The organism is Ferrimonas balearica DSM 9799 (genome assembly GCF_000148645.1).
GTDB lineage: Bacteria > Pseudomonadota > Gammaproteobacteria > Enterobacterales > Shewanellaceae > Ferrimonas > Ferrimonas balearica.
Genome location: NC_014541.1, coordinates 3,203,166 through 3,260,836 on the forward strand (window position 1 = coordinate 3,203,166; position 57,671 = coordinate 3,260,836).

Here is a 57,671-nt window from a genome sequence, read left to right on the forward strand (position 1 = left end):
CAATGGCACGCCGGAAGCCATGTTTAGCCGCTTCGGACAGTCGCTCCTGGCCGTTGGTCACCGGGCGGATCTCGCCGGACAGGCCGACCTCGCCAAACACCACCAGATCCCGGCTCAGGGTGTGGTCGCGGAAGCTGGACACCATCGCCAGCAGCAGCGCCAGATCGGCCCCGGTTTCCGCCACTTTAACGCCACCGACCACATTGGCAAACACATCCTGATCGGACATCATCATGCCGCCGTGACGGTGCAGCACCGCCAGCAGCATCGCCAGACGGTTTTGCTCCAGGCCCACCGCCACCCGGCGTGGATTGGCCAGCTGACTGTGGTCCACCAGCGCCTGCAGTTCCACCAACAGCGGGCGGGTGCCCTCCCACACCACCATCACCACTGAACCCGGGGCTTGCTCCTCTCCTCGGGACAGGAAGATGGCAGAGGGGTTGGCCACCTCTTTGAGGCCCGCGCCGGTCATGGCGAACACCCCCAGCTCATTGACCGCACCAAAACGGTTTTTATGGCTGCGCAGGGTGCGGAAGCGGCTGTCACCATTGCCATCAAGCAACACCGAGCAGTCAATGCAGTGCTCCAGCACCTTGGGCCCCGCCAGCGTGCCGTCTTTGGTGACGTGGCCCACCATAAAGATCGCCACATTGTTCTGTTTGGCAAAGCGCGTCAGGAACGCGGCGCTCTCCCGCACCTGGGCCACGGAACCCGGCGTCGATTGCACATCGGCCATGTGCATCACCTGAATGGAGTCGATCACCATGATGGCGGGCTTTTCCCGCTCGGCAATCAGGCAGATCTGCTCCACCGAGGTTTCCGACAGCATCTTCAGTTTGTCTGTCGGCAGGGACAGGCGGTTGGCCCGCATCGCCACCTGCTGCAGTGACTCCTCACCGGTGACATAGAGTGCGCCCATCTGCTGGGACAGCTGACACATCACCTGCAACAGCAATGTGGACTTACCGGCACCGGGGTTACCGCCAATCAGGATCGCCGCACCAGGAACGATGCCGCCCCCCAGCACCCGGTCGAGTTCCGAGTAACCGCTGCTGAAACGCGGCACCTCAGAGAGGTCGATTTCGGCCAGGGTCTGTACCTGGCTGGAACCGGCTCCGGCGTAGCCACTGTAGCGCTCGGTACGGGCCGATTTAGCGGTCCCCAAACGCACCTCAGTCAGGGTGTTCCAGGCGCCACAGGCGTTGCACTGGCCCTGCCAGCGGGGGTGGTCAGAACCACAGTCATTACAGACGTAGGCGGATTTTGCTTTTGCCATTGGAAATTCAATATTCTGGAGCGGAGCGGCCATTATCACCGATGCTCGTTCAGGGTTACAATGCAGCACGGACTATGGGACAAGACCGAACTTTGATGGACAAGCACCAGGCACTGATTGAGCAACTAAAACCGCTGCTGCAAGAAGCGGACTTTGACCAGATTTTTCAGCAACTCAGCCAGGACCTGCCCAGCTCGGAGCGGTTTCTGGTCAAGATGGAGATGCAGCGCCTCAATCAGTCCAGCCGTCAGGTGATCGACCTGCGTGAACGGCAGGGCGGCTGCGAGGCCATTGAGGTTGACGGCCTCACGCACTTTCTCAATGAGGCCAGCCAACAGCGCCTGACGGAGCTGACCAAGCTGTACGGCAATCGCCTGACGGTGGGCGTGGTGGAGACCCTGCTGCAGGAGTACAAGCCAACCGCGTCCCAGCCCAGCACACCGACCGCCCCGCCCCCGCAACAGAGCGCACCCGGGCAGACGCCCCCACAGCTGCTGGGCCACTACATCACCCGCACCGAAACCCGGCGAACCTTCAGCACCGCAGTACGGATTCAGCAGGGCCAGAACCGTGGCTGCGATGGCCTGACCCTGGACATCTCGGTCGGGGGGTGCCAGGTGCGCCTTCCCGGTGATTTCCGGCTCGATACCAATGCCCCATTACAAGTGGCTTACACAGCGCTGGGTCAGGAGTTTCTGGCCCCGGCCATGACGGCCGGATTGCGCTACCGCATCCTCAAGATTCAGCGCCGCAAGGGCTACCAGTATGTGCGGCTGAAGCGGGAAGGGAGCGATGCCGGCCAGGAGCAGGAGCTGAGCCGGGTTATCCAGGCCTGCAGCCTGCGCACGACGCCGGAGATCAACCACCTGATCGCCACCACCCGCAGTCATGGCTACGAGCGCCATTTCCTGCCCAAGCTGAGCGCCATCCCGCTGTTCTTCCGGATGAGCGACCAGCAGCTGATGCCGGTATTTTCCCTCGCCACCGAACAGAATCAGGAAGCTCTGGGCTACTGGCAGGATGAGCGGGGCATTAACCAACTCAGCGCCGCCATGGGCACGCTGAGGCTCTCCCGCCTGCTGCAGGAACCCAACAACCCCGAGCACAAACTGCTGCTCAGCTTTCAGCACATCCAGCAGGAGCAAGCGCTGTTCTTCAGCGCCACCCTCTATGAGCTGCGCCAGAGCCAACAGCTGGACGCGTTCCTCGCGCTGGCGAGTCAACGCAGCAGTTTCCGCATACATCGTTTGTCCGCCCACACGGTGGGGGAAGAGGACCGTCAACTGGCGCTGCGCTGCCCGCTCAGTGGCCGCGCCGCCGATGCTTTGGTACAGCAGCAATTGAATGAGTTGTGCCTGGTGGTGATGCTGGAGGAGATCACCAGCCCGGACGCGGTGGCGCACTATCGCCAACGCCCGATGCCGGAAGACGCCAACGCCCTGCGCCGCTTTGGCATGGCGCGACTCAGTAAAGACCCCATCCGGGTGCTGCCGCTGCAGCACAAAGAGCAGCGCCGGGAAGCCCGGTTTGGTCTTCGCACTCAGGCACTGGTCACCGTGGGCCGCAAAACCCTGCCGGCCATCACGCTGGATGTTTCCCCTAAGGGAATCAAGCTGCAGCTGGCACAGCCTCTGAGCCAGCCCCTGGAGCGGGATGCCCGGCTGGAGCTGGAGTTGCCCAAGCTGCAGCCACTGGCCGGCAAGCTGAAACTGAAAGGGATGCCCTACCGGCTGGTGCGCTCACAAAAGGATGGCCGTACTCTCCACATCAAGGCCGATGGCACCACTGGCCATACCGGGGTGGTGTTCCTCTCCCACCTGCTGAGCCAGAACCGCGCCAAGTTGTCGGAGGTGGGCAGCGCCCGCCAGCATCGCCAGGTGACCGATGGACTGAAAAGCCTGATGCTCAAGCGGCTGCACTGCCTGCCGGTGTTTGCGCACAAACGTCATGGCCGCCAGCAGTGGGACCTGGTCGGTCAGGCCATCGGCGGCAACGCCCTGCTCAATGCTCTGGCACCGCAACTTCCGGCGGATCTGGAGTGGCTATGGGAGCGTGGCGGGCTGAACCACCTGCTGAGTGAGGTCAAGCGCCCGGAAGCGGACCCCAACCCGGTGTGGGAGTGCCTGATCAAGCTGCCCAGGGACGATCAGAAAGGGGCGGTCATGGTGTTGGACAGCACTCAGGACGAGGATGAACGGCGCTACTTTATTGATGGTGCGGAAGCGCAGGGGCGTTTTCTGGCGCTGCGCGCCCGGGTGTTTCCGGCAAACCGGCCGGATCTGGATTACCTGCAGCAGGATCTGGCGGCCATCAGTACCCACGCCCTGCACCGGGCGCGGGAGCTGGAAGACATGTTGTGGCAGGTGCAGGGTTGCGGCCAGCTTATCGACATCACCGACGAGATACGCTGCCGCCATAACCTGCCGCTAGGGTCGTAACAACCCCAGCACCGCTTCCAGGCCGAGACGCTGAATCGCGGCATCGGCCTGAGCCACCACCGCCGGTTTGGCGTGCACACCCACTCCCAATGCCGCCTGTCCCAGCATCGGCAGATCGTTGGCGCCATCCCCCATCGCCACCCACTGGGCCGGGGGGATCTGCCACTCAGTGCCCCACTCCGCCAGCAGGGCCGCTTTGCGGGCCGCATCGACGATGGCACCGTCGACCACCCCATTGAACACCGTCCCCTCGCGGCCAAGCTCATTGGCTTCAAACCGGTCGATGCCCGCGGCATCGGCCACCGCCGCCGCCACCTGGTTAAATCCCCCCGAGGCCAGCCCCAGTCGCCAACCATGGCGTTTCAACGTGTGGCACAGGGTCAGCAGGCCCGGCATCAGCGGGGGCGCCTTGGCCAATTCGGTCAGCACTGAGGTGGGAATGCCCTGCAGCATCGCCACCCGGCGGCGCAGCGACTCGGCAAAGTCCAGCCCGCCTGCCATCGCTTCGGCGGTCACCGCCGCCACCTGGTCGTAAACGCCACCCTGGCGGGCAATCTCATCGATGCACTCCATGGCGATGGCGGTGGAATCCATGTCCATCAGCAACAGGCCCGGGCTGGACAGGGAGGGCAGGTGGGGCGGCAGCCATTGCAGCTCGCATTCGCCCTCCAGTTGCGGCAACCCCGGACGCGCCGGGCCTTGCCAGCCAACCCGCTCAAGCCCGCCCGGCAGCGTCTCCGCCACCACCACCGTCAATGCGCCGCAATGGGCCAACACCTGATCCGCATGAGCGCGGGTCAGTTGGCGACCGATCAGCATCAGGGTGGGCAGGCCCGGTTGCCAGGGCAGCAGGTCGCTGGCCAACTGCGGTAACAAGGGCGTGTCTGGTGCGAAGCCGGGCATGATAAATCCTTGTATCTCTTCTGTTCTTGGGCGCTACCCATTATAAAGAGAGTTACTGAGATGGAAACGGACTGGATCGGGATGCTGTGGCGTAATCGAATGAGAGTATGGCGATTTGTGCAGGTCGGGGCCGCCCTGGTCCTGATGGCGGCCATCCTCCAACTCTGGCTCAGTAGCGAACGCCAAAGCCAGGCATTACTCGCCCGCCAAACCGACCAGTTGGCAGACAGTCTGGTGCAACAAGCCGCCCATGCTGCCGCCACCGCCCTGAAACTGGATGACGCGGAGCAGCTGAACTGGCTGATCAACAGCCTGGTGGACGACCCCAGAGTGGTCTCCGCCACGGTGTTCAGTCACCAGGGCCAACGACTGGCCTTCAGCCAATCCCTGTTCCCTGAGGCGCAACTGCCGGACGAAGAGACTCTGCAAGCCGCCCTTGCCCGCTTTGCGCCCCTGACCGCTACGGTGCGGCAAGAGGATGAAGTGCTTGGGTATCTGCGCATCCGCATCAACCGCGCCCTGTTCTTCCGCGACAACAGAACCCTGCATCAACAGCAGCACGACCAGCAGCAGCTGATGCTCCTGCTGGCGGGTTTAGTGGGCGCCCTGCTGGCCCGCTCACTCTCCTTTAAACGAGCAAGTTACTCCTACCGGCAAGCCCAGCGCCGAAACCTGGTGAAAGCCCGTCGACGGGCACTCAAACGTCGTCAAAAGGACGACAGCGCCAATGAGCCGTCTTCGCCATCACCATGATTTAGAAAGATTTTTTCTTCCATGAATCCTGCTTGAATCACAGTTTGCGGTTGCCGAACTGTTAGACTGGCCGCGTTTTTCATTCTTCGTAGTTGGATCCCCCTTTGAATCACGGAACCCTCTCCATCAAGCAGTTGCTTATCGCGCTGTTTCTGGGGCTGCTGATCCTGTTCAGCGCCTCCCTGGCCCTGGTGTACCACTACAGCAAACAGGTGGAACGCCAAATTCAGCACCTGGAACAGCTCTATGTCACCAGCACCATGGCCTCTGAACTGCTCAATACCGTCTCCGGCCTGCGCCGGGAACAGTTGGGCTACAGTCTGCGTCAGGTGCAGAACCTGCCGGTCACAGAATCATCCCGCACCTGGCTGAACGACCAGATTGGCCACATCAACCGCCAGACCGAGCAGCTGCGCCAGGTCGCGGATGCCGATGCCCTGGCCATCCTGACCCCGACCGAGCAGGCTGTGGTGAAATTTGCCCAGTTGCATCGCGACTTCATCTCCAGCCCCACCGCCGCACAAGCGGCTGCCATGCTGAGCTCCATGGGCTCATGGGAGATCTACAACGCGGTAGAGCAAGGGGTGGTTGAGCTGATCAAGCTGGAAAACCAGAAGGTGGAGGACGCCCGCGTCGCCGCCAACCAGGCAATGAACTATCAGGAGCGCGTTCTGGTCGCGGTCTCCATGCTGATGATTGCAGGTCTGGTGCTCAGCGCCCTGTTCCTGCTGCGTCGCATCCTGCGGCCGCTCAACGCCACCGTGGAAGCCCTGTCCGCCATCGCCGATGGCGACCTGACCGTATCGATTGAGCGCCACCGCTTTAACAGCCGTGAGTTCGCTCTGGTGGCGGAGGTGCTGGTGGCGATGCGCAATCAGCTTAACGACATGATCGCCCAGATCAGCGCCGCCTCGGTACAACTGGCGGCCGCGGTTGAGGAGGTCAGCCACATCGCCAACGAGTCCGCTACCGGCATGCAGAACCAGCATAAGGAAGTGGACCAGGTTGCTACCGCAATGACGGAGATGCAAAGCTCCATCGGTGAGATTGCCCGCAACACCGCGCACACCGCGGAGCAGGCCCGCCTGAGTGTGGTGGCAGCGGATGAGGGCAGTAAGGTGGTGGACGCTACCGTATCCGCCATTCACCAATCGGAAGCGGAGATCCAGGCCGCCAACGAGGTGATCCAGCAGTTGCAGCAGGACACAGCCAGCATCTCGATGATTGTCGAGGTGATCGCCAACATCACTGAGCAGACCAACCTGCTGGCGCTGAACGCCGCCATTGAAGCCGCCCGCGCCGGTGAACAGGGCCGTGGTTTTGCCGTGGTGGCAGATGAGGTACGCACCCTGGCCCACCGGACTCAGGACTCCGCTCAGGAGATCAAGTCCACCATCGACCAGTTGCAGCAACGGGCCCAATCCGCGGGTGTGGTGATGCAGGCCAGCCGGGACAAGATGCTGACCAGCGTAGAGCAGGTTCAGCAGGCCAGCTGTGCCATCCGCGAAATCACCAGTGCCATTAGCCAGATCAACGACATGGCGATTCAGGTGGCCAGCGCCACCGACCAGCAAACCGCGGTTACCGAGGAGCTGAGCCACAACATCACCAACATCAACGATGCGGCGGTTCAGGTCAGTCAGGGCACCGAGCAGGTCTCGCAGTCCACTCACGAGCTGAGCCAGCTGGCAGTCAACCTGTCGGAGCTTATCCGACGCTTCCGGACCGCCTGATCCACAGCCACAAAAAAAGGGACGCCTCAGCGTCCCTTTTTTATTTCTCTGCTGAATTACAGCAGGGATTCCAGCGTCATGGTGATCATGTCGTTGAAGGTGTTCTGGCGCTCTTCCGCGGTGGTGGCTTCACCGGTACGGATGTGGTCAGACACGGTTACAACGCACAGCGCGTTGGCGCCAAACTCGTGGGCAACGCCGTACAGGCCAGCCGCTTCCATCTCAACACCCAGTACGCCCATCTTCTCCATCACGTCGAACATCACCGGCTCAGGGGTGTAGAACAGGTCAGCGGAGAAAACGTTACCGATGCGAACCGGGATCTGCGCTTTTTCAGCGGCATCCACAACGTTGCGCAGCAGGCCGAAGTCGGCGATGGCGGCGAAGTCGTTGTCCTTAAAGCGGGTGCGGTTCACCTTGGAATCGGTGCAGGCGCCCATGGCCACGATCACGTCGCGCACCTTCACGTCAGTGGAGATGGCGCCACAGCTGCCTACGCGGATCAGGTTCTTCACACCGTATTCGGTGATCAGTTCCTTGGCGTAGATGGAGCAGGACGGGATGCCCATACCAGAACCCATTACGGACACTTTCTTGCCCTTGTAGGTACCGGTAAAGCCGAGCATGTTACGGACGTCAGTCACCTGCTCGACGTTCTCCAGGAAGGTTTCTGCGATGTACTTGGCACGCAGAGGATCGCCCGGGAACAGGACGGTTTCGGCGAATGCACCGGCGGGTGCGTTAATGTGCGGCGTTGCCATGAAATGACCCCATTATTCCGTTGTTATAGAAAGGATTTGCCATAATCCATGGGTTCCAGCCCGAAGTGGCTGGCCAGGGACTGGCCGATGTCGGCAAAAGTATCTCGCTTGCCGAGGGAGCCCGGTGCGATGCCGGGTCCGAATACGATAACCGGCACGTGCTCACGGGTGTGGTCGGTACCGGTCCAGGTGGGATCACAGCCGTGGTCGGCGGTGATGATCACCACATCGCCCGGTTGCAGACGGGACATCAGTTCCGGCAAACGGGTATCGAAATACTCCAGCGCTGCGGCGTAACCGGGGATGTCCCGGCGGTGGCCGTAGGAGGAGTCGAAATCCACGAAGTTGGTGAAAATCAGACTGCGATCTTCAGCCTCATCCATCGCCGCCAGGGTCTCATTCCAAAGCGCTTCCAGGCCGGTGCCCTTACGCTTCTGAGTGATACCGCAGTGGGCGTAGATGTCAGCGATTTTACCCACCGAGATCACCTCACCACCCGCGGCTTTGAGCTTATCCAGCACGGTCGGTGCCGGCGGCTCAACCGCGTAGTCGCGACGGTTGCCGGTACGGGCAAACTCCATGGCGCTGTTGCCCACAAACGGACGGGCAATCACCCGGCCAATGTTGTAAGGCTCCAGCTCCTCGCGGGCGATCTGGCACAGCTCATAGAGCCGCTCCAGACCGAAGGTCTCCTCGTGACAGGCGATCTGGAACACACTGTCCGCGGAGGTGTAGAAAATCGGCGCACCGGTGCGCATGTGCTCTTCGCCCAGGCGCTCCAGGATGGTGGTGCCGGAGGCGTGGCAGTTACCGAGGAAGCTGTCGAGGCCGGCACGGGCCAGGATCTTATCGGTCAGTTCTTTCGGGAAGCTGTTTTCTTTGTCTTCGAAGTAGCCCCAGTCGAACAGCACCGGCACACCCGCCATCTCCCAGTGACCACTGGGGGTGTCTTTACCGGAAGAGAGCTCTGCGGCGTAACCGTAGGCCCCGGTCACTTCCGCTTCCAGGTTAAATCCAGCGGGCACCTCACCGGTGCTCTCAAACGCCAGCCGAGCCAGACCCAACTGGGTCAGGTGCGGCAGGTGCAGCAAACCGGAACGGCCTACTTCTGCGCCACCCTCGGCGCACACCTGGGCGATGTGGCCGAACGTATCGGCACCCACATCGCCAAACTTCGCGGCGTCGGCGCTGGCGCCCACACCAAACGAATCCATCATAAGCACAATGGCTCGAGTCATGATTCCTCCTGTCAGCGGTTCGCGTCGCGAACCAACCGATACACTTCCGGATCTGCCGCAGGCGCCGAATCACCCAGGGTGATGGCGTTACGCAGGGCATCTGCCCCGGCCTGCCACTGCGCGTCATCATTGGCGTGCAGCATCGCCAGCGGGGTTTGTTCATCCACGCTTTGGCGCAGGACGCAGAGATTGTCAAAGCCGACACTATGGTCGATGGAATCGCTGGCCACTTTACGGCCGCCGCCCATGTTCACCACGGCCATACCGATGGCGCGGGTGTCCATGGCGGTGACGATCCCCTTACGGTCAGGATAAACCGGACGCACCACCTTTGCCTTGGGCAGGAAGCGATCGGGGTTATCCATAAAATCAGCCGGTCCACCCAGCCCGGCCACCATGCGGCCAAAGCGCTCTGCGGCACTGCCGTCAGAGAGGGTTTTTTCCAGCATCTGCCAGGCGTGTTCCGGGTCACGGGCCAGTTTACCCAATACCAGCAACTCCGCCCCCAGAGAGAGGGTGACGCGATGCAGGCGCGGGTTACGCTGGGTCCCCGTGAGGAATTTCACCGCCTCTCGCACTTCCACCGCATTACCGGCGCTGGAGGCCAGCACCTGATTCATGTCGGTCAGCAGCGCGGAGGTGGGAACGCCGGCGCCATTGGCCACTTCGACGATGCACTGAGCCAACTGCTCAGAGGCCTCGTAGGTGGGCATAAAGGCACCACTGCCCACTTTAACGTCCATCACCAGGGCATCCAGGCCAGCGGCCAGCTTCTTGGACAGAATGGAGGCGGTAATCAGGGAGATGGAGTCGACCGTGGCGGTCACGTCGCGGGTGGCGTAGAAGCGCTTGTCAGCGGGGGCCAGTGCCCCGGTTTGGCCAATGATGGCCACACCGGCGGATTTTACCACCTCGCCAAAGCGTTGGTTGTCCGGCACGATGTTGTAGCCGGGAATGGATTCGAGCTTATCCAGCGTGCCGCCGGTATGGCCCAGACCACGGCCGGAAATCATCGGCACGTAGGCGCCGCAGGCGGCAATCATGGGGCCCAGCATCAGCGATACCACATCGCCAACGCCGCCGGTGGAGTGCTTATCGAGGATGGGGCCATCCAGATTGAGGTGGTCCCAGTTCAGCACGTCGCCGGAGTCACGCATGCCGGTGGTCAGCGCAACGCGCTCAGCCATGGTCATGTCGTTGAAGAACACCGCCATGGCAAAGGCCGCAATCTGGCCCTCGCTGACGCTGTTGTCAGCAATGCCCTGGACGAAGAAGCGGATCTCTTCCGCGCTCAGCTCCAGGCCATCGCGTTTTTTTCGAATGATCTCTTGCGGCAGAAACATCCTTAGCTCCCCACAGTCAATGGCGGGGCCGTCAACCGGCCCCGCTTAGGATCAGTAGGCGTTGCTGTCCGCCGGGCCATCACCGTGACCCAGGGTTTGCAGCAGGCTGGCCAGCAGGCTGGAAGCGCCGAAGCGGAAGGTGCGCGGCGATACCCAGTCCGGGCCCAGGATGGACTCGGCCAGAGCCAGGTACTCAGCAGCCTGTTCGGCATTGCGCACGCCACCGGCCGGCTTGAAGCCAACTGCGGTGTTCTTGTCCTTGATCACTTCCATCATGATGCGGGCGGATTCAAGGGTGGCGTTGACCGGTACTTTACCGGTGGAGGTCTTAATGAAGTCGGCACCCGCTTTGATGCTGATCTCGGAGGCGCGACGGATCAACGCTTCCTCTTTCAGCTCGCCGGTCTCGATGATCACTTTCAGCAGAACGTTGTCACCACAGGCGGCTTTACAGGCTTTCACCAGCTCGAAACCCACGGTTTCGTTGCCTGCCATAAAGGCGCGGTAGGGGAACACCACGTCCACTTCATCGGCACCGTAAGCCACAGCGGCTTTGGTTTCGGCCACCGCGATGTCGATATCGTCGTTACCGTGCGGGAAGTTGGTGACGGTGGCAATCTGAATCTCGGACGCACCGATGTCATTCAGGGTCTTGCGAGCGATAGGGATAAAGCGGGGGTAGATGCAGATGGCGGCAGTGTTGCCAGCCGGGGACTTGGCATCATGACACAGCTTGATCACCTTCTCGTCGGTGTCGTCGTCGTTCAGTGTGGTCAAGTCCATTAGGGACAGTGCGCGCAGGGCGGCAGCGGTCAAATCGCTCATGGAAAACTCCCAGTTCCGGTTGATTGTACGCAGTATAGATAACTTCCCTCGCCCGGCTGTGACAGCGTGAGGATGTTTTGTGACGAAGGTCCGGAATGGAGGCACGGCGAACCAGCACTCGTCACAGCAAGGCGACGCGGACTTGGTTCCTTGAAGACTTAAGCGGAGCCCGGAAGGGGGAACACCAACTTTCGCGAAAAATCCATTTTCCCGCAAAATCGTCCCGATGATAGCAAAAAGGGCCTGCCGAGGGCAGACCCTTTTTTCACCGGAGCAACAACTTAGAAGTTGTACTTCAGGGTGTAGATCAGAGCGTCGCCGTAGTTGGCATCGCCCAGTTTCTGATCGTAGTAACGGTACTGGATACCGGTGGTGATGCTGTTCGGCAGGTGCCACCACAGGGCTACTGCACCGTTGTGACCTACGCTGTCCAGCTCACGGCCGTCAGCGCCGGAACGGAACTGGTCCTTACGACCAAATTCGGTTTCGTGCCAGTTGGATACGGAGAACTTCTGACCGCCCATCTGGAAATCGTAACCCAGTACCCAGCCAGCCATGTAACCGTTGAAGCCGTTACCAGCGAAGGTTTGGTTTTCGATGTGAGCACCGATGAAGGGCTTGAACCAGAAACCGAAATCAGTGAAGTAGTCGTAGCTGGTACCCAGAACCACGTTGGTGTCGGAGAAACCAGTGTCTTCGAAGTGGTAGGCGTGACCGTACAGGTTCCAGTTGGAGGAACCCAGGTTTACCGCGATGGAGCCTTTGGTGGCGATACGGAAGCCACGGGCACCGGCATCTTCGTCACCCAGGTTGTGCGGGTTTTCGATGTCGAAGAAACCGTATACATCACCCCAGGAGAAGCCAGCGCCGCCTTCCAGTTCGATGTAGTAGAAGTCTTTCTTACCACCGAAAGAAGCGCGGTCTTCGGCTTTGTCGGTCCAGTCCAGGTAGTTTACGGAAACGTTAGAGAAACCGTAGTACTGCTCAGCGGCAGCCGGAGCGGACATGGCCAGAGCGGCAGCGCCAGCTACAGCCAGAGAAGTGAACTTGTTCATCATTAACCCCTGTGTTTACAGATCGTTTTTTTGTCTAGGACCCACTATCCATGCAGGCACGCGCATTGTATCCACTTAGCGCCTTTGTGCAACATCCACGGGTGAAAGCAAGGTGTGGATCCGCCATCGACGTGCGCTCGATCACACTTTCGCAACGCCATAGTAGATCCTTTTGCCTGAATCGTCTTCATCCCCTACCACGGGCCAAAAAAAAGGCGACCCGCAGGGCCGCCTTTTGTGAGGTTGTACCGAAATCAGAGTGACAGGAACAGACCTGCCAGAGTGGCACTCATCAGGTTGGACAGTGAGCCGGCTACCACCGCGCGCATACCCAGGCGAGCCAGGTCGTGACGACGGTTGGGGGCCATGGCACCCAGGCCGCCCAGCAGAATCGCGATGGAGGACAGGTTGGCAAAACCACACAGGGCAAAGGCGATGATCGCCTGAGTGCGGTCGGTCATCACGGCGCCGTTGATCAGCAGGTCGCCGGTGAGGTAAGGGGCAAAGTTCACGTAAGCCACGAACTCGTTCACCACCACCTTCTGACCAATAAAGGAACCGGCCACAGTGGCTTCATGCCACGGCACACCCATCAGGAACGCCAGCGGCGCAAAGATGTAACCGAGGATCAGCTCCAGAGTCAGGTTGGACTGGGCCGCACCCAGTACCGCCTGCACCGCACCCGCCTGGCTGTCATCCAGGGTCAGGCCGTTCAGTGCGTTGATCAGCACATCACGGTCAACACCGGCAATCCAGCTGCCAATCTCGGCAACCGGCAGCTCAGCCTGAGTGGCCAGGCCGTTGGCAAACTCGGCAAAGGCCGGGGCAGAACCCGCTACCTGTTGCAGGGCCATAAAGGTTTGAGTCACAGCCGCATCACCCCAACCGAACAGACCACCGAACCAGCCGATGATGCCGTTGATCAGAGCGATCAAACCGATGAAGGCCAGCAGCATGGCGCCCACGTTCAGGGCCAGTTGCATACCGGAGGAGGCACCCGCAGCGGCGGCATCCAGCACGTTGGCCGGCTTGTCTTCCGCTTCACCGATGTCTTCCATGTGTTGCTTCGGTTCTTCGGTTTCCGGGTGCATCATCTTGGCCATCAGCAGGCCGCCCGGTGCCGCCATAAAGGACGCGGCAATCAGGTACTCCAGCGGCACACCCAGACCGGCGTAACCGGCCAGTACGGAACCGGCCACGGACGCCAGACCACCCACCATAATGGCGAACAGCTCAGATTGGGTCATGGTCGGGATAAAGGGACGGACCACCAGCGGAGCTTCGGTCTGGCCAACGAAGATGTTGGCAGTGGCCGACATGGATTCCGGCTGGCTGGTGCCCAGTGCTTTTTGCAGCGCACCGCCGATGATGCGGATGATCCACTGCATCACGCCCAGGTAGTACAGGACCGCGATCAGAGAGGAGAAGAAGACGATAACCGGCAGCACGTTGATGGCGAAGATGAAGCCGACTTTAAAGTTGGCCAGGTCACCAAACAGGAAACCGATGCCGTCATTGGCGTAGCCAATCACGCTGGACACAGCAGAAGAGATGCCGCCCAGGATGTCTTTCCCTACCGGCACGTAGAGAACGAAAGCACCCAAAGACGCCTGAATGGCAAACGCACCGCCAACTGTACGCCAGTTGATGGCACGTCGGTTATTGGACAACCCGAAGGCAATCAGCAGCAGGGTTAGGATCCCCACCAGACTCATCACGATATTCATGAACCTGTAAACCTCGTGTTCTGGACTTTTATTACATTATTGTAATTTGAAGGAAATTCGGCGCCGATTATAACGGCAAGAAGGAAAGAAATCCCCCCTACTACCGGAAAAAAAGGATCTTCGTAACGGATGATGATGAAATTTAACAGGAAACAATCTTGCACCTGTTTCATATCGCATCCTTTACATCGTGAGATAGGGATAACAATAGCAGTCAGGCAAGACTTTGAGGGAGTAGCGGGTCAAATTACCAGGCGGGGAAAAAGCCGTTGTGTATTGGCAGTTAGCTGTGCTTTGAGCGTGTCGATCGGTTGCTGGCGCAGCTGGGCCAGTTGCGCCAGCACGTCGGCCACCCGGGCCGGTTCATTGCGCTCACCCTGATGACCACACAGCGGCATATCGGGACTGTCGGTTTCCAACACCAGCGCCTCGGCATCGATGGCCGCCAGCGCCTGACGGGTTTTGTTGGCACGGGGATAGGTGATCACCCCGCCCACCCCCAGGTGGATGCCGTGGCGCCAGTATTGCTGAGCCTGCACTAAACTGCCGCTGAAGCCATGGACTACGCCGCCCGCAGGCAAGGGTTGGCGGCTGAGCAAAGACAGCATCTCGTTATGGGCTTTGCGCACGTGCAGGATCACCGGCAGGCGATGTTGATGGGCCAGCGCCAACTGCCCCTGGCACAGAGCAATCTGCTCGGCCATCGGCAGCACCCCGCCCACCCCATCGAGGCCACACTCCCCCAGCGCCATCACCTGTGGGTGCGCTTCCACCGCCTGGGCCAGAGCATCCAGGTCGTCAGGCTGGTGTTCAAAACAGGGATGCAACCCAAGCGCCACACCAATGGAGACCGGCTCGCGCTGTCCCGCCAGTTGCAGCAATCCCGACCAGTGTGCCCGGTCGACGGCGGGCACCATAATGGCGCCGACCCCCGCCTTATGGGCCCGCTGCAATACCGCATCCCGGTCACCGCAAAAGGCGGGCAGGTCAAGGTGGCAGTGGCTGTCAATCAGCACGCTCACCCCGTTTGACTGCTTCCTGAGCCCGCTCGGACAGCGGCACACAGCAACGCCGGTTCTCGGGCGTCAGCCCGAGGCTGTCGAGAAACGCACAGTACTTCTGCCACCAGTGGCGTAACCACTTCATTCAGGCCTCCGATCGTTTTGGCTTAAGAGGTTTCCACTTTAGCAAGAAGTGATAATAAAGGCAGCGGCTTGCGGTGTCGGGCCGGAAGCGGGATGATGCGATTATCCACTCACCACTGAATCATCATGAGCGCTTCCCATTCCCCGCTGCAGCTGCAACGCTTTATCCCCTATCGACTGGCTGATCTGGCCCATCGCCTGAGTCAGGAGTTGTCGGCCATCTATGCCGAGCCGCCCTTTGCCATCAGCATCGCCGAATGGCGGGTACTGGCTCAGCTGGCCGAACACCCGGCACTGACCAGCAAAACCCTGGGACAACTGACCGGCATGGACAAAACCAAGGTGTCCCGCGCGGTCCAGCGTCTTGCGGAGCGCAACCTGCTGGCACAACAGCGGGACGAGAATGATCAGCGCCAACGGTATCTGCGGCTGTCGGAAAGCGGTCAGGCCCTCTACCAACAACTGGCGCCTCACGCCCTCGACTGGGAGCAGCGCCGCCTGGCGGCACTGGATCCGCAGGAGCGCCAACAGTTGCTGGCCCTGCTGGACAAACTCGACCAGGCAGAGCCCCGGACCTAAGCCCCCGCCAGAAACGACAACGCCCCCGAATACTCGGGGGCGCTTTGGTTCTGAGGCTGGCCTCAGCGCGCCGGTAACACGGTACTGCGCACTTCACCAAAACCGATGCGTGGCGCCCCCGGCTTATCGCACACCGCCCGCATAATGATGGTGTCACCATCTTCGAGGAAGGTGCGCTGCTCACCACCGGGCAGGGTGATGGGGGATTTGCCACCGCGACTCAACTCCAGCATGGAACCGGCTTGCTCATGCTCAGGCCCGGACTGGGTGCCTGAGCCAAACAGGTCACCGGCCTGGAGATTACAGCCGTTGACGGTGTGGTGGGTCACCATCTGGGCAATGGTCCAGTAGGAGTCGCTGAAGTTGGATTGGGACAGGCGCACCGGCTCCGCCATCGCCGGGGTCTGGATCAGACACTCCAGCTGCATATCCACCGCGCCCGCTTCACTGTTGCCCGGGGCCGACAGGTAGGGCAGCGGCTGCGGGTCTTCCGCCGGGCGGGTAAAGGCGGCGCGATAGGGCGCCAGCGCTTCCAGGGTCACGATCCAGGGGGACAGGGTGGAGGCAAAGCTCTTGGACAGGAAGGGGCCCAGCGGCTGGTACTCCCAGGCCTGAATGTCCCGCGCCGACCAATCGTTCAGCAGGCACAGGCCAAACACGTGCTGCTCCGCCGCCTCGATGCCAATCGGCTCACCAAGGGCATTGCCCCGGCCAATCACGATGCCCACTTCCAGCTCATAATCGAGACGCTTACAAGGGCCAAAGCTCGGCTCCGCCGCGTCCGGCGCCTTGAGCTGGCCGCTCGGGCGGTGGAACGCCTGACCGGACACCCCGATGGAGCTGGCACGGCCGTGATAACCGATCGGCACCCACTTGTAGTTGGGCAGCAGCGGGTTATCGGGACGGAACAGCGAACCCACTGCGGTGGCGTGGTGGATGGAGGTGTAGAAATCGGTGTAGTCGCCGATGGTCATGGCCAGATCGTATTCCAGCTCCGCCAGCGGGATCAGGCATTGCGCCAGCGCGCCCTGCTCAGCGGCACCGGTGCGCAGGGCGCGGGAAAGGGCCAGACGCAGTTCGGACCAGGCTTCCGGCCCTTCCGCCATAAAGTCATTGAGCTTGGGCTCCGCCGCCAACGCCACCAGCAGGGCCACATCGCCGCCAAACACCTGGGCGTCGCGCACGGCGGCCAGATCGATGGCCTGATCGCCGATGGCCACTGCGCCACGGAAGATCTCATCGCTGCCGGCACGACGCACACTGGCAAAGGGCAGATTCTGGATGGGGAAGTCACAGCCCGGTTGATTGGCGCTGTCGACCCAACTGGTCAGGGTCAGGTCGTGGGTTTCGTTTAATGCGTACATGGTGATTCCCTTACTCTCAGCGCCTTAGCGCTGTCCATTGAAATGTTTGCGCAGTCCGTTCCAGCACTGCTGATAATCGCGCTGACGGTGGGGGGTGTCCAGCGCAAAGCGGGTGGGTTCGATGACGTAGCGTGACTCCAGCATAAAGGCCAGGGTCGCTTCGTACCGCTGTGGTGCCAACTCAGCCTGACTGGCCTTCTCAAACACCTCGGTCTCCGGGCCGTGGGGGGTCATGGCGTTGTGCAGGCTCATGCCACCGGGAACAAACCCGGTCTCCTTGGCGTCGTACACGCCCTCCACCAGGCCCATAAACTCGCTCATGATGTTGCGGTGGTACCAGGGCGGACGGAAGGTGTCCTCCGCCACCATCCAGCGGGGTGGGAAGATCACGAAGTCACAGTTGGCCCACCCTTCGGTGTCACTGGGGCTGGTCAACACGGTGAAGATGGAGGGGTCGGGATGATCAAAGCTGACCGTGTTCATCACGTTAAAGCGGGCCAGGTCGTACTTATAGGGCGCGCTGTTGCCGGTCCAGGCCACCACATCCAGCGGCGAGTGGCTGACCGGCGCAGTGAACAGGCCGCCGCAGAATTTGGCCAGCAGCTCGAAGGGTTCGTCCCGGTCTTCAAACCAGGCCACCGGATACTGGAAGTCACGGTCATTGGCGTAGCCGTTAGCGCCTACCGGTCCACGCTCCGGCAGCACAAACGGCGCACCGTAGTTTTCACACAGGTAACCGCGGATGGGGCCATCCAGCGGCGCGATGCGGAACTTGATGCCCCGGGGGATCACCAGGATCTCGCCGGGATTCACCACCAGGATGCCCAGCTCGGTTTCCGCTTTCAGTCCGCCTTGCTGAGGAATAAACAGCATCTCCCCGTCGGCGTTGTAGAACACCCGGTTGCCCATGTCGGTGTTGGCGCGGTAAACGTGGATACCCATCCCCAACTGAGCTTTGGCGTCACCGTTGAGCGCCACGGTGATCAGGCCATCGATAAAGTCGGTGGGGTGCTCCGGCAGGGGCAGTGGGTCCCAGCGCATCGGGTTGGGTGGCGTCGCCACGTTTTGCGGCGCGGTTTTCCACATCTCGTGGTGCAGCGGCGCAAACTCGCCCATCGCCACAGAGGGACGCAGGCGGTACATCCAAGTGCGGCGATTGCCGGCCCGCGGCGCGGTAAACGCGGTCGAGCTGAGTTGCTCAGCATACAGCTGGTAGGGGCACTGCTGGGGGCTGAACTGGCCCACCGGCAGGGCTCCGGGCAGGGCTTCGGTTTCATGCTCGTTGCCGAAACCGGTGAGGTAGTGAAGCGTGTCCATCGCCGTCATCCTTGAAACTAGTTTCAGATGAAACCAACTTAGGGGCAGCTGGTGCCTCAGACAAGTCCTGACGATGGATTGCTTCTGTCACGACGCGTAAAAGCACGCTGACAGGGCAATAAAAAAGGGCGCCGCAGCGCCCTCTTTGTTCCGGATTAATGCTCCCGGGTTTTGTGGAACTCCACTTCGGGGTAGCGTTCCTGGGTCAGGTTCAGGTTCACCATGGTCGGTGCGATGTAGGTGAGGTTGTCACCGCCATCCAGCGCCAGGTTGGTGGACGCCTTGCGACGGAACTCGTCCAGTTTCTTGGCATCGCCACACTCAACCCAACGGGCGGTCGCTACGTTGACCGGCTCGTAGATCGCCTCAACCTTGTACTCGGACTTGAGTCGGGCCACCACCACATCAAACTGCAGCACACCCACCGCGCCCACGATCAGGTCGTTGTTGTCGATGGGGCGGAATACCTGTACTGCGCCCTCTTCCGACAGCTGAACCAGGCCCTTAAGCAGCTGCTTCTGCTTGAGCGGATCCTTCAGGCGGATACGACGGAACATCTCCGGTGCAAAGTTGGGGATGCCGGTGAACTTGAACTTCTCACCCTGGGAGAAGGTGTCACCAATCTGAATGGTGCCGTGGTTGTGCAGACCGATGATGTCACCGGGGTAGGCTTCATCCGCGTGGGAACGGTCACCGGCCATAAAGGTCACGGCGTCGGAGATCGCCACGTCTTTGCCCAGGCGCACATGATGCATCTTCATGCCCTTGGTGTATTTGCCGGAGCAGATACGCATAAAGGCGATGCGGTCACGGTGCTTGGGATCCATATTGGCCTGGATCTTAAACACGAAGCCGGAGAACTTCTCTTCATCGGCCACCACCTGGCGTGCGTCGGTTTGACGCGGCTGCGGTGCCGGGGCCCATTCGGTCAGGCCGTCCAGCATATGGTCAACACCGAAGTTGCCCAACGCGGTACCGAAGAACACCGGAGTCAGTTCACCGGACAGGAACAGCTCCAGGTCAAACTCGTTGGAGGCACCGCGTACCAGTTCCAGCTCTTCACGCAGTTGCGCAGCCAGTTCGTCGCTGACCAGTTGGTCCAGCTCCGGGTTATCCAGGCCCTTAACGATGCGCACTTCCTGAATGGTGTGGCCATGGCCACTCTGGTACAGGATGGTCTCATCACGGTGCAGGTGATAAACGCCTTTGAACTCCTTACCACAGCCGATCGGCCAGGTAATGGGCGCACACATGATGTTCAGCTCGTTCTCCACCTCATCCAGCAACTCCATCGGGTCGCGGATGTCACGGTCGAGTTTGTTCATAAAGGTCAGGATCGGGGTATCGCGCAGACGGGTGACTTCCATCAGCTTGCGGGTCCGGTCCTCTACACCTTTGGCGGCATCGATCACCATCAGACAGGAGTCCACCGCAGTCAGGGTGCGGTAGGTGTCTTCAGAGAAGTCTTCGTGGCCGGGGGTGTCCAGCAGGTTAACCAGCGCGCTGTTGTAGGGGAACTGCATCACGGAGGTGGTTACGGAGATACCACGCTCCTTCTCCATCTCCATCCAGTCGGACTTGGCGTGCTGACCTGAGCCACGGCCCTTAACGGTACCGGCTTTCTGCAGCGCTTGTCCGAACAGCAGCACCTTCTCGGTGATGGTGGTCTTACCGGCGTCCGGGTGGGAGATGATGGCGAAGGTCCGGCGCTTCGACACTTCCTGGGCGTGTTGACTCATTGGCTCACTTAAATCTGGTTGGCCTGATGGCAGAAAGACCGCGCATTATAGCGCCACAGGGAGTGTAGAAAAAGGTGCCTAGTCTGACGAGCGTGGGATCCAGCCTAACGCCGACATCACCCAGGCCCCCAATGCCAGGTAACCGGTGGCCATCAGCATCTGCCCAATGCGGACCATCAGCTTGGTGCTGGCGTCCCCGCCATCGGAAAAGGTGGTGGAACCGATCAGGATCAACAGGGTGGTAAACCCGGTGGCAAACACCTTGCCCTTGGGTGAAGTGAAGATCAGCTGGCCAAACAGCAACGCCGTCAGCAGCATCAGCGCCGCAAAGAACAACCACATGGGCACCGCCACCAGCAGGTTATAGAACAGGATGGCCGCGGCGCCCCCCACCAGGTTGGCCATGATCATCCCGAGCCCCGCTTTGCTGCCGGAGGTCAGGCCCGGACTCTGGGCCAGGATCGCCACCAGCACCAACACCAGCAGGTCGCCGGAACGGTCGGTCAGGTAGAAAAACAGCAGCAGCGGCATCACCAGCAGGGTACACAACCAGGCATTGCGGTACGCCACCGCCACCGAGGGCAGCACGGGAGTGGGCTTGGCCGGAGCGGGGCCGGAAGGGATCCAGGCAAAAAACAGCGAGGTCAGCAGCAGGGCGATGGCCAATGAGCGCAGGAAGCCTAAGGCGAAGCCAATGCCCACATCGCGGTTAATAAGCCCGAGGGCCGGGAACATCAAAATGGCGATCAACAGCATGATCACGATCAGTGGATTGAGCCCCCGCTCTGCCCGGTAGAACGTCAGAAACAGCATCAGCATCTGGGCCGGAACAAACACCATGGCGTAGGGCAACAACACCACCAGTACGATGCCAGCGCTGAAGGTCAGCGCCACCCCCAGTAGCAGCTTGGTGTAGGCGCCCGCGGGCAACCTGACGCCCGGAGGCCCCAGCATCATGGCCACAAAGATGGGGGTGATCATTGCCAGGCTCCACTCGAAGGTGGCGGCCAGCATCATAGCCGTCGCCACCCCAGCGCCAAAGCGGACAATGGCGCGCTGGCGCCAGAACCCCTCGTAGTGACTCGGGCTGATCGCCTCAGTAGACATAGCTGATCAGGCTCAGCAGGCGGATCCAGGCCCAACCGATGCCGCGCAACAACCAGGCCTGATCGGTGTAGATGATGATGTCTGCCTGGCCCCCTTCACGACGAAAGCCCTTGCTGTCTTCATCGGTGAAGCGGATCAGGACCGGGAAGCGCTCCGGGTCCCGCAGCCAACCGGTGGTAGTGACCGGATCCGGCAGGGAGCCGACCGCGCTGCCGGTTTCAAACTGCACCCCGTAACTGACCGACACCACCTCCCCTTTCATCACCCTGCCGGGCGCAGCATCCAGCACCATCTCCACCGGATCACCGGGGGCGATATGCTCGAGGTTGTTCTCCCGCAGATAGGCTTCCACCCAGACATCCCGGGTGGAGATAAAGGTGACCAGCGGCTGTCCCGGATTGGCGTAGTAGCCGACGTCATAACGCAGGTTGGAGACCAGGCCCAGACGCGGAGCCCGAACCTCGGTGTTCTCCAGATCCAGCCTGGCCTGGCCCAGTGCCGTCAGCGCCCGCTGTACCTTGGGGTTGCGTTCATCGTCGATGCCCGCCTGCTGTTTGGCCACTTCCAGGTCGGCCTGGGCCTTGTCCACCCCGGCCTGGGCATTGCTGAGCGACGCCCGGGCCCGATCCACGTCGGTTTGCGACACATAGCCCTCTTCGGCCACGGCCAGCACCCGGGCCACATCGGCCTTGATGTTGTTCAGGTTGGTTACGGCCTCGATCAGGCGGGCCTGAGCGGACGCCACATTGGCGGTTCCCGCCCCAACCTCCTGGCCAGCCAGCGCCAGATCCGCTTCGGCCTTACGCACCGCCAACTGGTAGCGCTCCTGCTCAATGCGAAGCACCACCTCGCCCTGCTCCACCACCTGGTTGTTGACCACCCGAATCTCGTCGATGCGGCCCGCCACCTGGCTGGCCAGCGGCAGTACGTACGCCCGAACCCGGGCGTTATCGGTGTTAGGGGTGTATCGCTCCGCCCCCAGGTACCAGACAAAAATCAGGGTACACAGCAGCAACAGCGACAGCGAGGTATTGCGAACCAGTTTGCCCTCAGGCTCGGCAGGAGGCGTCGCCTCAGCTGACGTTTCACTCGGACTGGCAGGGGCTTCGGGCTTGGCGTCATTCGGGGCCTGGCGCTCACTCATTGACACGCTCCTTGTCTGGTTTTTCAACACTTTGCGCTTGCAGGCCCTCCCCTGTCAACCAAGCTTCCAGCAAGGTGTAACCCACCGCTAACACGACTGCCCCAACGAATAATCCGATGATGCCGGACATCATCATCCCGCCGATGGCGCCCAGCAGGATCACCAGGGTGGGGATGTTCAGCCCTTTGCCCAGCAACAGCGGCTTGAGCAGGCCATCACTGGCACTGACCAGAATTGACCAGACCGTAAACAGGATGGCTGGCAGGCCCGAAGAGACGGAGAAGACGTAGGCGATCACCGGCGCCAGCACCAGAATGGGCGGCAACTGGGCGATGGCCAGAATCAGGATAAGCAGCGTCCACAGACCGGTAAACGGCACCCCCATCAGCGCCATACCCACTCCGGCGGCCATGGCCTGGATAAAGGCCACCCCCAACACCCCCTGCGCCACGCTGCGCACGGTACGGGCAGCCAAGACCGGCAACGGCGAACCGGCATGGCCGGTCAGGCGATCGGCCATCAGCTGAATCCCCTTACCACAGGCGGGACCGGTGGCCAGGAACACCCCGCTGATCAGGATGGAGAAGGTGAACAGCGCCACCGTCGAGAGCACCCCACCAAAGGTTTGCAGCACCGAAGTCAGGTACTGTTTTATCGACTCCGCATGGGTGGTCAGAAACCGCTCCAGATTGTGCGATGCCTGCTGCCAGATCTCATAAGCACGCTCACCGATCACCGGCCACTGCTGCACCTTCTGGGTCGGGGGCGGCACTTCGAACGCCTCCGTTTCCAGCTGCTGGGCCACATCGCTGGCGCCACTGATCATGGCGCTGGCCACAAAGAAGGTCGGCAGCAGCAGGATGGCCAGAGCAATCAGGGTAATCAGGGTGGCGGAGAGCTTGGGCTTGTCGCCCAGTCGACGACTGAAGCCCAGGTGGAGGGGGTACAGGGCAACGGCCAGGATGGCCCCCCACAATACCGGCATAAAGAAGGGGCGGATGATCTGGAAGCACCAGATCAGCAGCACCAGAATCAGACCAAACTTGATCAACGCTTCGATCACGTCGCGTTCGACCGACGAACCAGGTTGGGAGGGGCTCATAAGACCTCCGGGTTGCGCCCTTGATGGAGCTCTAACCTTAGCTAATGCCACGGTTTTTTGCCGGGCATAAAAAAACGCCACCCATAGGTGGCGTTTCCGGTTCGTGGCCGATTACTCAGCCGCGCTGTTGGCCGCTTCCGCCTGCTGAATCGCATCTTCGGCAATCTCGCGCATCTCAACGAGGGCGTAGCGATGCTCGACAAACTCGTAGATGTTGGTCGCCAGCGCCAGCTTATAGAGGTTGATCGCCTCCTGTGGCCGCCCCTCCATCCGGGCTTTCTTGCCCAGGTAGAAGTACGCTTCACACAGACGCTCAGCCAGCGCCCGCTGGTTGTCGATGCCGGAGCGGCTGCCAGCCAGCAGCGCACCGGGCTCAATACGGCCGAGGTAAAGGTCTACCAGCCCGGTGGCCCAATCCGCATCGTCCAACTGGGTGCGATTGTAACGCAGCCGTGCCTGTGCCCCTTCCGGGTCGGTGTTCAACTCAGCCAGGTAAAGCCAGATCACCCGGTAGGGGTCACGCGGGTCATCCAGATAGAAAGTTTCCAGATCGGACACCGCCAATTGCGGACGCCCGCCGTAGTAGAGGGCAATGCCACGATTGAGGTAGGCGTAGCTGTAGGCCGGGTCCAGCTCCAGCACGGCGTCAAACGCCTCGTAGGCCTGGTCGAACTCCTGAGCCTGGGTGTAGTAGATCCCCATAAAGTTGTAGACATCAGGGAGATCCGGCTGCAGCTGCAGCGCCCGGGTAAAGTCGATGCGCGCCAGAGTGCGCAGGCCAACGCTGTCGTAGCGGATAGCACGGTCATAGAGGAAACGGGCACGCTGCTCGTCGCTCAGATCCGGCACCTGCAGCAGCTCGCTCAGCTTCGCCAGCGCAATCTCCAGCTGTTGATCCGGCTGTTGCGGCATCACCAGGGGCAATACCCCGGTCGTGCTGGTGTCTTCGCTGGTGCTGGCACAGCCTCCAAGGACGAGGCTCAAGGCCGCGACCAGAGGAAGCCATCGTTTTTTGGTCATAAATTCGGTTCCTTGCCTGGACCACTCTGCCCCCCAGTCTAACTCAGAAGACAGAGAAAAAAGGGAGCCATTGGCTCCCTTTTTTTCAGATGGTGGGGATTACTCCGCCGCCGGCTTGGCCGCCGCTTCCTTCATGGACAGACGGATACGACCCTGACGGTCAACTTCAATCACCTTCACATCCACTTCCTGGCCCATGGTCAGGTGGTCAGAAACGTTGTTAACACGCTCTTCGCAGATCTGGGAGATGTGCACCAGGCCATCTTTGCCCGGCAGGATGTTCACGAAGGCACCGAAATCAACGATGCGAACCACTTTACCTTTGTAGATGCGACCCTCTTCCACATCGGAGGTGATCTCTTCGATGCGGCGAATCGCTTCTGCAGCGGCAGCGCCGTCGGTGGAAGCCACCTTCACGGTACCGTCGTCTTCGATCTCGATGGTGGTGCCGGTCTCTTCGGTCAGCGCACGGATGGTGGCGCCACCTTTACCGATAACCTCACGGATCTTGTCCGGGTGGATCTTGATGGTGGTGATGCGCGGTGCGTGCATGGACAGCTCAGCGCGCGGAGCCGGCAGGGCTTCGTCCATCACACCCAGGATGTGAACACGAGCTTCGAAAGCCTGTTTCAGGGCGATCTGCATGATCTCCTGAGTGATGCCTTCAATCTTGATGTCCATCTGCAGCGCGGTCACACCGTCACGGGTACCGGCCACTTTGAAGTCCATGTCACCCAGGTGGTCTTCGTCACCCAGGATGTCGGACAGTACGACGAAGTTGTCGCCCTCTTTCACCAGACCCATGGCGATACCGGCTACGGAAGCCTTGATCGGCACACCAGCGTCCATCAGAGCCAGAGAGGTACCACACACGGAAGCCATGGAGGAGGAACCGTTGGACTCGGTGATTTCGGACACAACACGTACGGTGTAGGGGAACTCTTCGGCGGTCGGCATAACAGCCTGTACGCCGCGCTTAGCCAGTTTACCGTGGCCGATTTCACGACGCTTCGGAGAACCGATAAAGCCGGTTTCACCCACACAGAACGGAGGGAAGTTGTAGTGCAGCATAAAGCGGTCAGTACGCTCACCGATCAGTTCGTCGATGATCTGGCCGTCACGCTCGGTACCCAGGGTGGCCGCAACCAGTGCCTGAGTTTCACCGCGGGTAAACAGGGCGGAACCGTGGGTGCGCGGCAGTACGCCCGGCAGTACGGACAGGGCACGGATCATCTTGGTGTCACGACCGTCGATGCGCGGCTCACCAGCGATGATGCGGCTACGTACTACGGATTTCTCCAGGCTGCCCAGCAGGTTGGACAGTTCCTGTTCGTCCTGCTCCGGGTTCTCGGCCAGGATGGCGGCTTTGGCTTGCGCCTTCACGGCATTCACCGCTTCCAGACGGGCCACTTTCTCGGTGATGCGGTACGCGTCACCCAGACCGGCTTGAGCCAGCTCAGCCACTTTGGCAGCCAGGGCTTCGTTCTTAACCGGAGCGGACCAGTCCCAAGCCGGCTTGCCTGCTTCGGCTTTCAGCTCGTTGATGGCCTGGATAACGGTCTGCTGTGCCTGGTGACCAAACATCACCGCGCCCAGCATGATCTCTTCAGACAGCACTTCGGCTTCGGATTCCACCATCAGCACGGCGCTTTCGGTACCGGCAACCACCAGGTCCAGCTTGGAGGTTTTCAGCTCTTCAACAGACGGGTTGAGCAGGTACTCACCGTCACGGAAACCAACGCGGGCACAGCCGATCGGACCGTTGAACGGGATGCCGGACAGCGCCAGGGCAGCGGAGGTACCGATCATGGCCACCACGTCCGGGGACACAGCAGGTTCAACGGAAACGACAGTGGCGATCACCTGGACTTCGTTCATGAAGCCTTTCGGGAACAGCGGACGGATCGGACGGTCGATCAGACGCGCAGTCAGGGTCTCCCCTTCACTCGGGCGACCTTCACGCTTGAAGAAGCCACCCGGGATCTTACCGGCTGCATAGGTTTTTTCCTGGTAGTTCACGGTCAGCGGGAAGAAATCCTGACCCGGTTGAACGTTTTTCTTACCAACCACGGTTACCAGAACAGTGGTGTCGCCCATGCTGGCGAGTACGGCAGCATCGGCTTGACGGGCGATGACGCCGGTTTCCAGGGTGACCGTATGCTGGCCGTAAGGGAAGCTCTTAATGACGGGATTCACTGGCGATTCCTTAATGCGTTTTTTACCTTGAAATTCGCCCGTTAGTATACTCCAAACGCCGCCGAAAGATAGGCGTGTTTCCCCCCACGCCAAAGGCCAAATTGCAAGCAAAAGAAAAGGGTGCCCTGAGGCACCCTTTTCCCAAACTTGGGTCGACTTAGCGACGCAGGCCCAGCTTGGCGATCAGCTCTTGGTAACGAGCTACATCTTTACGCTTCAGGTAGTCCAGCATGTTACGACGCTGGGCAACCATGCGCAGCAGACCGCGACGGCTGTGGTGGTCGTGGATGTGCTGCTTGAAGTGGCCTTGCAGGTGGTTGATCTGGGCGGTCAGCAGGGCAACCTGAACTTCCGGGGAACCGGTGTCGTTCTCGCCACGACCGAAATCAGCCAGGATCTGTGCTTTAGCTTCTGCGCTTAGTGACATAGTCATATCTCCAAAAATAAGGTAAATGGCCTCCGGCCGATCACTAACTCAGCGCGGAGGCGGGGGATTGTAGCGGGTTAGCCGGTTGGGCTCAACCCTGGTGCACGTTGATCAGGCGCTTCGGGGCCACCAGACCATCTTCATTGATGGTGCCGAGGCCGATAAAGGCGCGCTGTTCGCCAACGGTCAGGCGCACGGAGCCTTCGCTCGGTGCACCGGGGATCTGTACCGGCTGACCCTGCAGCAGGTAGCTGGCCACCAACTCGTTCATGTTCACCTCGGGCAGAGTCGCCACGGCGGTGTCCATCGGTAGCAGCAGCGGATCCAGCAGCTCCTTGGGTTTGCGGTCCTGGTCATTGGCCTGGTCCAGCAGGTTCTGGATCTGCTCCAGCGTCACCATGCGGGCGTACGGGTAACCCGCCACTTGGGTGCGACGCAGGAAGCTCACGTGAGCACCACAGCCCAGCACTTCGCCGAGGTCATCAACGATGGTGCGGATGTAGGTGCCCTTGGAGCAGTGTACGTCCAGCTCCACCTCGTCACCTTCAAAGCGGTTCAGCACCAGCTCGTATACGGTGATCGGGCGCGCTTCGCGGGGCACTTCGATGCCTTCGCGGGCGTACTTGTACAGCGGCTGGCCCTGGTACTTCAGAGCGGAGTACATGGACGGCACCTGCATGGTCTCGCCACGGAACCCTTCCAGTGCGCTGTTGAGCTGGTCCAGAGTAACGTTGACCGGACGCTCGGACACCACTTCGCCATCGGCGTCAGAAGTGGTGGTACGTACGCCCAGCTTAGCCACAACGGTATAACGCTTGTCCGCGTCCAGTAGGAACTGGGAAAACTTGGTGGCTTCACCCAGGCAGATCGGCAGCATGCCGGTCGCCAACGGGTCAAGGGCACCGGTGTGTCCGGCCTTGGCGGCGTTGTAGATGCGTTTCACCTGTTGCAGCGCGTGGTTGGAGCTGATGCCCTGAGGCTTATCCAGCAACAACACACCGTCTACCGGGCGACCACGGGGACGACGACGGGTCATTACTGCTGCTCCTCGTCATCATCACGGCCAAACTGGTCGGCCTTGGCTTCATCCTGGCTACGCGCCTGGCTGACCAGGCTGGCCATACGGATGCCCTCCACCAGGGACTTATCGTAGGTGAAGCGCAGCTCCGGCATCACGCGCATCTTCACGCGGGAGGCGGTCAGCATGCGGATCTGCGGAGTCAGTTCCAGCAGGGCTTCCATCTGGCGCTTAACGGCTTCCGGATTGTCATCCAGGAAGGTTACAAACACCTTGGCGTAACCCATGTCGCGGGACACTTCCACTTCGTTTACGGTCACCATGCCCAGACGCTCATCGCGGATTTCGCGCTGAATGATCATCGCCAGTTCACGTTGAAGTTGCTGGCCGACACGGCGGGTACGACTGAATTCTCTTGCCATAATCTTCCACCAAAAAGAGGGGCCGTAGCCCCTCTTATCCACCTTACAGGGTGCGTTTCACTTCGACGGTTTCGAACACTTCGATCTGGTCGCCTACGCGAACGTCGTTGTAGTTCTTCACGCCGATACCACATTCCATACCGTTGCGAACTTCCGCCACATCGTCCTTGAAGCGACGCAGGGACTCCAGCTCGCCTTCGTAGATAACCACGTTTTCGCGCAGTACGCGGATGGGGGCATTACGCTTAACCACACCCTCGGTAACCATACAGCCGGCAACCGCACCGATCTTCGGAGACTTGAACACGTCACGAACTTCGGCCAGACCGATGATCTCCTGCTTGAACTCAGGCGCCAGCATACCGCTCATCGCCTGCTTCACTTCGTCGATCAAATCATAGATCACGCTGTAGTAGCGCAGGTCCAGGTTCTCGTTGTCCACGGTCTTACGAGCCACGGAGTCGGCACGAACGTTGAAGCCCACGATGATGGCGTTGGAAGCCGCAGCCAGAGAGGCGTCGGTTTCGGTAATACCACCCACACCACGGCCGATGATGTTCACCTTCACTTCGTCGGTGGACAGCTTCAGCAGGGATTCGGCAATCGCTTCCAGAGAGCCCTGTACGTCGGCTTTCAGTACCACGTTCAGCTCGGACACATCGCCTTCGGTCATGTTGGTGAACATGTTCTCCAGCTTGGCCTTCTGCTGACGCGCCAGCTTCACTTCGCGGAACTTGCCCTGACGGTGCAGTGCCACTTCGCGTGCTTTCTTCTCGTCACGAACCACGGTGGCTTCGTCACCGGCTGCCGGTACACCGGACAGACCCAGGATCTCAACCGGGATGGACGGACCCGCTTCTTCGATGGACTTACCGTTCTCATCGCGCATGGCACGAACGCGGCCGTATTCCAGACCACACAGAACGATGTCACCCTGACGCAGGGTACCTTCCTGAACCAGTACGGAAGCCACCGGACCACGACCTTTATCCAGGCGGGATTCGATTACCACACCACGGGCCATGCCCTCTTTACGTGCAGTCAGTTCCAGTACTTCGGATTGCAGCAGGATGCCTTCCAGCAGTTCGTCGATGCCCATACCAGACTTGGCGGATACGTGAACAAACATGTGCTCACCACCCCAGTCTTCCGGGATCACTTCGTGCTGGGCCAGTTCGTTTTTAACACGATCCGGATCCGCGGCTTCTTTATCCATCTTGTTCACGGCCACAACCAGCGGTACACCGGCAGCTTTGGCGTGTTGAATGGCTTCGATGGTCTGCGGCATCACACCGTCATCGGCAGCCACAACCAGTACCACGATATCGGTGGCCTGAGCACCACGGGCACGCATGCTGGTAAAGGCGGCGTGGCCAGGGGTATCCAGGAAGGTGATCATGCCGTTGCCGGTTTCTACGTGGTAGGCACCGATGTGCTGGGTAATACCACCGGCCTCACCCGCGGCAACCTTGGCGCGACGGATGTAATCCAGCAGAGAGGTTTTACCGTGGTCAACGTGACCCATGATGGTCACTACCGGCGCACGATCAACGGTTTCCGCTTCGGTGTCGCGGTCAGCCATCAGCGCATCTTCGAGTTCGTTCTCGTTGCGCAGGACCACTTTGTGACCCATCTCTTCGGCCACCAGCTGAGCGGTTTCCTGATCGATCACCTGGTTGATGGTCACCATGGTGCCCATCTTCATCATGGTCTTGATCACTTCGGTGGCTTTCACCGCCATCTTGTTAGCCAGTTCGGCCACAGTCACGGTTTCACCAATCTCAACGTCGCGAACCACTTTCTCAGCCGGCTTCTGGAAGCCGTGCTGCATGGTGGACGGGGCTTTTACGCCACGCTTACCGCGACCGCCGCGACGGTCGTTACGACCACCCGGAGATTTGTCAGCGGCTTTCTTCTTACGACGCGGACCACTGCGCTCGGCGCGAGCGTCCTGTTGATCTTCCGCCGCACGAGCCGCAGCAGAGGTGGTGACGTGGTAATCCGCGCTTTCCAGCTCTTTACGCTTGGCTTCTTCTTCGGCCCAGCGTTGGGCGTTTTCTTCGGCCAGACGCTTGGCTTCTTCCGCCTTCGCTTTGGCTTGCTCTTCGGCCTTACGTGCTGCTTCGGCTTCTTGGGCTTTTAACAATGCTTCTGCCTCTTTCTTGGCTTGCTCTTCCGCCGCTTGTTGCGCCGGATCGGCTTTGGCCGCTTCTACTTCGCGCTTGGCTTCCGCTTCGCGCTTAGCTTTTTCAGCGGCCTCGCGCTTGGCCTTTTCGTCGGCCTCGCGCTTGGCTTGTGCTTCCGCTTCACGCTTGGCTTTTTCTTCAGCCTCGCGCTTAGCCTGTTCCTCTGCCTCACGCTTAGCCTGTTCTTCGGCTTCGCGTTGGGCTTGCTCTTCGTCCAGCGCACTGCGCTTGACGTAGGTGCGCTTCTTGCGCACCTCTACCTGAACGGACTTGCTCTTACCGCCACCGCTGGCCACGCTCAGAGTCGAGCGGGTCTTGCGCTGAAGGGTCATGCGAGTGGGCTCGGATTTACCACCGTGTTGCTCAGAAAGGTGGGTCAGCAGCTTCTGCTTCTCCTCCTCGCTGACGGTATCACCGGCGGTCTTGTTGATCCCTGCTTCGGCAAACTGGGCCAGCAGGCGATCAACCGGCTTGCCAACTTCGGCTGCCAGCGCTTCTAACGTTTTCGCTGTCATTATTACTATTCCTCCGTTGATCGAATCAGGCGTCCTCGCCGAACCAGCAGATGTTACGTGCGGCCATGATCAGCTCGCCCGCTTGCTCTTCGCTCAGTTCTTCGATATCGCTCAGATCGTCAATGCCCTGATCCGCCAGATCTTCGAGAGTCACCACACCGCGGCTGGCCAGTACGTAGGCCAGGTGGCGCTCCATCCCCTCAAGGTTCAGCAGGTCCTCTGCCGGCTCGGCGCCGTCCAGGGCCTCTTCAGAAGCCAGAGCACGGGTGGTCAGGGCCGCTTTAGCACGCTCACGCAGCGCTTCAACGGTCTCTTCATCCAGGCCCTCAATCTCCAGCAGCTCGTTAACCGGTACGTAGGCGATCTCTTCCAGGCTGGTAAAGCCCTCGTCCACCAGCACGCTGGCGAACTCGTCGTCGATGTCCAGGGACTCAACAAACTGGGTCACCAGCTTGGCGGATTCCGCCTGATGCTTCTCTTGCATGTCTTCGGTGGTCATGACGTTCAGTTCCCAGCCGGTTACCTGAGAAGCCAGACGTACGTTCTGACCATTGCGGCCGATAGCCTGAGCCAGGCTGTCTTTTTCAACCGCAACGTCCATGGACTTGGCGTCTTCGTCTACTACGATAGAGGAAACGTCCGCCGGTGCCATGGCGTTGATCACGTACTGCGCGGTATTGTCATTCCACAGCACGATGTCGATACGCTCACCACCCAGTTCGCCGGAAACGGCCTGAACACGGGCGCCACGCATACCTACACAAGCGCCGACCGGGTCGATGCGCTTGTCATTGCTCTTCACCGCGATTTTGGCGCGGGAACCCGGATCACGAGCAGCGCCCACGATCTCGATCATCTCTTCACCGATCTCCGGCACTTCGATGCGGAACAGTTCGATCAGCATCTCCGGGCGGGTACGGGACAGGAACAGCTGGGAGCCACGGGACTCCAGGCGAACGGAGTGCAGCAGCGCACGCACACGGTCACCCGGGCGGAAGTTTTCACGCGGCAGCATCTCTTCGCGGAACAGGATGGCGTCGGCGTTATTGCCCAGGTCCACGATAATGGAATCGCGGTTCACCTTTTTCACCACACCGGTAACCAGCTCACCCTCTTTGTCTTTGAACTGCTCAACCACCTGGGCACGCTCAGCTTCACGTACTTTCTGTACGATGACCTGCTTGGCGGTCTGGGTGGTGATGCGGTCGAAGGTGATGGATTCGATCTGTTCCTCAACGAAGTCACCAACTTCGATGGTCTCATCCTCTTCCATGGCGCGAGCCGAGGAGAGGAATACCTGACGAGTCGGTACTTCCATTTCGGCGTCATCTTCGATCACTTCCCAACGACGGAAGGTATCGAATTCGCCGGTACGCTGGTCGATGGCAACGCGAACGTCGATCTCCAGTTCGTACTTCTTCTTAGTTGCGGTCGCCAGGGCAAACTCCAGCGCCTCAAAAATTTTCTCCCGCGGCACGGCCTTCTCGTTGGACACCGCCTCGGCAACTAACAGGATCTCTTTGCTCATTGTCAGCCTCGTTTCACCCTGAAACCGTTAAAACTTATGAATTACGTGGGCTTTCTGCACATTGGGCAGGGCCACTACCTGGTCTTTCTCATTGTGTCGCAGTGTCACCATGTCGCCTTCTACGGCGACAATTTCTCCCTGCCACTTTCGCTTTCCTTCCATGGGCATGTTCAGCACCACGACCGCCTCGCTACCCATGTAGCGTTGGTAGTGCTCAGCGGTAAACAACGGCCGATCCAGCCCGGGAGAAGAGACCTCCAGGTTGTATTCGGTGGTGATGGGATCTTCCACATCCAGCACCGCGCCAACCTGGCGGCTAACGGCAGCACAATCATCGACTGTGATGCCGTTTTCGTGTTCGATAAACAGACGCAAAGTGGAGTGGTTACCAGCACGGACGTACTGAATACCCCACAGCTCGTAACCAAGCGCCTCAACGGGCTCGCTCAGCATCTCAGTCAGGCGCTGTTCCATTGTTGACATGGGTTTCCCCTCTAAAACAAAAAAAGGGCTATAAAGCCCTGTCACCCGACTATCTAGGATAGCCAACCCAAGAGTGCAGATAACAAAAAACCCCGGTTGAAAACGGGGCTTTAAGTTGACTGTACCCTGTTCTGATGTGCAGTGCACATCGGTGGTCGCTAGCGACACACCACCGTCCTCGCCACGGTTTCTTTGTCAAAATGACAAGGCCTGTTGGCCACGAGGCGGTATCAGAACCGGGCAGTCAGGTTTCGATACCGGCGAATCCAATTCCGAGTCCCAAATGAGCAGCGTTTGGGGCCGGTGCGCATCGCGCCATTGGAAAGTGGTTGCGGGGGCCGGATTTGAACCGACGACCTTCGGGTTATGAGCCCGACGAGCTACCAGGCTGCTCCACCCCGCGTCAAAGTCGGCGACAGTATACCCGGGTGGCTATCCTGACGCAATATTTTGACTGAAAACTGGACTCTCCAGCTTTCGAAAAATTGGTGCCGAGAGCGGGACTTGAACCCGCACGAGCAATGCTCACCACCCCCTCAAGATGGCGTGTCTACCAATTCCACCACCTCGGCACAGAGTTTAACTGTTGTTTAGCGTGCTCAGTTCGGCACGTCGCCAGACGGTTGAGTCTCGGCGGGCTGTTCCACAACAGGAACATTGATTTCGTCCCAACCTTCGGTCGGCTTGGCAGAGTGGGCAGACATGCGACCCAGCACCAGGCTCAGAACGAAGAATGCGGTTGCCAGTAAGGCAGTCGCACGGGTCAGGAAGTTACCTGAACCACTGGAACCAAACAGAGTGGCGGAAGCGCCGGCACCGAAAGAGGCACCCATGCTTGCACCCTGGCCCTGCTGAATCAGAACCAGGCCAATAATGCCCAGTGCCACCAGCAGGTAAACAACCATCAGAATCTCGAACATTTTTCGCTCATTCCGCTTCTGAGGCGATGCGACACAGCGTAGTAAACTCGCTGGCATTCAAACTCGCACCGCCGACTAATCCACCGTCGACATCCGGCTGGGCAAACAGGTCAGCCGCATTGCTGGCTTTCACACTGCCACCGTAGAGAATCCGAATGTTCTCACCGATATAGGGCGACACTTCAGACAAACGCCGACGGATGTAAGCGTGCACTTCCTGAGCTTGCTCAGGGGTGGCGCTCTTACCGGTACCAATGGCCCAAAGAGGCTCATAGGCAATTACCGCGTTATCGAAGGCCAGGGTACCGTGTTTCTTAATCACGGCGTCCAACTCTCCGGCGATCACCTCAAAGGTGCGGTTCGCTTCGCGAGCCGGAAGGGACTCCCCCACACAGAGGATCGGAGTCAATCCCACCTTCTGTGCCATGGCGAATTTATCCGCCACGATATCGCTGGTCTCTCCGTACATACGACGGCGTTCGGAGTGACCGATGATAACATAGCTGCAGCCGAATTCTTTAAGCATTTTACCGGAGATTTCACCGGTATAGGCGCCGAATTCGTGGTGGCTCAGATTCTGGCCACCCAGTCGAACCAGGCAATCGGAAAGCGCTTCGCGATTGGCCTCGTGCAACTTCTGCACGCTATCCAAGTAGATGCTGGGCGGACAAAGGACCACCTCAACGGAATCGTCCTTAAGCTGCTTGAACTTGTCGAACAGCTCGTTCGCCAGTTGTTGACTACCATCCATTTTCCAGTTGGCAGCCACCATAGGGCGTCTCAGGGCCATATGCATCTCCTTCGAAAGCGGGCGAGATAATATCGAACTGGCCTATCACTGACAAGGCCCTTCAACGAGTTTTCGTCAGCAACAGGCGCGTTCGCTGAAACATTGCCCAATGCGAGTGAAAATCCCTCGTTTTTAGCAACAATGGCGGGAGCAGGCTCACTGCCCCTTCCCGCCACAGCGTCATTGCTGCGCTCGGGTGGCCTGCCACACCATCAGGGCATCGCGCATCTCAGCCACATCATGAACCCGCACCAGCTCGGCCCCCTGCTGGACAGCCAGCAGCGAGGCGGTCACGCTGCCCACGGCACGCTGGTCCATGGGGCGGTTCAGCAGGTCACCAATCATCCGCTTACGGGACAGCCCGATCAACAGTGGCAATCCCAGCGCCTGCAGCGGGGCGAGGTTAGCCAGCAAACGGTAGTTGTGCTGCTGGGTTTTGCCAAAGCCAAAGCCGGGATCGAGAATAAGGCGCTCCCGTCCGATACCGGCCTGCTCACAGGCCGCCACCCGTTCGGCCAGGAAGTCGGTGACTTCGCCGAACAGATCCTCGTAGTGAGGCTCCTGCTGCATGGTGCGTGGCTGCCCCTGCATGTGCATCAGGCACACCAGGGCGTCAGTCTCTGCCGCCGCTTCCAACGCCCCTGGCTCACGCAGGGCACGCACATCATTGATCAAGTCCGCCCCGGCCGCTACCGCCTGGCGCATCACTTCCGCTTTGGAGGTGTCGATGGAGATGAGCACCTCGTCACCGATCCGGCCGCGCAGGGCTTCGATCACCGGAATGGTGCGGGACAACTCGTCCGCCAGGGCCACATCGGCCGCACCGGGGCGGGTGGACTCCCCACCGATATCGAGAATGGTGGCGCCTTGCTCTACCAACATCAGGGCGTGAGCCACCGCCGCATCCCGTTGATGATGACGACCGCCGTCAGAGAAGGAATCGGGGGTGACGTTGACGATCCCCATGATGCGGGGTTGAGACAGGTCCAGCGAGCGCTGGCCAGTAGATAGCTTCATCGGTTATGCATCCTCAAACAAAAAACCCCGCGATGCGGGGTTTTTAGATAGGGTCGGCCTTACTTGGCCGGGGCTTCGTTGCCCTTGTCCGCGCTGGCGTCGGCTTTTACCGCGACCGGTTCTTCCACCTTGGTCTCGGTGTCATCAGCCGGGGCGCCACCGGTCGGCTTGCCGTTGCCGGCATCGGTGTCGTTCCAATCCGCAGGGGCGCGAACCGGACGACGCTCCATCAGGTCATCGATCTGTTTGGCGTCGATGGTTTCGTACTTCATCAGCGCATCCGTCATGGAGTGGAGGATATCCATGTTCTCAATCAGGATGGTGCGCGCCCGCTGGTAGTTGCGGTCGATAAAGTCCTTCACCTCTTCGTCGATCATCTTCGCCGTTTCGTCAGACATGTGGCTGGCCTTGGCCATGGAGCGACCCAGGAACACCTCACCGTCTTCTTCGGCGTAGTTCATCGGACCCAGCTTCTCGGACAGACCCCACTGAGTCACCATCTTACGGGCGATCTCGGTGGCGCGTTCGATGTCGTTGGAGGCGCCGGTGGTGACCTTGTCATCACCGTAGATCAGCTGTTCGGCAATCCGGCCACCGTACAGACTGGAGATCATCGACTCCAGGTGCTGCTTGGAGTGGCTCCAGCGGTCCTGCTCAGGCAGGTACATGGTGACACCCAGAGCACGACCACGAGGAATGATGGAGACCTTATAGACCGGGTCATGCTCCGGCACCATACGACCCACGATGGCGTGGCCCGCTTCGTGGTACGCGGTCATCTTCTTCTCGTCCTCAGACATCACCATGGAGCGGCGTTCCGCACCCATCATGATCTTGTCCTTGGCCTTCTCGAACTCTTCCATCGCCACCAGGCGCTTGGAGGCACGAGCAGCAAACAGGGCGGCTTCGTTGACCAGGTTGGCCAGATCCGCACCGGAGAAGCCCGGAGTACCCCGTGCAATCAGGGCGGCATCCACGCCTTCGGCCAGCGGCACTTTGCGCATGTGCACTTTCAGGATCTGTTCACGACCGCGAACGTCGGGCAGGCCCACAGTGACCTGGCGGTCAAAACGGCCGGGACGCAGCAGCGCCGGGTCCAGTACGTCCGGACGGTTGGTGGCCGCGATGACGATGATGCCTTCGTTGCCTTCAAAGCCGTCCATCTCAACCAGCATCTGGTTCAGGGTCTGCTCACGCTCATCGTGACCACCGCCAAGACCGGCGCCACGCTGACGACCTACCGCATCGATCTCATCGATAAAGATGATGCAGGGGGCGGATTTTTTGGCCTGGTCGAACATGTCACGGACACGGGACGCGCCCACACCCACGAACATCTCAACGAAGTCAGAACCAGAAATGGTAAAGAAGGGAACCTTGGCTTCACCCGCAATGGCTTTGGCCAACAGGGTTTTACCGGTACCCGGCGGACCCACCATCAGAACACCGGTCGGGATCTTACCGCCCAGCTTCTGGAATTTGCTCGGGTCACGCAGGTAATCCACCAGTTCCGCCACCTCTTCCTTCGCTTCGTCACAACCAGCGACATCTGCGAAGGTGGTTTTGATCTGGTCTTCGCTCATCAGACGGGCCTTGCTCTTGCCGAAGGACATGGCGCCTTTACCGCCACCGCCCTGCATCTGACGCATAAAGAAGATCCACACCCCGATAAGGAGCAGCATGGGGAACCAGGAGATGAAGATTTGGGCCAGCACGCTGGGTTGCTCCGGCGGCAGGCTCTTAATCTGAACGTTCTGCTTGTACAGGTCGTTGATCAGATCTTCGTCGTAAATCGGCATGTAGGTAACGAACTTCTCACCACCTCGGGTTTGACCCTTGATGGTGGTGCCGTCGGGCTGGAATTCCACCGAGCCGACCTGTCCGTCGTTAATGGCACTAATAAAGGTGCCGTAATCCATGGCATTGTTGGTACGAGACGATGGGGAATACCCCTGGAAAACCGTCATCAGCACCACGGCAATCACCAGCCACAGGATCAGATTCTTTGCCATGTCACTCAAGGTATGGGACCTCGCATATTCCTTGGTTTATCAGGGCTAGCTTACCCTTTGTAACCGCTTGCCACAATGTAGACCTCACGCGAACGGGCACGGGAGGAGTCGGGTTTACGGATCTTTACGTTGCCAAACACGGAACGGACTTCTTGCAGGTACTGATCGAAGCCTTCGCCCTGGAACACTTTGACCACAAAGGCGCCGTTTTTCTTCAACACCTGGTGGCACATGTCAAAGGCCAGCTCCACCAGATACATAGCGCGAGGTTGGTCCACCGCACCGGCTCCAGAGAAGTTAGGCGCCATGTCAGACATCACCACGTCGACCTTCTCGTCACCGATGTGTGTTAACAATGCATTAAGCACCGCTTCTTCACGGAAGTCACCCTGCAGAAAGTCGACACCGGCGATTGGGTCCATCGGTAAAATGTCACAAGCGATCACCATGCCGTCCTGACCCACCTGTTCGGTGGCGTACTGCGACCAGCCTCCCGGTGCGGCACCGAGGTCGACCACTTTCATGCCGGGTTTCAGCAGGCGATCTTTGCCCTGGATCTCTTCCAGTTTAAACACTGCACGGGAACGCAGGCCCTGCTTCTGGGCTTTTTTTACGTACTGGTCGTCAAAGTGCTCGGTCAACCAGCGTTTGGAACTGGCACTGTGTTTTTTCTTAGTCATGCCGCCGGGAATCTCTCCGAGGATTCAGGGTATCTGGCCGATTCACGACCGCTACCATTAGTATTAGGCTATAGATGGCGTTAGAATACGCGCTTTTCAAGTCCACCACGTCAAAAAGAGTGCCTGATGACGCAACTGACCAATAAGCAAAAGCAGTACCTGAAAGGGCTGGCCCACAGCCTGCGCCCGGTCGTGCTGCTCGGTGCCAACGGCCTGACCGAAGGGGTTCTGGCCGAGATCGAACAGGCGCTGGATCACCATGAACTGATCAAGGTGAAAGCCGCCACTGAAGACCGCGAAATGAAGCGCGCCATTATGGACGCCATCGCTCGCGAAACCGGAGCCACCGAGGTTCAGGTGATTGGCCATATCCAGGTGCTGTACCGGCCTTCCAAACAGCCAAAGATCGAGCTGCCGAAAGCCAAGTAAGCCATCAAAAAAGCCGCCCTCGGGGCGGCTTTTTTGTGGCCTGAGGGATCAGAGGTATTTAACCTCGACCACTTCGTACTCGATGTCGCCGGATGGGGCTTTCACCACCAGTACATCGTCGAGCTCTTTGCCGATCATGGCGCGCGCAATCGGGGAGTTCACGGAGATCAGACCCGCTTTCAGGTCCGCTTCGTCATCACCCACGATGCGGTAGGTCACTTCCTGATCACTCTCTACATTGAGCAGAGTCGCGGTCGCACCAAAGATGATGCGGCCGTTGTTCGGGATCTTGGTGACGTCGATGATCTGCGCCACGGACAGTTTGCTCTCGATGTCGCGGATGCGCGCTTCGGTCAAACCCTGCTCTTCACGGGCAGCGTGGTACTCGGCGTTCTCTTTCAGGTCACCCAGTTCACGGGCAGCGGCAATCGCTTCGGTGATCTTGGGGCGACGGGTGTGCTTAAGATAATCCAGTTCTTCGCGCAGCAGTTCTGCGCCACGAACGGTCATGGGTACCTGACTCATAGTCTTCTTTTTCTCCAGCAAAAACACGCCCCGTCCAGCCTGGGCTGAACGTGTCGGGCGCGTTAGGGAAAGTCGGGAATGTCACCTTTGTTCCCGATTGTAATAGCAAAACGCCGGCGGGTCATCCCGTCCGGCGTTTTGTTGTGGTGCGGTTCAGACTCGGCAATCCACCGAGCCTGAGCGCGAGCCCGGGCTTAGCCGAGGCTGCGCTTGTGCAGCTCCTGCACCGAGGTCACGTTGCTGCGGTCGTCCGCAGTGTGCGCCATGCAGGACGCGAAGGCCGCGTTCATGGTGGTGGTGTAGTTCACCTTGTGCTGCAGAGCACCGCGGCGCAGCTGACGGGAATCCTCGATGGCCTGACGACCCTCGGTGGTGTTCACGATGTAGCTGTATTCGCCGTTCTTGATGCGGTCCAGAATGTGCGGACGACCTTCGTGCACCTTGTTCACCAGGCGCGGGTTAATACCCGCTTCGCCCAGTGCCACAGCGGTGCCGTGGGTAGCGTCCAGCTCATAGCCCAGCTCAATCAGCTTCTGCGCCAGGTCAACCGCGCGACGTTTGTCGCCGTTGCGCACGGACAGCAGGGCACGGCCGTTCTTCGGCACATCCTTGATGGCACCCAACTGAGCCTTGGCGTACGCCTCGGCAAAGGTGTCACCCACGCCCATCACCTCACCGGTGGAACGCATCTCCGGACCCAGCAGCGGATCCACACCCGGGAACTTGTTGAACGGCAGCACCACTTCCTTGACGGAGTAGTACGGCGGAATCACTTCCTGGGTGAAGTTCTGCTCCTGCAGGCTCTTACCGGCCATGACGCGCGCGGCGATCTTGGCCAGCGGCACGCCGGTGGCTTTAGAGACGAACGGCACGGTACGGGCGGCACGCGGGTTTACCTCAATCAGGTAGATCACGTTGTCCTTCACCGCGAACTGCACGTTCATCAGGCCGATTACGCCCAGCTCCAGCGCCAGCTTACGAACCTGCTCGCGCATCTCGTCCTGGATGGCCGCACTCAGGGTGTAAGGAGGCAAGGAGCAGCCGGAGTCACCGGAGTGAACGCCTGCTTGCTCAATGTGCTCCATGATGCCGCCGATCACCACGTCGGTGCCGTCGCAGACGGCGTCCACGTCCACCTCAGTGGCGTCGTCCAGGAAGCGGTCCAGCAATACCGGAGACTCGTTGGACACGCTGACCGCTTCGTTAAAGTAACGGCGCAGGTCCTGCTCGTCGTACACGATCTCCATGGCACGGCCGCCCAGTACGTAAGACGGACGAACCACCAGCGGGTAACCGATGCGCTCTGCATCGCGAACCGCCTGCTCCAGCGCGGTAACGGTGCTGTTTTCCGGCTGCTTCAGACCCAGGCGTTCAACTGCCTGCTGGAAACGCTCACGGTCTTCAGCGCGGTCGATGGCGTCCGGAGAGGTACCGATGATCGGCACACCGGCAGCTTCCAGGGCACGAGCCAGTTTCAGCGGAGTCTGACCGCCGTACTGCACGATGACGCCCTTGGGCTGTTCAACGCGAACGATCTCCAGTACGTCTTCCAGAGTCACCGGCTCGAAGTAGAGACGGTCGGAGGTGTCGTAGTCGGTGGATACGGTTTCCGGGTTACAGTTGACCATGATGGTCTCGTAACCGTCTTCGCGCATCGCCAGTGCCGCGTGCACACAGCAGTAATCGAACTCGATGCCCTGGCCAATGCGGTTCGGGCCACCGCCGATCACCATGATCTTGTCCTTATCGGACGGGTTCGCTTCACACTCCTCCTCGTAGGTGGAGTACATGTAAGCGGTGTCGGTGGCGAATTCCGCGGCACAGGTGTCCACGCGCTTGTAGACCGGGAACAGCTCAAACTTGTGACGCAGCTTGCGCACTTCGCTCTCGGACACACCCAGCAGGGTAGCCAGGCGGGCATCGGAGAAGCCTTTGCGCTTCAGGGTCCGCAGGAAGTCGGCGTTCAGGCAGGCCCAGCCGCCCTCTTTCACCTGCTCTTCCAGCTTCACCAGCTCTTCAATCTGAACCAGGAACCAGGGGTCGATGTTGGTGATCTTGAACACCGCTTCCATGGACAGGCCAGCGCGGAAGGCATCAGCGATGTACCACGGACGCTCAGCGCCCACGTCCTGCAGCTCGTAGCGGATCTTGGCCAGCGCTTCCGGCTCGTTCACGTCAACGATGGGGTCAAAACCGGTTTTGCCGGTTTCCAGACCGCGCAGGGCTTTCTGCATGGACTCCTGGAAGGTACGGCCAATCGCCATCACTTCGCCCACGGACTTCATCTGAGTGGTCAGACGGTCATTGGCGCCAGCAAACTTCTCGAAGTTAAAGCGCGGGATCTTGGTGACCACGTAGTCGATGGACGGCTCGAAGGAAGCCGGAGTCGCACCACCGGTGATGTCGTTGGACAGCTCATCCAGGGTAAAGCCGACCGCCAGCTTGGCGGCGATCTTGGCGATCGGGAAGCCGGTCGCCTTGGACGCCAGAGCGGAGGAACGGGACACCCGCGGGTTCATCTCGATGATGACCATGCGGCCATCTTTCGGGTTCACACCGAACTGCACGTTAGAACCGCCGGTTTCCACGCCGATTTCACGCAGTACCGCCATGGAGGCGTTACGCATCAGCTGGTATTCCTTGTCGGTCAGGGTCTGTGCCGGTGCCACGGTGATGGAGTCACCGGTGTGCACGCCCATCGGGTCGAAGTTTTCGATGGCACAGACGATGATGCAGTTGTCCGCTTTGTCGCGAACCACTTCCATCTCGTACTCTTTCCAGCCGATCAGGGATTCGTCAATCAGCAGCTCGTTGGTCGGAGACAGGTCCAGGCCACGGGTACAGATCTCTTCGAACTCTTCGATGTTGTAGGCGATACCGCCGCCGGTGCCACCCATGGTGAAGGAGGGACGGATGATGCAGGGGAAGCCGACCTGATCCAGTACCTTGTGCGCGTCTTCCATGGAGTGGGCGATGCCCGCACGCGGACACTCCAGTCCGATGGATTTCATCGCTTTGTCGAAGCGGGCGCGGTCTTCTGCCTTGTCGATGGCGTCGGCGGTGGCGCCGATCATCTCAACACCGAACTCAGCCAGTACGCCGTGCTTCTCCAGCTCCAGCGCACAGTTCAGTGCGGTCTGGCCGCCCATGGTGGGCAGGATGGCGTCCGGGCGCTCTTTGGCGATAATGTTGCGGACCACTTCCCAGTGGATCGGCTCGATGTAAGTGGCATCGGCCATCTCCGGGTCGGTCATGATGGTAGCCGGGTTGGAGTTCACCAGGATGACCCGGTAACCCTCTTCACGCAGGGCTTTACACGCCTGGGCACCGGAGTAGTCAAACTCACAGGCCTGGCCAATCACGATCGGGCCAGCGCCCAGGATAAGAATGCTTTGAATGTCTGTACGTTTCGGCATCGTTATTCTTCTCTGTGCTTACTTGGCCTTGAACTCATCCATCAGTTCGATGAAGTGATCGAACAGCGGGGCAGCGTCGTGCGGGCCCGGGCTCGCTTCCGGGTGGCCCTGGAAGGAGAACGCCGGCTTATCGGTACGGTGGATGCCCTGCAGGGAACCATCGAACAGACTCTTGTGGGTGGCGCGCAGGTTGCTCGGCAGAGTCGCTTCCTCCACGGCAAAACCGTGGTTCTGGGCGGTGATCATCACGGTGTTGCGGTCCAGATCCTGAACCGGGTGGTTACCACCGTGGTGGCCGAACTTCATCTTTTCCGTCTTGGCGCCGGAGGCCAGGGCCAGCAGCTGGTGGCCAAGACAGATGCCGAATACCGGAATCTCAGTGTTCAGGATCTCGGTGATCGCCGCGATGGCGTAATCACAGGGCTCCGGGTCACCCGGGCCGTTGGACAGGAACACCCCATCCGGATTCATCGCCAGCACTTCGGAAGCCGGAGTCTGGGCCGGCACTACTGTCACGTCACAACCGCGATCCACCAGCATGCGCAGGATGTTCTGCTTCACGCCGTAGTCGTACGCCACCACTTTGTACTTCAGTGCCTCAGACGGGGTATCTGAAGGCAGGCCACCGACCAGCTTCCAGCTGCCTTGACGCCAGCTGTATGACTCAGACACGGTCACTTCCTTAGCCAGGTCCATCCCTTTCAGACCCGGGAACGCCTGTGCCATACCCAGCGCATCGGCGATGTTGGCGTCGTTGTCTTCGCCCACCAGAATGCAGCCGGCCTGTGCGCCTTTCTCGCGCAGGATACGGGTCAGCTTACGGGTGTCGATGTCAGCGATGCCCACAACGTTGTGGCGCTTGAGGTATTCGGACAGGGTTTCTTCATTACGGAAGTTGGAAGCCAGGGCGGGGAGATCGCGAATCACGAGGCCCATAGCATGAATCGCGGAGGATTCAGTGTCTTCGGCGTTGGTGCCGGTATTGCCAATATGAGGATAAGTGAGGGTAACGATTTGTCGGGAATAGGAGGGATCGGTCAGGATTTCTTGATAGCCGGTCATGGAAGTGTTAAAAACGACTTCTCCGACGGATGAACCGTTCGCTCCTATGGCTTTACCACGGAAAACGGTGCCATCCTGGAGCACTAACAGGGCAGTTTTATTCAACTTGACCTCCCACCAGAAATAATTATAAGTTGTTAATTCTTAGCCATTTAAAGCTGTAGGGTCACTTACCGGAATCCCGAAAATAGGAATTTTTGGCAAATTCCGCGCAGTATACCAGTCGGATCCGGTTTTGACTATAGATTTACTCAACAAAAAGGCCCGCATTCTGCGGGCCTTTTTGTTTCATGCCTTCAGTCCCAGCACCTGCTGCATGTCATACAACCCCACCGGCTGCTGAGCCAGGAAGCGGGCCGCTCGCATGGCGCCGTTGGCAAAGGTCATGCGGCTGGACGCCTTATGGGTGATCTCCAGTCGCTCACCGATATCAGCAAACAGGGCGGTGTGTTCACCGACAATGTCGCCAGCACGAATGGTGGAGAAGGCGATGGTGTCGCGCTCGCGCTCACCGGTGATCCCCTCACGGCCATAGATGGCGCAGGTTTTCAGATCACGCTTCAGGGTGTCAGCAATCACCTCGCCCATCTTCAGCGCAGTGCCGGACGGTGCGTCCTTCTTGTAGCGGTGGTGACCTTCAATGATCTCAATGTCGGTGTAGTGGCCCATCACTTCGGCCGCCACCTCCAGCAGTTTGAACATCAGGTTCACGCCCACTGCCATATTGGGGGCCAACACCACCGGCAACCCCTGGGCAACTTCGGCGATTTGCGCTTTCTGTTCGTCACTGAAGCCGGTGGTACCAATCACCACCGCCTTGCCGTTGGCCTGGCACTTGGCCAGAAATTCCAGGCTGGATTCCGGCGAGGTGAAATCGATCAGCACATCGAACTGGTCCATCACCTTGTCGATGCTGTCCACCAGGGACACGCCCAGTTTGCCGCGGGCCACCAGCTCACCAGCGTCCACCCCCATCAGGGTTGAACCGGGCCGCTCGATGGCAGCGCCAAGCTCAATCCCATCGTTGTCGATGGCGGCTTCAATCAGGGTTCGGCCCATGCGGCCACTGGCCCCGGTGATGGCGACTCGAATCGCGTCCACGGCATTACTCCTCAACTAAACAGACTGTGACGTCGGGCACTATATCGGCTTTACCGGCAACAAAAAAGGAAGCCGAAGCTTCCTTTTGTTTATGGGTTGGTTGGCCTTAAACGATGGCCAGCAGCTCCACTTCGAATACCAGAGCGGAGAACGGCGGGATGGCGCCGCCAGCACCGCGCTCGCCGTAGGCCAGCTGGTGCGGGATGTACAGCTTCAGCTTGGTGCCCGGGTTCATCAGTTGCAGAGCTTCGGTCCAGCCTGCGATAACGCCGCTTACCGGGAATTCCGCCGGCTCGCCACGCTCTACGGAGCTGTCGAACACGCGACCGTCGGTGAACATACCGTGGTAGTGGCAGCGTACGGTGTCCTGCAGGCCAGGCTTGTCGCCTTCGCCCTGAGCCAGAACTTCATACTGCAGACCAGAAGCGGTCACCTGCACACCTTCGCGCTGGGCATTTTCAGCCAGGAACGCTTCACCTTCGGCAGCCGCGGCCTTGGCCTTGGCTTCCTGGGCTTCAGCCAGGCGCTGGGAGATGATGGCGAAAGCTTCCTGCAGCTCCGCACCCGGTACCGCGCTCGGCTGGCCGGCAAAGGCGTCAGCCAGGCCAGCTTGTACTGCGGCGATATCCACGCCGTCGAAGCTGTTACCAGCCAGCTGCTCGCCCATCTGACGGCCTACACCGTAGCTTACTTTCTGTTCAACAGAATCAAAGGTCATTATGCGTTCCTGTAGTGTTGTCTTTATAACGAGGGGGCAGTGTACCACCCTTCAGCGCGGGACTCGACAGCCCGGCGCCCGACCTTCGGCCCGGGCTTGCTGATACCACTGCCCGGCCTTGCCCTGCAGGTTCTGCAGGTCTTCAATGCGGGTGCCGTGGGAGGGGTGAGTCGACAGCAGCTCCGGCGGTGCTCCGCCACTGGCCCGGGCCATATTGCGCCACAGCTCCACGCTGGCTGCGGGATCAAAGCCCGCCTTGGCCATCAGTTCCAGCCCCACCACATCGGCTTCGCTCTCCTGCTGACGGCCAAACGGCAGGGCGATGCCCACCTGTGCCCCCAGGCCCAGGCCCGCCATGATCAGGTCCTGATTCTCGGTACCACTGGCACCGAGAGCGATCTGAACAATCTCCAGCCCGGCGTTGGTCATCTGCGCCCGCGACACCTGCTCATTACCGTGGTCCGCCAGCACGTGGGCCACTTCATGGCCCAGCACGGTGGCAAGCTGGTCCGGCGTTTTGGCCACATTCAGCAGGCCGGTGTACACCCCGATGTGGCCACCAGGGAGGGCAAAAGCGTTCACCTGGTCCGACTCAAACACCACCACTTCCCAGGTTTCCTGCTGGGTTGGGTCGATGGTGGCCAGCAGGGCCGGGTCGGTGACCGCGTCGGCCACACAGCGCACGTAGGCGTTGATGGCACGGTCCGTCGACGCTTTCTCCTGCTGCTTAATCTGGGCAAACGACTGGGCCCCCAGCTCACGCATCTCGGCCTGGGAATACATCAGCATCTGCCCACGACCGGTGGGAGACTTCTGGTTGGTGCAACTGACCAGTGCCAGCACCATGGCAACCATCGCCAGGATACGCATAGAAATGACCTATTACCTCTACCGTTACAGTTTCAGGTGAGTCTCAAGGAAGCCCAGCAGAGTTTCATACATCTCGGTACGATTGTCCTCGTTGTAGAACCCGTGGCCCTCCTTATCCATCACCACCCATTGCAGGCTGTGTTGCTTGGCCTCCAGCGCCGCTTTCAGTCGCTCGGCGTGTTCAATGGGGGCGCGCTCATCCTCTTCGCCGTGAATCAACAACACCGGCGCTTTCAGTTTATCGACATGGTAGACCGGGCTAAAGGCTTTTAGTTGCGCCTCGTCATTGCCTAGGTACTTATCAAGGATTCGAAGGCCATACTCAGTTTCCGTGGTATCGCCCTCTTCAAACATCAGTGGCAGATCATAAATCCCGACAAAACCCACGGAGCAGGCAAACATGTCCGGTTCGATGATGGCACTCTGCAGCGCGGAGTAGCCGCCAAAGCTGGCGCCATAGATGCAGACCCGGGACTTATCGGCGATGCCCTGATCAATCACATAGCGGGTGGCATCGATGATGTCGTACTGGATGTCGCTGCCCCAACGCTTATAGCCTGCTGACTGGAAAGCACTGCCGTAGCCACCGGAACCCCGGAAATTGACCTGCAGGACGGCGATGCCACGATCCGCCAGCAGTTGGGCTTCCGCGTTGTAACCCCACCAGTCCCTCACCCCATGAGGTCCGCCATGGGGGTTCACCACCATCGGCAGGTTCTTGGCTTCACGACCCGCCGGCAGGGTCAGGTAACCCCGAATCAGTGTGCCGTCGCGGGCGGTAAACTCAATGGGAGTCATCTCCGCGGATTTTTCCGCGTCCACCCAGGGGCGGGTTTGCAACAACACCTGAAGTGAGCCATCAGCTTCGTCATACAGGTAGTAGGTACCGGGATTGCGATCACTGAAAGCAAACACCACCGCTTTACTGCCGTCCTCGGTCTGGCTGGCAATCCGCACCTGGTTGCCCGGTAATGCTCCCAGGAGGCCCTTCAGCAGCGCCGATTCCGGACGTGCCTTATCAACAAACACGTATTCCGGATAGTCCGGAGCGACTTCCAGTGCATAAAGGTGACGACCATCGGCACTGAACCAGTAATGGCTGGGGTCGGCTACCTTGTCCCGATACACCAGGGTGCGCTCACCGCTTTCCAGATCGAGCTTAAACACGCCGTTTGTTGGCGCATCGTCCGCCGCCTCGATGTACACCTCACTGTCGCTGGCAAAGGCCAACGGTGACAGCTCCAAACTGGCATTCTCGTTTTCATAGAACAGCGCCCAGTCGTCGCCCGCTTTTTTGCGGTAGAAGATCTGGAGGACGCCGCGGCTGGTCACCCCGGTGACAAAGCGGGGATCGCCATTGTGGTCGGTCAGGAACTGGCCTCGTGCGACCGGTGAGTACCCCGCTTTGCGGGTCTTGCCGGTATAGACGTTCAGTTTCAGCAATTGAGGCTTGGTATCACCGGAGCGGCTGAATGGGGTGGAGCTGATAAGGATGTGTTTCTTATCGTCTGGCAACAGATCGACGATGGTGCCGTAGCCGTAGGTGGACTGAGCACGGGAGATGCGACTGCCGGTAGAGCCGCCGGCCTGATAACCAAACACATTGCGGGCGCGGGAGCCATCCACGTTCACCGCATACCATTCACCCGCCGACATTGGCTGCGCAAACCAGCCCTTAAAAAACTGCAGCTCAATGATGACCCGTTCATCATTGACCCAGTGATAGTCGCCCACCTGCTTGTTGCCGGGGAAACGGGCCACATAGGTGGTTTGCATCGTCTTGGCGTCCAGAATGGCCAACACGTTTTTGCCTTCTACCGGCATCAGCACCGCCAGATGACCGCCATCCGGGGAGATCTTCACCCCCTGAAACTGGCTGTTGCGGCTGAAGGTTTCAATCTCCTGCGGGGCACTCCAGCCCACAGCAGACACCAACATCAATGCCAATAGCATCCATGGCTTCATTGTCGAACTCCCTGTTCGCTTTCAATTTGACCAGCCACGTTATCATTCTGTAACAGAAAGAAAAAGCCACCCGATTGGGTGGCTTTGATCGAACGGGGTTCGGCTTAGCTGGTGAGGTCGTCGAAGAACTTCTTCACGCCGTCGAAGAACCCTTCCGCCTTGGGCTTGTGGCGCTTGGCGGAGGCGGCGCAGGTCTCATCCAACTCACGCAGCAGCTCTTTCTGGCGCTCGGTCAGGTTCACCGGAGTTTCGATGATCACCTTGCATACCAGGTCGCCTACCGCGTGGCTGCGGACCGACTTCACGCCTTTACCGCGCAGACGGAACATGCGGCCGGTCTGGGTTTCCGCCGGCACTTTCAGCACCACGCGCCCATCCAGAGTCGGCACCTCAATCTCGCCGCCCAGTGCCGCGTTGGCAAAGGAGATCGGCACTTCGCAGTAGAGGTTGTTGCCATCGCGGACGAAGATCGGGTGCTCCTTGATGTGCACCTGAACGTACAGGTCACCAGCCGGGGCGCCCATTTCACCGGCTTCGCCCTCACCCGCCAGGCGGATGCGGTCACCGGTGTCGACACCAGCCGGAATGGTCACAGACAGGGTCTTGGTCTTCTCAACCCGGCCCTGGCCACGACAGCTGGTGCAGGGGTCGGTGATCACCTTGCCTCGGCCACCACAGCTCGGACAGGTTTGCTGAACCGCGAAGAAGCCCTGACGCATCTGCACCTGGCCGGTACCGTGACAGGTGCCACAGGTGTTGGCACTGGTGCCCGGCTTGGCGCCGCTGCCATGACAGGTTTCACAACCCACCAGTGAGGGGATCTTCAGCTCTTTCTTACAACCTTTCACCGCCTCTTCCAGAGTCAGCTCCAGGTTGTAACGCAGGTCAGCACCGCTGCGCGCTTGCTGACGACCGCCACGGCGGCCACCAAAGATGTCGCCAAACACGTCGCCAAAGATGTCGCCGAAGTCTGCGCCACCGCCAAAGCCGCCACCACCGCGGTTCGGGTCCACGCCGGCATGACCAAACTGGTCATAGGCCGCACGCTTCTGCTCGTCAGCGAGGATCTCGTAGGCTTCTTTCACCTCTTTAAAGGAGGCTTCCGCTGCGGCATCACCAGGGTTGCGGTCCGGGTGGTACTTCATCGCCAGGCGCTTGTAGGCCTTTTTGATGTCCCGTTCGCTGGCGTCCCGGCCCACTCCCAGCACTTCGTAGTAATCACGTTTTGACATGTCAGATCGCCGTCTTCTTTTTTAATACGAAAGCGGGCGGCCGGGATGGCCGGTCGCCCGCTTGCTGTGCAGTCTCAGTGCGAAAAGACTTATTTCTTGTCGTCTTTCACTTCTTCGAACTCAGCATCTACCACGTCATCGGCGGGCTTCTGCTGTTGGGCTTCACCTTCACCCTGGCCTTGGGCCTGGGCTTTCTGCTGAGCGATTTCCATCAGCTTAGCAGAGGCTTGGATCAGCTCCTGGGTCTTGGCTTCGATGGCGTCTTTGTCGCTGCCTTTCACCGCTTCTTCCACCGCCTGGACCGCTTCTTCGATCTTGGCTTTGTCTTCTGCGGGCAGGGCTTCGCCAGCTTCCTCAACCTGCTTGCGGGTGGCGTGAGCCAGACCGTCAGCCTGGTTGCGGGCCTGCACCAGTTCTTCGAACTTCTTATCTTCCTCAGCGTGCGCTTCGGCTTCGTTCACCATCTTGTTGATCTCGTCATCGGACAGACCGGAAGAGGCCTGGATGGTGATCTTCTGCTCTTTGCCGGTGTTCTTGTCGGTGGCAGACACGTGCAGGATACCGTCGGCATCGATGTCGAACGCCACTTCAATCTGCGGCAGACCACGCGGAGCCGGCTGGATGCCTTCCAGGTTGAACTGACCCAGAGACTTGTTGGCGCTGGCTTGCTTACGCTCACCCTGCAGCACGTGAATGGTTACCGCAGACTGGTTGTCTTCCGCAGTGGAGAACACCTGAGACTTCTTAGTCGGGATGGTGGTGTTCTTCTCGATCAGCGCGGTCATCACGCCACCCATGGTTTCGATACCCAGGGACAGCGGAGTCACGTCCAGCAGCAGTACGTCTTTCACGTCACCGGACAGTACGCCACCCTGAATCGCCGCACCCATGGCAACGGCTTCATCCGGGTTCACGTCCTTACGCGGCTCTTTGCCAAAGAAGTCAGCAACGGCTTGCTGTACTTTCGGCATACGGGTTTGACCACCCACCAGAATCACGTCGTTGATGTCGGATACGGACAGGTCCGCGTCCTGCAGGGCCACTTTCAGCGGCTCCAGGGAGCGCAGGATCAGGTCCTCAACCAGGGCTTCCAGCTTGGCGCGGGTCACCTTGATGTTCATGTGCTTCGGACCGGTCGCGTCTGCAGTCACGTACGGCAGGTTCACTTCGGTCTGCTGAGCAGAGGACAGCTCGATCTTGGCTTTTTCAGCGGCTTCTTTCAGACGCTGCATCGCCAGCGGATCGTTTTTCAGGTCGATGCCCTGCTCTTTCTTGAACTCGTCAACCAGGTAGTTGATCAGGCGGTTGTCGAAGTCTTCACCACCCAGGTGAGTGTCACCGTTGGTGGCCAGTACTTCGAAGGTGTGCTCGCCATCCACCTCATCGATCTCGATGATGGAGATGTCGAAAGTACCACCGCCCAGGTCGTATACCGCAATCACGTTATCGCCCTGGCGCTTGTCCATGCCGTACGCCAGTGCAGCGGCGGTCGGCTCGTTGATGATGCGCTTAACGTTCAGACCGGCGATGCGGCCTGCGTCTTTGGTGGCCTGACGCTGAGAGTCGTTGAAGTAGGCCGGAACGGTAATTACCGCTTCAGTCACCTCTTCGCCCAGGTAATCCTCGGCGGTTTTCTTCATCTTCTTCAGCACTTCAGCAGACACCTGCGGCGCCGCCATCTTCTGGCCTTTGGCTTCTACCCACGCGTCGCCATTGTCGGCTTCAACGATCTTGAACGGCATGATGCCGATGTCACGCTGAACCACTTCGTCTTTGAAGCGGCGGCCGATCAAACGCTTGATGGCGAACAGGGTGTTGTGGGGGTTAGTCACGGCCTGACGCTTGGCAGGCTGACCCACCAGGGTTTCGTTATCGGTGTACGCGATAATAGAAGGAGTGGTGCGGTCACCCTCAGCGTTCTCAATTACGCGAGGTTTTTCACCATCCAGAATGGCCACACAAGAGTTGGTGGTACCCAGGTCAATACCGATGATCTTGCCCATCGTAGAGCCTCCAAATAAAACTTGAAACCGATGTGGTTATTCACTGTTAACTGGGATTTGGGGCCAGGGGTTGCCCCTTTCAAGGGGCCAATTCCAAAAATTTTTGGCTGCCCCGCAACTGGAAAACGAAATGGGGGAGCCAGCGCACGTTTTCAAGGGGCAGACGTCAAAATTTCATCTCGAGTCCAACTTGCTGAAATAGTATACTTTCTACAATTCCCACCATGTTGTTCGAGTGAGCGGTTCGAAATGGTTAAAAACCAAGCCCGCGCGATGAGTTACGGCATTGGCGCCGTGCTGTTGTGGTCTACCGTGGCGACGGCATTCAAGCTGTCCCTAGCGGAGATGACGCCTGCCCAGCTTTTGCTGTTTGCGTCCATCGCATCCACCCTGGTCTTGGCCCTGATCCTCGGGGTGCAGGGCAAACTGTCCCGCCTTAAGGGCCAGTTTATGACCCATCCGCTGATCTACCTGCAAAGCGGTTTGCTCAACCCCTTCCTCTATTACCTGGTGCTGTTTGCTGCCTACGACATGCTGCCAGCCCAGCAGGCTCAACCACTCAACTACACCTGGGCGATTCTGCTGAGCCTGTTGGCGGTGCCCATGCTGGGACAGAAACTGCGGGGCTGGGACGTCGGCGCAGCGCTGCTGGCCTACTTTGGCGTGGTGGTGATCGCCACCGGCGGTGATTTGATGGCACTGGAGTTTGAGCGCCCGGTGGGGGTTGCGCTGGCGCTGCTGTCGACCCTGCTCTGGTCGCTGTACTGGATCGTCAACACCCGCGACAAAGGCGACCCGGTGATCAGCCTGCTGCTCAGCTTCCTTATCGGTCTGCCCTTTATCGTGGCCGTCTGTGCCTGGCGCGGTGAACTGGCGCTGCCCAGCTGGCAGGGACTGGCCGGAGCCACCTACGTGGGCCTGTTCGAGATGGGCTTTACCTTTGTGCTGTGGCTTAAGGCGATGCGCACCGCCGAACAGACCGCACCGCTGACCAATCTGGTGTTTCTGGGACCGTTCCTGTCGCTGTTCTTTATCTCCACCTTCCTGGGTGAACAGATCGCCCCGGCCACCTTCCTCGGCCTGGCTTTGATCGTGTGCGGCCTGCTGGTACAGCAGTTGGGGCCCAAGCTGCGCGCCCGCCTGGCGCCCAGCCGCAGCGCCAGTTAACCCTGGCGCGCTACTGCTAACAGGGCGGACAGGGCTTCACTGTCCGCCCGGTCGGCTTCCACACACAAACCAATACGCCGGAACATCCGCGGCGCCGCCAGCGGTACCGCCTTCAACACCCGACTCCCCTCCAGCACGCCACTGGGCAGGAACGAGATCCCCACCCCCGCCTCCACCAGGTGCCGCACCTGAGTCTTATGGGTGGCCTTGGCCACCAAATCCACCGAGAAACCGGCACTGGCCAACAGGCTTAGGGTTTGCTGATGGGCTTCGCAGGCGGCGCACTCGATAAAGGGGTAGTCATCCAGCTGGGCAATACTGACGCTCTCCTGCTCCGCCAGCGCGTGGTCGTTCGGCACACACAGGCGGTAATCCTCCTCCCACAGCGGCAGGAACAGATCCTGGGGACGCTTAAACACATCCAGGGTGATGCGCGCATCCCAGCCGGGAGCGTCATGGTCCATCAACGACAGTTCAAGGCGGGGTTCCGCCTGCTGGGCGCGGCGCAGGAACCCGGCCAGCTGACTGGGGCTGATGTCGTGAAAATTGGCCACCCCCAGCTTCAGCCGACGTTGCCGACTTTGGAACAACTTGGGCAACTGCTCCGCTTGGGCCAGTACCTGGCGGGCCAGAGGATAGAGCTGGTGGGCACTGTCGGTCAGGTCAACGCCACGCTTGTGGCGGATGAACAGTTCGGTGCCCAACTCCTGTTCCAGCTGCTTGATGGCGCTGGACAACGACGGCTGGGTCACAAAGCAGCGCTCGGCGGCGGCGGTCATATTGCCGGTCTCAAATACGGCCACAAAGGCACGGAGGCGACGCAGATCCATAGATAAAACCTATCACTGTTCCAGAAAGATAATATTTTATCCCAATGTCTAGGCTCTCTATAGTGCGCCCATCGCGGTTTTCACCGCCCCTCTGACACACTGGAGAGCCCCATGTCCAAGCCCCTGATCGTGATTACCGGTGCCAGCTCCGGCATTGGTGAAGCCACTGCCCGTACCCTGTCTGCCGCTGGCCACCCGCTGCTGCTGATCGCCCGCCGTCTTGAGCGTCTGCAGGCTCTGGCGCTGCCCAACACCCTGTGTCGCCAGGTCGACATCACCGACGGTGCCGCCATGGCCGCCGCCATCGCCGAGGCGGAAGCCCAGTACGGCCCGGTGGACGCGCTGATCAACAACGCCGGCGTGATGCTGCTGGGCCAGGCCCACGAGCAGAACCCGGCCGAATGGCAGCAGATGTTCGACGTCAACGTGATGGGCCTGCTCAACGGCATCCACGCGGTACTGGCCGGTATGCGCCAGCGTAAGCGCGGCACCATCATCAACGTCAGCTCCATTGCCGGCCGCAAAACCTTCCCCAACCACGCCGCCTACTGCGGCACCAAGTTTGCGGTCCACGCCATGTCGGAGAACATCCGCGAAGAGGTGGCGATGGACGACGTGCGGGTGATCACCATCGCTCCGGGTGCGGTGGAGACCGAACTGCTCAGCCACACCACCAGCGACGACATCAAGGCCGGTTACGACGACTGGAAAACCGACATGGGCGGTGTGCTCGCCGCCCAGGATGTGGCCAACGCCATCCAGTACGCCTATGCGCAACCTCAAAATGTGTGCATTCGCGAGATCGTACTGGCCACCACTCGCCAGCAGCCGTAAGCCACTTTTAAATAACAAAAAAGCCCGCAGACGCGGGCTTTTTTGTGCAAACTTGTTCAATAGCGCAGAGAAATTGAACGATTGATCCGCCGTGACTCCTGTGGAACACTCCAGCGCCAAACAATAAAAGGAGGCCCTGTGGTCCAACCCCTGCTGTTCATTCTGCTGTGCCTGTTGCTGGCACAACCCGCCTGGAGTCAGTCAACCGACCGCACCGTTGAGCAGGTTTTGCGTACCTATGGCCCCGATGCCCGACAGCGTCTCGCCCCCTTCTTTGCCACCCTGCCCGAAGGCTTTAAACCGGTGGCGATGAAGCTGGTGGCGATCAAAGCTGACCGCCGCATGGAGGTGTGGCTGCAAGGTGCCGATGGCCAATGGGGGGAGCTGCGCAGCTACCCTATTCTGGAGGCCAGTGGCAGCTTGCGACCGAAGATGCGCCAGGGCGATTTCCTGGTGCCGGAGGGGGTATATCGCATCGAAGCGGCCAATCCCAACAGCCTCTATCACCTGTCACTGAAGATCGATTATCCCAACGCCATGGACCAACACTATGGTGCCATGGAGCAGCGGGGCGATCTGGGCGGCGACATCTTTATCCACGGCCGTGACGTTTCCCAGGGCTGTCTGGCCATGGGCGACCGCTATATCGAAGAGTTGTTCGTGCTGGCCCATGACATCGGCCTGGAGAACATTGAGGTGGTGATCAGCCCACGCGACCCGCGCCACAGCGAGCTGACCGTGCCCTTTGGCCTGCCGGGATGGGTGGCCGATAAGTACAGTGAGATCGCCCAGAGCATGGCACCGCTGGCCCCGGACAATCCGCTGCTGGCACCGCGCGTCGAAGCGGAGATGGCTCAGCAGGAAACCGTGCAGCTTCAGCCCTGAGCCTGATGTCGCCCCAACAGCAGCGCCAGCTCCGCGGCGTTGCTGACCCCCATCTTGTCGAACAGGTTGTGGCGGTGGATCTCCACCGTCCGCTGGGCGATAAACAGCTCCGCCGCGATCACCTTATTGGCTTTACCGGCCACCACCCGCTCCATCAGGTCCCGCTCTCGAGGCGTTAACGAAGCCAGTCGCTGCTCCAGGTCCGCCTTTTGTCGGCTGCTTTGCGCCAACTGGCTGGAGCGCGCCAGTCCCTGCCTGATGATGGCCAGCAACTTGTCGCCATCGACCGGTTTCTCGAGAAAATCCAGCGCCCCGTTCTGCAGCGCCTGAACCGCTTTGGGCACCGTCGCATTGCCGGTCAGAAACACCTGGCTTAACGGGCTGCCCACACGATTCAGCTCCGCCTGCAGCTCAAGCCCATCCATCACCGGCATCTTGATGTCGATGATCGCTACGCCGGTCTGTGTCGGGTCCAGTTCCGCCAGAAAAGCCTGGGCCGAGGCAAAGCAGCGAGGCTGGTAGCCACAGCCCTCCAGCATCCAGCTCAGGGCCTCGCGTACGTCCGCTTCATCATCAATGACAAAAATCGCGTTGCTCATTGTTGCTCTCCCGGCAGCCATACCTTTATCTCCAGCCCCGGGTTGGCATTCCGGGCGCGAATTGTACCTTGGTGTTCATCAACAATGCGTTTGCACACCATCATCCCTAGCCCCAGCCCATCCGGTTTGCTGCTTTCAAACGGGAAGAACAGCCGCCCCAGCGCATGCTCGGAGAGGCCGCTGCCGTGGTCACGAATGGACACTGTCCAGCCGCCCTGTTCCGGTTGCAGGCTTAACTCCAGTGCGCGCTGCGAGGGGGTCAGAGTCTCCATGGCATCCAGACCATTGCGCAGCAGGTTTACCAGCACCTGTTGAATCAATACCCCATCGCCGGGAACACTGGGATGCTGATGCGCCGGCAATACCAGCGCCGGGGTGCAATCAAAGCGGCGGAAGTCTGGTGCCATCATCTCCAGGGTTTCCTGGATCAAGGGCACCAGCGCCACCGACTCAGTGGCCATCGGTCGGGCGCAGAAGCTCTTCAGGCGCTGAATAATGCCTTGAGCTTTCTCGGTCTGCCGGCCAATACGCGCCAACCCCTCTTTCAACTCCTCGGGCTGCGCCCCGCTCTCCAGCCGGTAGCCACACCCCTGAGCCAGATAACGGATGCTGGCCAGCGGCTGATTCAGCTCATGGGCGATGCCTGCGGCCATCTCTCCGGTCAGCAGAATTCGCTGCGCTTTGTAAAACGCCCGCTCCTGCTCGGTCAGGCGCCGCTGTGTCTGCTCATGTTGCGCCATCTCCTGGCGCAACTCCTGAGTTCGACGCGCCACCATTGCGCGCACCCGCAGGTGATGCAGATAGCCCGCCACGAGCAGCAGGGCCAGGACCAGCGCATAGGGCATCGCCTCTCCGGCCAGATAGCGCCAGTCGGTCTCGAACGGCCACAGGCCGATGGACTTCAGCAGCGCGTAAACCTCCCGGTCGTTCACCGGCACCGTCCAGTGGCGATACAAACCACTTTGGGCGGCCGGGTGCGTTGAATCCAGCTCCAGCAGTCGCCGCACCAGATACGTGGCCACATCGCTGTCGGCGCTGCTCAGCATCGTCACGGTAAAGTAGGGATAGAGCGCGCTGCTCACGCCACAGGGGAACCCCTGCGGGCGCTGATCCAACGCCACAGTCAAAGCCCCGGGTGGCACCCGGCCGTCCCGGACAGCGTTCTCCAGCAGGCAACTCGGCAGAATCGCCACATCCGCGCTGCCATCCAACACCCGCTGCAACAGGGCCCGCTGCGGGAAACCGACAAAGTTAAGGTTCTGGAAAAACGAC

The 57,671-nt window shown here is 60.0% G+C and carries 49 protein-coding genes and 2 tRNA genes (2 of these 51 cut by a window edge); 8 read left to right on the forward strand and 43 right to left on the reverse strand.

Annotated elements, in window-relative coordinates; genetic code table 11:
* Positions 1-1,276: the 5' portion of a DNA repair protein RadA gene (radA, locus tag FBAL_RS14630; protein ID WP_013346357.1), read on the reverse strand. It extends 89 nt beyond the left edge of the window; 1,276 of the gene's 1,365 nt are visible here — the first part of the coding sequence; the start codon lies at positions 1,274-1,276; the stop codon falls past the left edge of the window.
* A gap of 95 nt (positions 1,277-1,371) precedes the next feature.
* Between radA and FBAL_RS14635 the strand changes: the two genes are divergently transcribed.
* Positions 1,372-3,714 carry a PilZ domain-containing protein gene (locus FBAL_RS14635; RefSeq protein WP_013346358.1) on the forward strand — a complete coding sequence of 781 codons (2,343 nt, stop codon included), beginning with the start codon at positions 1,372-1,374 and terminating at the stop codon, positions 3,712-3,714.
* On the opposite strand, the gene serB is transcribed toward FBAL_RS14635, so the two are convergent.
* Positions 3,703-4,617 carry a phosphoserine phosphatase SerB gene (gene serB / locus FBAL_RS14640; RefSeq protein WP_013346359.1) on the reverse strand — a complete coding sequence of 305 codons (915 nt, stop codon included), beginning with the start codon at positions 4,615-4,617 and terminating at the stop codon, positions 3,703-3,705. The genes FBAL_RS14635 and serB overlap by 12 nt on opposite strands.
* Before the next feature lie 99 nt (positions 4,618-4,716).
* On the opposite strand from serB, the gene FBAL_RS14645 reads away from it, so the two are divergent.
* Both FBAL_RS14645 and FBAL_RS14650 read left to right on the forward strand, forming a co-directional pair.
* Positions 4,717-5,370, forward strand: a complete 654-nt coding sequence (locus tag FBAL_RS14645; RefSeq protein ID WP_171814277.1) for an AhpA/YtjB family protein — start codon at positions 4,717-4,719, stop codon at positions 5,368-5,370.
* Between the two features lie 104 nt (positions 5,371-5,474).
* Entirely contained in the window at positions 5,475-7,103 is a 1,629-nt protein-coding gene (locus tag FBAL_RS14650; RefSeq protein ID WP_013346361.1) for a methyl-accepting chemotaxis protein, read from the forward strand.
* 56 nt (positions 7,104-7,159) lie between these two features.
* Here the strand turns inward: FBAL_RS14650 and deoD are convergent, their stop codons facing one another.
* From deoD to FBAL_RS20480, 8 genes are all read right to left on the reverse strand, one after another.
* Entirely contained in the window at positions 7,160-7,864 is a 705-nt protein-coding gene (gene deoD, locus FBAL_RS14655; RefSeq protein ID WP_013346362.1) for a purine-nucleoside phosphorylase, read from the reverse strand.
* 23 nt (positions 7,865-7,887) lie between these two features.
* On the reverse strand, positions 7,888-9,102 hold the full coding sequence (locus FBAL_RS14660; RefSeq protein WP_013346363.1) for a phosphopentomutase: 1,215 nt from the start codon (positions 9,100-9,102) through the stop codon (positions 7,888-7,890).
* An 11-nt stretch (positions 9,103-9,113) separates the two neighbouring features.
* Positions 9,114-10,445, reverse strand: a complete 1,332-nt coding sequence (gene deoA, locus FBAL_RS14665; protein ID WP_013346364.1) for a thymidine phosphorylase — start codon at positions 10,443-10,445, stop codon at positions 9,114-9,116.
* Between the two features lie 51 nt (positions 10,446-10,496).
* Complete coding sequence (gene deoC / locus FBAL_RS14670; RefSeq protein WP_013346365.1) at positions 10,497-11,270, reverse strand: deoxyribose-phosphate aldolase; 774 nt, start codon at positions 11,268-11,270, stop codon at positions 10,497-10,499.
* A 281-nt stretch (positions 11,271-11,551) separates the two neighbouring features.
* Positions 11,552-12,328 (reverse strand): outer membrane protein OmpK, encoded by a 777-nt coding sequence (locus FBAL_RS14675; protein WP_013346366.1) that lies wholly within the window; start codon positions 12,326-12,328, stop codon positions 11,552-11,554.
* Between the two features lie 251 nt (positions 12,329-12,579).
* A complete protein-coding gene (locus FBAL_RS14680; protein ID WP_013346367.1) occupies positions 12,580-14,052 on the reverse strand; it encodes a NupC/NupG family nucleoside CNT transporter in 1,473 nt (490 codons plus the stop codon).
* 242 nt (positions 14,053-14,294) lie between these two features.
* Positions 14,295-15,074 (reverse strand): TatD family hydrolase, encoded by a 780-nt coding sequence (locus FBAL_RS14685; protein ID WP_013346368.1) that lies wholly within the window; start codon positions 15,072-15,074, stop codon positions 14,295-14,297.
* Positions 15,058-15,198, reverse strand: a complete 141-nt coding sequence (locus FBAL_RS20480) for a hypothetical protein (protein ID WP_013346369.1) — start codon at positions 15,196-15,198, stop codon at positions 15,058-15,060. The genes FBAL_RS14685 and FBAL_RS20480 overlap by 17 nt, the downstream gene beginning before the upstream one ends.
* A 125-nt stretch (positions 15,199-15,323) precedes the next feature.
* Here FBAL_RS20480 and FBAL_RS14690 point away from each other — a divergent pair, with 125 nt between their 5' ends.
* Positions 15,324-15,776, forward strand: coding sequence for a MarR family winged helix-turn-helix transcriptional regulator (locus FBAL_RS14690; protein WP_013346370.1), 453 nt, complete (start codon positions 15,324-15,326; stop codon positions 15,774-15,776).
* A gap of 62 nt (positions 15,777-15,838) precedes the next feature.
* On the opposite strand, the gene fahA is transcribed toward FBAL_RS14690, so the two are convergent.
* From fahA to rlmE, 21 genes are all read right to left on the reverse strand, one after another.
* Entirely contained in the window at positions 15,839-17,140 is a 1,302-nt protein-coding gene (gene fahA, locus FBAL_RS14695; protein WP_013346371.1) for a fumarylacetoacetase, read from the reverse strand.
* A 24-nt stretch (positions 17,141-17,164) separates the two neighbouring features.
* Complete coding sequence (gene hmgA, locus FBAL_RS14700) at positions 17,165-18,457, reverse strand: homogentisate 1,2-dioxygenase (protein ID WP_013346372.1); 1,293 nt, start codon at positions 18,455-18,457, stop codon at positions 17,165-17,167.
* Between the two features lie 155 nt (positions 18,458-18,612).
* Positions 18,613-20,196, reverse strand: coding sequence for a peptide chain release factor 3 (prfC, locus tag FBAL_RS14705; protein WP_013346373.1), 1,584 nt, complete (start codon positions 20,194-20,196; stop codon positions 18,613-18,615).
* A 78-nt stretch (positions 20,197-20,274) separates the two neighbouring features.
* Positions 20,275-21,303 carry a DUF2955 domain-containing protein gene (locus FBAL_RS14710; RefSeq protein WP_013346374.1) on the reverse strand — a complete coding sequence of 343 codons (1,029 nt, stop codon included), beginning with the start codon at positions 21,301-21,303 and terminating at the stop codon, positions 20,275-20,277.
* Entirely contained in the window at positions 21,293-22,447 is a 1,155-nt protein-coding gene (locus FBAL_RS14715; RefSeq protein WP_013346375.1) for an HlyD family secretion protein, read from the reverse strand. Before FBAL_RS14715 ends, FBAL_RS14710 begins: the two co-directional genes overlap by 11 nt.
* On the reverse strand, positions 22,440-23,549 hold the full coding sequence (locus FBAL_RS14720) for an AI-2E family transporter (protein ID WP_013346376.1): 1,110 nt from the start codon (positions 23,547-23,549) through the stop codon (positions 22,440-22,442). Before FBAL_RS14720 ends, FBAL_RS14715 begins: the two co-directional genes overlap by 8 nt.
* Positions 23,550-23,660: 111 nt before the next feature.
* On the reverse strand, positions 23,661-24,569 hold the full coding sequence (gene nlpI, locus FBAL_RS14725) for a lipoprotein NlpI (RefSeq protein WP_013346377.1): 909 nt from the start codon (positions 24,567-24,569) through the stop codon (positions 23,661-23,663).
* Positions 24,570-24,668: 99 nt separating this feature from the next.
* A complete protein-coding gene (gene pnp, locus FBAL_RS14730; RefSeq protein WP_013346378.1) occupies positions 24,669-26,765 on the reverse strand; it encodes a polyribonucleotide nucleotidyltransferase in 2,097 nt (698 codons plus the stop codon).
* A 157-nt stretch (positions 26,766-26,922) separates the two neighbouring features.
* Positions 26,923-27,192: a 30S ribosomal protein S15 gene (gene rpsO, locus FBAL_RS14735; protein ID WP_013346379.1), complete on the reverse strand. Its 270-nt coding sequence runs from the start codon at positions 27,190-27,192 to the stop codon at positions 26,923-26,925.
* A 91-nt stretch (positions 27,193-27,283) separates the two neighbouring features.
* Positions 27,284-28,228 (reverse strand): tRNA pseudouridine(55) synthase TruB, encoded by a 945-nt coding sequence (gene truB / locus FBAL_RS14740; RefSeq protein ID WP_013346380.1) that lies wholly within the window; start codon positions 28,226-28,228, stop codon positions 27,284-27,286.
* Positions 28,228-28,632 (reverse strand): 30S ribosome-binding factor RbfA, encoded by a 405-nt coding sequence (gene rbfA / locus FBAL_RS14745; protein ID WP_013346381.1) that lies wholly within the window; start codon positions 28,630-28,632, stop codon positions 28,228-28,230. The genes truB and rbfA overlap by 1 nt, the downstream gene beginning before the upstream one ends.
* 43 nt (positions 28,633-28,675) lie before the next feature.
* Positions 28,676-31,333: a translation initiation factor IF-2 gene (gene infB, locus FBAL_RS14750; protein WP_013346382.1), complete on the reverse strand. Its 2,658-nt coding sequence runs from the start codon at positions 31,331-31,333 to the stop codon at positions 28,676-28,678.
* Between the two features lie 25 nt (positions 31,334-31,358).
* Positions 31,359-32,861: a transcription termination factor NusA gene (gene nusA / locus FBAL_RS14755; RefSeq protein WP_013346383.1), complete on the reverse strand. Its 1,503-nt coding sequence runs from the start codon at positions 32,859-32,861 to the stop codon at positions 31,359-31,361.
* 27 nt (positions 32,862-32,888) lie between these two features.
* Complete coding sequence (rimP, locus tag FBAL_RS14760; RefSeq protein ID WP_013346384.1) at positions 32,889-33,344, reverse strand: ribosome maturation factor RimP; 456 nt, start codon at positions 33,342-33,344, stop codon at positions 32,889-32,891.
* A gap of 326 nt (positions 33,345-33,670) precedes the next feature.
* Positions 33,671-33,747, reverse strand: a tRNA-Met gene (locus FBAL_RS14765).
* 83 nt (positions 33,748-33,830) lie between these two features.
* Positions 33,831-33,916: transfer RNA gene (locus tag FBAL_RS14770), tRNA-Leu, on the reverse strand.
* 27 nt (positions 33,917-33,943) lie between these two features.
* Positions 33,944-34,264, reverse strand: a complete 321-nt coding sequence (gene secG / locus FBAL_RS14775; protein WP_013346385.1) for a preprotein translocase subunit SecG — start codon at positions 34,262-34,264, stop codon at positions 33,944-33,946.
* A 7-nt stretch (positions 34,265-34,271) separates the two neighbouring features.
* On the reverse strand, positions 34,272-35,054 hold the full coding sequence (tpiA, locus tag FBAL_RS14780; protein ID WP_013346386.1) for a triose-phosphate isomerase: 783 nt from the start codon (positions 35,052-35,054) through the stop codon (positions 34,272-34,274).
* A gap of 180 nt (positions 35,055-35,234) precedes the next feature.
* A complete protein-coding gene (gene folP / locus FBAL_RS14785; RefSeq protein ID WP_013346387.1) occupies positions 35,235-36,071 on the reverse strand; it encodes a dihydropteroate synthase in 837 nt (278 codons plus the stop codon).
* A gap of 59 nt (positions 36,072-36,130) precedes the next feature.
* On the reverse strand, positions 36,131-38,092 hold the full coding sequence (gene ftsH / locus FBAL_RS14790) for an ATP-dependent zinc metalloprotease FtsH (protein ID WP_041251321.1): 1,962 nt from the start codon (positions 38,090-38,092) through the stop codon (positions 36,131-36,133).
* Positions 38,093-38,133: 41 nt separating this feature from the next.
* Positions 38,134-38,763: a 23S rRNA (uridine(2552)-2'-O)-methyltransferase RlmE gene (gene rlmE, locus FBAL_RS14795; RefSeq protein WP_013346389.1), complete on the reverse strand. Its 630-nt coding sequence runs from the start codon at positions 38,761-38,763 to the stop codon at positions 38,134-38,136.
* A gap of 126 nt (positions 38,764-38,889) precedes the next feature.
* Between rlmE and yhbY the strand changes: the two genes are divergently transcribed.
* A complete protein-coding gene (gene yhbY, locus FBAL_RS14800) occupies positions 38,890-39,192 on the forward strand; it encodes a ribosome assembly RNA-binding protein YhbY (protein ID WP_013346390.1) in 303 nt (100 codons plus the stop codon).
* A 48-nt stretch (positions 39,193-39,240) separates the two neighbouring features.
* Here the strand turns inward: yhbY and greA are convergent, their stop codons facing one another.
* The 9 genes from greA to dnaK all read right to left on the reverse strand — a co-directional run bounded on the left by greA (position 39,241) and on the right by dnaK (position 52,084).
* Positions 39,241-39,717 (reverse strand): transcription elongation factor GreA, encoded by a 477-nt coding sequence (greA, locus tag FBAL_RS14805; protein WP_013346391.1) that lies wholly within the window; start codon positions 39,715-39,717, stop codon positions 39,241-39,243.
* A 194-nt stretch (positions 39,718-39,911) separates the two neighbouring features.
* Positions 39,912-43,133: a carbamoyl-phosphate synthase large subunit gene (carB, locus tag FBAL_RS14810; protein WP_013346392.1), complete on the reverse strand. Its 3,222-nt coding sequence runs from the start codon at positions 43,131-43,133 to the stop codon at positions 39,912-39,914.
* An 18-nt stretch (positions 43,134-43,151) separates the two neighbouring features.
* The gene (gene carA, locus FBAL_RS14815) at positions 43,152-44,300 is read right to left on the reverse strand and encodes a glutamine-hydrolyzing carbamoyl-phosphate synthase small subunit (protein WP_013346393.1); all 1,149 of its coding nucleotides are present in this window, start codon (positions 44,298-44,300) and stop codon (positions 43,152-43,154) included.
* Positions 44,301-44,483: 183 nt separating this feature from the next.
* Positions 44,484-45,296: a 4-hydroxy-tetrahydrodipicolinate reductase gene (gene dapB / locus FBAL_RS14820; RefSeq protein ID WP_013346394.1), complete on the reverse strand. Its 813-nt coding sequence runs from the start codon at positions 45,294-45,296 to the stop codon at positions 44,484-44,486.
* 106 nt (positions 45,297-45,402) lie between these two features.
* Entirely contained in the window at positions 45,403-46,014 is a 612-nt protein-coding gene (gene bamJ, locus FBAL_RS14825; protein WP_013346395.1) for a BamJ family beta-barrel-assembly machinery protein, read from the reverse strand.
* Between the two features lie 51 nt (positions 46,015-46,065).
* The gene (locus FBAL_RS14830; RefSeq protein WP_013346396.1) at positions 46,066-46,884 is read right to left on the reverse strand and encodes a M48 family metallopeptidase; all 819 of its coding nucleotides are present in this window, start codon (positions 46,882-46,884) and stop codon (positions 46,066-46,068) included.
* Positions 46,885-46,908: 24 nt separating this feature from the next.
* Positions 46,909-48,849, reverse strand: coding sequence for an alpha/beta hydrolase family protein (locus FBAL_RS14835; RefSeq protein ID WP_013346397.1), 1,941 nt, complete (start codon positions 48,847-48,849; stop codon positions 46,909-46,911).
* Positions 48,850-48,953: 104 nt separating this feature from the next.
* On the reverse strand, positions 48,954-50,081 hold the full coding sequence (gene dnaJ, locus FBAL_RS14840; RefSeq protein ID WP_013346398.1) for a molecular chaperone DnaJ: 1,128 nt from the start codon (positions 50,079-50,081) through the stop codon (positions 48,954-48,956).
* An 89-nt stretch (positions 50,082-50,170) separates the two neighbouring features.
* Positions 50,171-52,084 carry a molecular chaperone DnaK gene (dnaK, locus tag FBAL_RS14845; RefSeq protein ID WP_013346399.1) on the reverse strand — a complete coding sequence of 638 codons (1,914 nt, stop codon included), beginning with the start codon at positions 52,082-52,084 and terminating at the stop codon, positions 50,171-50,173.
* A gap of 249 nt (positions 52,085-52,333) precedes the next feature.
* Here dnaK and FBAL_RS14850 point away from each other — a divergent pair, with 249 nt between their 5' ends.
* Positions 52,334-53,251 (forward strand): DMT family transporter, encoded by a 918-nt coding sequence (locus tag FBAL_RS14850; RefSeq protein WP_013346400.1) that lies wholly within the window; start codon positions 52,334-52,336, stop codon positions 53,249-53,251.
* Here FBAL_RS14850 and FBAL_RS14855 read toward each other — a convergent pair.
* Positions 53,248-54,081, reverse strand: coding sequence for a LysR family transcriptional regulator (locus tag FBAL_RS14855; protein ID WP_013346401.1), 834 nt, complete (start codon positions 54,079-54,081; stop codon positions 53,248-53,250). The genes FBAL_RS14850 and FBAL_RS14855 overlap by 4 nt on opposite strands.
* A 111-nt stretch (positions 54,082-54,192) precedes the next feature.
* Between FBAL_RS14855 and FBAL_RS14860 the strand changes: the two genes are divergently transcribed.
* Positions 54,193-54,915, forward strand: a complete 723-nt coding sequence (locus FBAL_RS14860; RefSeq protein WP_013346402.1) for an SDR family oxidoreductase — start codon at positions 54,193-54,195, stop codon at positions 54,913-54,915.
* 138 nt (positions 54,916-55,053) lie between these two features.
* On the forward strand, positions 55,054-55,800 hold the full coding sequence (locus FBAL_RS14865; RefSeq protein ID WP_013346403.1) for a L,D-transpeptidase family protein: 747 nt from the start codon (positions 55,054-55,056) through the stop codon (positions 55,798-55,800).
* On the opposite strand, the gene FBAL_RS14870 is transcribed toward FBAL_RS14865, so the two are convergent.
* Complete coding sequence (locus FBAL_RS14870) at positions 55,791-56,399, reverse strand: response regulator transcription factor (RefSeq protein WP_013346404.1); 609 nt, start codon at positions 56,397-56,399, stop codon at positions 55,791-55,793. The two genes, FBAL_RS14865 and FBAL_RS14870, sit on opposite strands and share 10 nt — an antisense overlap.
* Positions 56,396-57,671, reverse strand: the 3' portion of a protein-coding gene (locus FBAL_RS14875) for a sensor histidine kinase (protein ID WP_013346405.1). 521 nt of this gene lie beyond the right edge of the window; 1,276 of the gene's 1,797 nt are visible here — the last part of the coding sequence; the start codon falls outside the window, past its right edge — the gene reads right to left on this strand; it ends in the stop codon at positions 56,396-56,398. Before FBAL_RS14875 ends, FBAL_RS14870 begins: the two co-directional genes overlap by 4 nt.

Bases quoted from the DNA above. Each gene is read 5' to 3' on its own strand.
- FBAL_RS14635 (WP_013346358.1), top strand. From the start codon at position 1,372: ATGGACAAGCACCAGGCACTGATTGAGCAACTAAAACCGCTGCTGCAA.
- serB (WP_013346359.1), bottom strand. From the start codon at position 4,617: ATGCCCGGCTTCGCACCAGACACGCCCTTGTTACCGCAGTTGGCCAGC.
- FBAL_RS14645 (WP_171814277.1), top strand. From the start codon at position 4,717: ATGAGAGTATGGCGATTTGTGCAGGTCGGGGCCGCCCTGGTCCTGATG.
- deoD (WP_013346362.1), bottom strand. From the start codon at position 7,864: ATGGCAACGCCGCACATTAACGCACCCGCCGGTGCATTCGCCGAAACC.
- FBAL_RS14660 (WP_013346363.1), bottom strand. From the start codon at position 9,102: ATGACTCGAGCCATTGTGCTTATGATGGATTCGTTTGGTGTGGGCGCC.
- deoA (WP_013346364.1), bottom strand. From the start codon at position 10,445: ATGTTTCTGCCGCAAGAGATCATTCGAAAAAAACGCGATGGCCTGGAG.
- deoC (WP_013346365.1), bottom strand. From the start codon at position 11,270: ATGAGCGATTTGACCGCTGCCGCCCTGCGCGCACTGTCCCTAATGGAC.
- FBAL_RS14675 (WP_013346366.1), bottom strand. From the start codon at position 12,328: ATGATGAACAAGTTCACTTCTCTGGCTGTAGCTGGCGCTGCCGCTCTG.
- FBAL_RS14680 (WP_013346367.1), bottom strand. From the start codon at position 14,052: ATGAATATCGTGATGAGTCTGGTGGGGATCCTAACCCTGCTGCTGATT.
- FBAL_RS20480 (WP_013346369.1), bottom strand. From the start codon at position 15,198: ATGAAGTGGTTACGCCACTGGTGGCAGAAGTACTGTGCGTTTCTCGAC.
- FBAL_RS14690 (WP_013346370.1), top strand. From the start codon at position 15,324: ATGAGCGCTTCCCATTCCCCGCTGCAGCTGCAACGCTTTATCCCCTAT.
- fahA (WP_013346371.1), bottom strand. From the start codon at position 17,140: ATGTACGCATTAAACGAAACCCACGACCTGACCCTGACCAGTTGGGTC.
- hmgA (WP_013346372.1), bottom strand. From the start codon at position 18,457: ATGGACACGCTTCACTACCTCACCGGTTTCGGCAACGAGCATGAAACC.
- prfC (WP_013346373.1), bottom strand. From the start codon at position 20,196: ATGAGTCAACACGCCCAGGAAGTGTCGAAGCGCCGGACCTTCGCCATC.
- FBAL_RS14710 (WP_013346374.1), bottom strand. From the start codon at position 21,303: ATGTCTACTGAGGCGATCAGCCCGAGTCACTACGAGGGGTTCTGGCGC.
- FBAL_RS14715 (WP_013346375.1), bottom strand. From the start codon at position 22,447: ATGAGTGAGCGCCAGGCCCCGAATGACGCCAAGCCCGAAGCCCCTGCC.
- FBAL_RS14720 (WP_013346376.1), bottom strand. From the start codon at position 23,549: ATGAGCCCCTCCCAACCTGGTTCGTCGGTCGAACGCGACGTGATCGAA.
- nlpI (WP_013346377.1), bottom strand. From the start codon at position 24,569: ATGACCAAAAAACGATGGCTTCCTCTGGTCGCGGCCTTGAGCCTCGTC.
- rpsO (WP_013346379.1), bottom strand. From the start codon at position 27,192: ATGTCACTAAGCGCAGAAGCTAAAGCACAGATCCTGGCTGATTTCGGT.
- truB (WP_013346380.1), bottom strand. From the start codon at position 28,228: ATGACCCGTCGTCGTCCCCGTGGTCGCCCGGTAGACGGTGTGTTGTTG.
- rbfA (WP_013346381.1), bottom strand. From the start codon at position 28,632: ATGGCAAGAGAATTCAGTCGTACCCGCCGTGTCGGCCAGCAACTTCAA.
- infB (WP_013346382.1), bottom strand. From the start codon at position 31,333: ATGACAGCGAAAACGTTAGAAGCGCTGGCAGCCGAAGTTGGCAAGCCG.
- nusA (WP_013346383.1), bottom strand. From the start codon at position 32,861: ATGAGCAAAGAGATCCTGTTAGTTGCCGAGGCGGTGTCCAACGAGAAG.
- rimP (WP_013346384.1), bottom strand. From the start codon at position 33,344: ATGTCAACAATGGAACAGCGCCTGACTGAGATGCTGAGCGAGCCCGTT.
- secG (WP_013346385.1), bottom strand. From the start codon at position 34,264: ATGTTCGAGATTCTGATGGTTGTTTACCTGCTGGTGGCACTGGGCATT.
- tpiA (WP_013346386.1), bottom strand. From the start codon at position 35,054: ATGGCCCTGAGACGCCCTATGGTGGCTGCCAACTGGAAAATGGATGGT.
- folP (WP_013346387.1), bottom strand. From the start codon at position 36,071: ATGAAGCTATCTACTGGCCAGCGCTCGCTGGACCTGTCTCAACCCCGC.
- rlmE (WP_013346389.1), bottom strand. From the start codon at position 38,763: ATGACTAAGAAAAAACACAGTGCCAGTTCCAAACGCTGGTTGACCGAG.
- yhbY (WP_013346390.1), top strand. From the start codon at position 38,890: ATGACGCAACTGACCAATAAGCAAAAGCAGTACCTGAAAGGGCTGGCC.
- greA (WP_013346391.1), bottom strand. From the start codon at position 39,717: ATGAGTCAGGTACCCATGACCGTTCGTGGCGCAGAACTGCTGCGCGAA.
- carB (WP_013346392.1), bottom strand. From the start codon at position 43,133: ATGCCGAAACGTACAGACATTCAAAGCATTCTTATCCTGGGCGCTGGC.
- bamJ (WP_013346395.1), bottom strand. From the start codon at position 46,014: ATGACCTTTGATTCTGTTGAACAGAAAGTAAGCTACGGTGTAGGCCGT.
- FBAL_RS14830 (WP_013346396.1), bottom strand. From the start codon at position 46,884: ATGCGTATCCTGGCGATGGTTGCCATGGTGCTGGCACTGGTCAGTTGC.
- FBAL_RS14835 (WP_013346397.1), bottom strand. From the start codon at position 48,849: ATGAAGCCATGGATGCTATTGGCATTGATGTTGGTGTCTGCTGTGGGC.
- dnaJ (WP_013346398.1), bottom strand. From the start codon at position 50,081: ATGTCAAAACGTGATTACTACGAAGTGCTGGGAGTGGGCCGGGACGCC.
- dnaK (WP_013346399.1), bottom strand. From the start codon at position 52,084: ATGGGCAAGATCATCGGTATTGACCTGGGTACCACCAACTCTTGTGTG.
- FBAL_RS14850 (WP_013346400.1), top strand. From the start codon at position 52,334: ATGGTTAAAAACCAAGCCCGCGCGATGAGTTACGGCATTGGCGCCGTG.
- FBAL_RS14855 (WP_013346401.1), bottom strand. From the start codon at position 54,081: ATGGATCTGCGTCGCCTCCGTGCCTTTGTGGCCGTATTTGAGACCGGC.
- FBAL_RS14860 (WP_013346402.1), top strand. From the start codon at position 54,193: ATGTCCAAGCCCCTGATCGTGATTACCGGTGCCAGCTCCGGCATTGGT.
- FBAL_RS14870 (WP_013346404.1), bottom strand. From the start codon at position 56,399: ATGAGCAACGCGATTTTTGTCATTGATGATGAAGCGGACGTACGCGAG.